Below are 57671 nucleotides of genomic sequence, written 5' to 3'. Positions count from 1 at the left end.
GTCGCGTTCGACGTCCACCACATGCACATACTGCGCCAGGTTGGCGAGGAACACCGTCCCCTGGCCCGAGCAGCGCATCAGGGGCAGCTGCTCACGGGCCGGGCCGCGGCGCCGGCTCTGGCCCTGGTACTCGGCGTCGAACTCCAGCAGTCCCTGATAGGCGACCATGGCGCCCTTGCGGGCCAGCACATCGTCGTGCCCGGTCAACTGCACCCGCAGCAGCTGCGGGTTCTGCACCGCGTAGCGGTCCTCCGTTGCGACCTCGGCGTATCCGAAGAGCGAACTCTGCACGGCTGTTCTCCTTCCCCCGTCAGCCCCGGACCCGGATGCGGTCCGTGCTGTCCTCGCTCGGCTGGACGACCACGAAGCCCTGTCCGGAGAAGGCGATCTGATACGCCTCGCCGCTGCCCCGGCCGATCAGCGCACCGGCCTTCATGGTCCGCTTGCTCTTCATCTTCAGGCCGCTGGACCAGGCCACCAGCGCGTCCGGGTCGACATACGTCTCGTCCTCGCCGCGCCCGCAGTCCACGACCACGGGAACGCCGCGCGAGGTCAGCGCGACCCAGCCGGTGCCGCGTACGCCGACGTTGAACAGCCCCTGGCCCGCGAACTTGGCGAGCCCCTTGACCCGTTCGACGCCCCACTGGAGGTGCGCGTCGAAGGCGAGCAGATTGGTGCCGTTGACCGACAGCGACTCCTCGTTGAGGTTGACGCACACCACGTCGGCGCCGTAGTCGGCCAGATAGAGCAGGCCGTCGCCGCGGCAGAGCATCAGCGGGTTCTTCTCGCCGGTCAGCCACTGGGAGGCCATCTGACGGACGGCCGGCGGGTTGGCCTCGTACTGCACGAAGCCCTCGTAGGCGACCATCGAGCCGGGCCGCGCGAACAGGTCCTGACCCGACTGCATGGCCACCTTGACCATGTGTGACCCGTGGTTCTCCATGCGGGCTGCCACGGGAGCGGGCGCGAAGCCCGCGAGTGCTGCTGGCTGGTTCATGACGGGCTCCCCCTAGACCTCGTACGGCTGGACGACGATGAAGTTGCCTGGCGCGCCCCGGAACTGGAGGTTCACGGTCTCCCCGCTGTGTCCGGGATAGGCGTTGCGGTGCAGCCGGACCTGGCTGGAGACGACGACCTGCGCCGCCGCCGACCAGGCGACCACGGCCTGCGCGTCGGCGAACGTCGTGGGCGTGACGGGGAGCACGACCGGCGTGCCCTGCGTCTTGACGATGACGGTGCCGGTGCCCGTGAACTGCATGGTGAACAGCGCGCCGCCGGGAATGCCGTGGCCCTCGATCCGGCGCACCTCGTGCTGCAGCGACTCGTCGAACGCGAGCACGTTCTCGGCCGAGACGCAGAGCGCGTCCCCCTGCAGCTCCACCGGGTGGACGTGGGCCGCGTTCTCCGCGAAGAACACCTGGCCGCGGCCGCTGCACCGCATCAGCTGCATTTCCTGGCCGGTGGCGTTACCGACCACCCGCCCGGCGAACCCGGCGCCCTTGTAGGAGAAGTCGACCTTCCCCTGGTAGAGCACCATGCTGCCCTGCTTGGCGAGCACCGGCTGGCCGTCGATGCCGATGTCCGCGCGGACGAGGGTCGGGTTCTGCAACGTCCAGCGCTGGCCGGTCGGCACCTCGTGGAACTTCTGGAGCACCGCGCCCATGCCTGCCGCAGGCCCCTGCGGGATCTGCGGTGCCTGCGGGGCGCCGTAGCCGCCGGGCTGCTGCTGGGCGAACGGGTTGGACAGCTGCTGACCGGGCGGCCCGGGCGGTCCCGGCGGTCCGGGCTGCTGAGGCTGAGGCGGCTGGTGCTGCTGCTGGAACTGCTGGGGCGGCTGCGGAGCTTGGGGGGCTTGCGGAGCCGGTGGGGCTTGCGGAGCCGGCTGCGGCGGGGGAACTTGGCCGCCGTACTGCGGCTGTACGGGGGCGGCCATGGTGGGTGCACCGTGGACGTCCGGCGTCGTCGGCTGCGGCTGCTGCGCCACCTGCGGCTGCGGGGCGGGGGCCGGGGCCGGAGCGGGTGGCGGAGCCGGAGCGGGGGCCGGTGCCTGCGGCGTCTGCTGCTGCGGCGCGGGCGCCGCCGGAGGGGCGAACCCGGGCGCCGGCTGCTGCGGCGCCGCACCCCCTCCCGGCGGTGCGAAGCCGGGCACCGCCCCGCCCGCGGGCGCGGCCTGCTGGGGCTCGGGCTCCTGCTCCTCCAGCACCTCGCCGCCGAAGTTCTTCAGCAGCGCGTCCAGACCACCGTCGAAACCCTGGCCGATCGCGGCGAACCGCCAGATGTCGTTCTTCCGGTAGATGTCGCCCAGCATCACGGCGCGCTCGGTGCTGAACTCCGAGCCGTCGAAGGGGTATCGGGCGACTTCCTCGCCGCCCGCCACGATCCGGATGTAACCGGGGCCGACCTGCGACATCTGCCCGGCGCCGTCCAGCGTCGCCGTGAACGACAGCCGCTGGACCTGCGGGGGAATCCGGTCCAGCGTCACCCGGAAGGACTCGGTGTCCCCGGCCTGCGCCCCGAGGAGCTGGAGGGATTCCTCCGGCGACTTGGGCTGGTTGAAGAAGATGAAGTAGCGGTCGTCGGAGAGCTGATCCTGACCGTCCAGCCCGAAGCAGCTGATGTCGAAAGAGAGTCCCGCTCCGGCGATCTGCACACCCACGTACAGATCCGTGCCCGCCGTCAGATCACTGATCTTGGCCTTGTGGCCGCGTTGCAATTCCCTGGGCATACGTAACGACCGTCCCCCATCCCGTGTGGTGCCTGTCTCCAGCCATCCGGCCTGCGTTCGGCCGCCCAACCGACGCCGTGCGTCCGCCGGACAGCTCCCACAGCCTATGGGTACCTGCGACGCCGGTACCAGGCGCGTTCCCCGACATCGCTCCGCGACAGGCCCGCGACGGCCCGCCACATCCGATTGCGGGGATAAGGGACCGGTTACGCCGTAAAGGCCCGACTACAGGGGGATACGCGGGGCCATGGGCATTGTGGGTATCGCCACAAAGGGCGCAATCGATCTTTTCGGGATGGCACTCTGCACAGAACGCGGTCCTTGAGGCGAGGTGCTCGATTGCCTCGGACCCCTCCTCCCGGCCCTCGCCGGGAGACCCCCAGCTGCGGCGGACAGGGGACGCCGCGCCCCCCATGCCCGTACGACCCCCGGGAGCAGGCGACGCCCGTGACCGCTCTTGCCCGCTGGTGCCTGAAGCGCCGCCTCATAGTCCTGCTGCTCTGGCTCGTGACACTCGTCGGTGCCGTGACGGCCTCGTCACTCCTCGGCAGTTCCTACTCCGACGACTACGGCGCCCAGGGCACCGAGTCGGGCCAGGCGGCACAGCGCCTGGAGACCGCCTTCCCGGACCGGACCGGTGGCAGCGACACGATCGTGTGGCAGACGGACACGGGGAGTGTGCGCGCCGAAGCCGTGCAGCAGCGGATGACCGAAACGCTGCAAGAGGTCGGGCAACTGCCCGGCGTCGCCACCGTCCAGTCCCCCTACGTCCCCCAGGGCGAGGGACAGATCAGCCAGGACGGTCATACCGCCTACGCCGACCTCACCTTCACCAAGCCCACCGACGAGCTCGGTGAGAAGAAGGTGCAGCGTGTCGTCGACACCATCCAGGACGCTTCCGACGAACGCCTCGGCCTCCAGGTGGAGGCGGGCGGTTCGGGTGTGGCGGTCGCCGAGGCCCCCAAGGCACATCTCGCCGAGGTCATCGGGCTGGCGGCAGCGGCCGTCGTGCTCTTCCTCGCCTTCGGCTCACTCGCCGCGACGGCGCTACCACTGATCAACGCAGTCGTCGCCGTCGGCACCGCGGCAGCCGGTATCGGACTGCTCAGCAAGGTGATGATGGTCGCCGACTTCGCGCCCATGCTGGGCATGCTCATCGGGCTGGGCGTCGGCATCGACTACGCGCTGTTCATCGTCACCCGGCACCGACGAGGACTGCGGGCCGGGCTGCCGGTGGCCGAGGCCGCACGCCGCGCGGTGACGGTCTCCGGACGGGCTGTCGTCTTCGCGGGCGCCACCGTGTGCATCGCGCTGCTGGGCATGTTCGTCCTACGGCTCGACTTCCTCAACGGAGTCGCGATAGCCGCCTCCCTGACCGTCCTGCTCAGCGTCGCCGCCTCCATCACGCTGCTGCCCGCCATGCTCGGCTACATCGGGATGCGCGCGCTCAGCCGCCGCGAGCGACGGCAGCTCACCGAGCACGGTCCGCGCCCCGACCGGCCCACGGGCTTCGCCATGCGCTGGTCGGCCTTCGTCGAGCGGCACCCCAGGCTGCTGGGCGTGGTCGCCGCTGCCCTGATGGCCGTGCTGGCGCTGCCCGCGCTCGGGCTGCACCTGGGCACCTCGGATCAGGGCAACGATCCGTCCGCCAGCACCACCCGCCAGGCGTACGACATGCTCGCGGCCGGTTTCGGCCCGGGCACCAACGGTCCGCTGACGCTGGTCGGCGAGCTGGACGGGGCCGGCGACAAGCTCGCCTTCGATCACCTGCGGGACGAGATCCGCGACACCCCGGGTGTCGCCCAGGTCAGCGGCCCGGAGTTCAACGGCAGCGGCGACACCGGCGTGATCACCGTGGTGCCGGACAGCTCCCCGCAGTCGGAGTCCACATCCGAACTGGTGGACCGGCTGCGCGGGGACGTGCTGCCGGAGGCCGAGGACGGCTCGTCGATGGAGGTACTGGTCGGCGGCACGACCGCAGGTCACGACGACTTCGCCGACATCATCATCGGCAAGCTGCCGATGTTCGCCGGCGTGGTCATCGGGCTCGGCTGTCTGCTGCTCCTGCTGGCGTTCCGCAGCATCGGCATCCCCCTCAAGGCCGCCGTCATGAACATCGCGGCCGTCGCCTCGGCCTTCGGCATCGTGGTCGCCGTCTTCCAGTGGGGCTGGGGCAGCGAACTGCTCGGCCTGGGCAGCGCGGGCCCCATCGAACCGTTCCTGCCCGTCATCATGATCTCGGTGCTGTTCGGGCTGTCCATGGACTACCAGGTCTTCCTCGTCAGCCGGATGTACGAGGAATGGCGGCTGACCGGCGACAACAGACGCGCCGTGCGGGTGGGGCTCTCGGAGACCAGCAAGGTGATCAACTCCGCGGCCGTGATCATGATTTCCGTCTTCGGCGGCTTCGTGCTCAGCGGTGACCGGCTCATCGCCATGTTCGGCATCGCGCTGGCAGCCGCCGTCGCCCTGGACGCGTTCGTCCTGCGTACGCTGCTGGTGCCCGCGCTGATGCACATGCTGGGCGGCGCCAACTGGTGGCTGCCCAAGTGGCTGGACCGCCGGCTGCCACGGCTGAGCATCGAACCGGACACCAGCGCGGAGGACAGCGCATACGGTGCCGACGACCCCGCCGACGCCGAGGCCCCGGCAGGCGCGCACGTACCGCTGGTGGGCCAGCGCGCCGGGTCTCTCATAGGTCTCTCAGAAACCGCACCTACGGTGGCCGCCCATGGCTACCGAAAGCACGAAGACCACGCAGACCGGGACTGAGAAGTCCTCCGCCGACGAGCCGACCGACGAGGCGGTCACAGCGAAGGGGAAGCCCGACGAGAGGGCCGACGGGAAGGCCGGTGAGCCGACCAAGGACGCGGCCGCGGTGAACGTCGGCAAGGAGCGGGAGGACGCCGTCGGTGACCCCGACGACATCGACGACGCCGATTTCGACCTTCCGGACGACTCGACGGAGCGGCGCAGCGACTGGATGGGCGGTGCCCTCGCCGTCGTCAGCGCCGGTCTCGGCCTCGCCGCGCTGACCGGCACCTCCCTCAGCGGGATGCTGCGCGAGCGCAAGAGCCTCCTCGGCCAGATCGAGAGCGGCGCACAGGGATCGGGCGGCTCGGCGGCCGACCAGGTCAACGCCGTCTACGGCGCGCCGTGGCACGCGGAAGCCGTCGTCAACGGCATCTTCGCCCTGCTCGCTGTCGCGGTGGGCGGCCTCCTCCTGGCGACGCTCAGCGGCCGGCCCGAGGCCCGCGGCTGGGTCAAGGCCGTCTCGCTGGGCGGAGTGGTGCTCGGCGCGATCGGTCTCGTCGTCGCCGGCGGCATGTACTTCGACCTGTTCGCGGCCCAGCCCGAGGTGCCCTCGACGCCTACGCCGCCCGGTCAGTAACCGGAACCTACGCACTCGGTCCGGTGGCCTAGGGCCCGCCGTACGCCGCACTAAGGCCCTCAGGCCCCCAGGACCGGGCAGTTGCCCGATGTGCCGCGGCCACCTCAGGAAGCAGTGTGGGAGCACACACCCGCACCACTCCCCGAGGGGGCCACCGCCATGCTGTACGACCTCAGCCACAGCCAACACCAGCTCCGGATGGACGACCTGCGCCGTGAGGCCGAGCACGAGCGGCTGGTCCGCGCTGCCAAGGCCGCCCGCCGGGAGCACGAGGGTGTGCGGCGCACCGCACGCTCCTGGTTCGGCCGCAGAGACCGGAACAGGGACGACGACGAGCCGGTGTGGGTCCGGGCCGCGTGACCGTCCGCACCGACGACAGGGCAGCCGCGGATAAGGCAGGTGCCCTATGCCGGTGCCGGATGCGATGCTGAGCCACGTGCCCCTGCAAACCACTGTCAGCCCCGTGTTCGTCGGCCGCACCGCCGAACTGGCCGCACTCACCGAGGCCCTCGCAGCCGCCGGTACGGGCGCGCCCCAGGCGCTGCTCCTGGGCGGCGAGGCGGGCGTGGGCAAGACCCGGCTCCTGGAGGAGTTCCTGGAGCGGGCCCGCGCGGCGGGCGGTGTCACCACCCTCGGCGGCTGTCTCGAACTGGGTGCGGACGGCCTCCCCTTCGCGCCCTTCACCACGGCGCTGCGCGGCCTGCGCAGCGCCGTGCCGCCCGCTGCCCTCGCAGCCGCCGCCGAGGGCCGCGAAGCCGAACTGGCCCGGCTGCTCCCCGACCTGGCGGTGCCAGGGCCGGCGGCGCCGCAGCGTGAGGAGTACGACGACGGCGCCGACGGCGGACGCGCCCGGCTCTTCGAGGCGACGGCGCAGCTGCTGGAGCGGCTGGCCGCCGACCGTACCCTCGTCGTCGCCCTCGAAGACCTCCAGTGGGCCGACCGCTCCACCCGCGAACTGCTCGGCTACCTCTTCCGTTCCGTACGCGCCTGCCGGCTCGTGCTGCTGGCCACCTACCGCACGGACGACATCCACCGCCGGCACCCGCTGCGCCCCTTCCTCGCCGAGCAGGACCGGCTGCGTACCGTCCTCCATCTGGAGCTGCCGCGGCTGACCCGGGCCGAGGTACGCGACCAGATCACCGGCATCAACGGCACCGAGCCCGCGAGTGAACTGGCCGAGGAGGTCTTCCGCCGCTCCGAGGGCATCCCCTTCTTCGTCGAGGAGCTGACCGCCACCGAGGCCGCCTGCGCCATCAGCGACTCGCTGCGCGATCTGCTGCTCGTCCGGGTCGAAGCGCTGCCCGAGCCGGCGCAGCGCGTGGTGCGGCTCGCCGCGGGCGGCGGTTCCGCCGTCGAGCACCGCCTGCTGGCCGCCGTCGCCGGGCTGGACGAGGACGCGCTGCTGGAAGCCCTGCGCTCGGCGGTCGGCGCCAATGTGCTGCGCCCCACCGAGGACGGCTCGGGCTACCACTTCCGGCACGCCCTGCTGCGCGAGGCCGTCCGCGAGGACCTGCTCCCCGGTGAGCTGGCCCAGGTCAGCCGCCGCTACGCGGAAGCACTGGAGGCGGAGCCTTCGCTGGTGCGGGCCGAGGAGCGGCTGGCGCGCCTGGCGCACTACTGGCACCGCAGCCGGGACGCGGCCAAGGCGCTGCCCGCGGCACTCTCCGCATCCGTCGAGGCCCGGCACCGGCACGCGTACGCGGAGGAGCACCAACTCCTGGAGCGCGTCATCGAGTTGTGGGACGAGGTGCCCGCGGAGGCCAGGGCCGAACTGCCGGCCCTGCGGAACCCGCGCACCTTCCCCGCCGCTGACCGCCCGGGTGGCGCCCGCGCGCACTGTCTCTCCCGGCCGCCGCACTTCGTCGAGGTCCTCGCCGAGGCCGTCGTCGCCGCCCGGATCAGCGGCGACGTGGCCCGCGCCAAGGTGCTCACCCGCCGCGCGCTGGCCCGGCTGGACGAGGCCGAGGACCCGCTCACCTGCGCCTGGTTCCAGCTGCGGATGGGGATGCTGGTGGAGGACATCGGCAAGGGCGACGGCTGGACGCAGATCGCCAAGGCGCAGGAGCTGGTCCGCGGACTGCCGCCGTCCGCCGTGCACGCGGAGGTGCTCGCCGGCGCCGCCGGCTGGGGCATGGTGCACCGCCCGGGGCGGGAGGCGCTGGCGACGGCCGTCCGTGCGGTCGAGCTGGCCCGGGTAGTGGGAGCGACCGCCATCGAGCTGGAGGCCAGGGTCACCCTGGGCACCCTGCTCGCCGGCTCCGGCCGACTGGAGGAAGGCCTGACCGAGCTGGCCCGGGCGCGGGACGAGGCGGACGAGGCGGGGTTCACCTCCGTGCTGACCTGCGCCGCCATCAACATCGCCGGCGAGCTGGAAGCGGTGGGCCGCTCGGCGCAGGCCGCCGAAGAAGCCGCCCGCGCGGTCCACGTCGCCCGCAGGCGCGGTCGCCCCAACTCCTATGCCGGAGCCCTCGCTGGGCAGGCCGAGGCGCTGCTGTCGACGGGGGAGTGGGAGCGCGCGGCCGAACTCCTCGACCGGGCCGGAGCCGCGGCGCGCGTCGCCGATGTACGCGCCTGGGTCGCGCTGCTCCGCGCCCGGCTGGCCCGCGACCGGGGCGACCTGCCCGGACTGGCGAACGCCGTCGAGGAAGCGGTGGCCACCATGGGCTCCTCCCCGGCCAACGAGCCGCAGAAGGTGGTGGCGCTGCGGTACTTCACCATGACGCTGGCCGCCGAGCGCGGCGAGATGGCGAAGGCCCGCACCGAGCTGGCCGCCGCGCTGGCGGAGGGCTTCCCGCCGGGCGCCCACCCGTACGCCTGGGCGCTGTTGTGCGCCGCCGCGGCCTACGAGGCGGAGCTGCGCGGACTGCCGGACGCCGAGCGGGACCGGGCCCGGGTGCTGGCCGACCTGCGCAACGCGGCCCACGGGCTGCCCCGGCCCGCGCCGGTGTGGGAGGGCCACGCGCTGCTGCTGGAGGCCGAGTTGCAGCGGGCGGCGGGGCGGAGCGAGCCGCAGCTGTGGGAGGCGGCGGCGCTGGCACTGGAACCGGTGGGCCGGCCCTGTCCGCTGGCCCGCGCCCGGCTGCGCTGGGCCGAGGCGCTGCTGGAGGGCGGCGGCGCACGACGCGACTCCCGGCTGCCCCAGGAGCTGCTGCGGCAGGCCCACTCCACCGCCGTACGACTGGGTGCGGCGCCGCTGCGGGCCGAGGCCGAGCAGCTCGCGCTCCGTGCGCGGATCGCCCTCGACGGCGAGCAGGGTGAGGGCGGCGGGACCGGCGCCGAGCACGCCCCGGCACCGGCGGCACCCGCGCCACCCGCCGACCCGGCCGAGTCGTTCGGGCTCACCCGGCGTGAGCGTGCCGTACTGGAACTGGTCGCCGAGGGCCGCAGCAACCGGCAGATAGCCGAACGGCTGTACATCGCCCCGAAGACGGCGAGCGTGCACGTCTCCAACATCCTCGCCAAGCTGGGCGTCGCGACGCGCGGCGAGGCGGCCGCGATGGCATTCCGGCTGCGACTGGTCGGCCCGAACGCCCTCAGCCCCGCGGCGACGCCGGCCGCGCCGGAGTCCGCGGCGCCGTCCGGGGCGGCTACGCGGCCTGCGACGGATCCGGTGCCGGATCCGTCGGTGCCGGGGCGGTCCCCGGCGGCTCGGCGGTCCGCGGCTCCGCTGCCGCCGACCGATCCGGGCCAGGTGCCGTCCCCGAAGCCGCAGGTTCCGGCTCCGACTCCGGGACGGCCCGTTGCCCGGGTGGACGGATGAGCACCTGGCCCGAGGACAGATCGATCGGCCCCTTGCCGGGGTCGGTGCTGCCTTCCTGGACCCGGGTGTGCTCCAGCCGCCGCTGCTCGTCGTCCGTGTGTTTCCGGCTCGGCGAGAACAGCTCCTCTATCAGGTTGAACATCTGACCATCCTCAGCGCACCTTGAGTCGCAGGATGCGGTCGTCCCCCTTCTCCGGTGAGCCACGCCCGTCGGTCTCGCTCGTGACCAGCCAGAGTCCGTCACCACCACCGGTGCCGTGGTCGGCGACGACCGTCCGGAGCCGTCCGTACTTCTCCTCCAGGAACGCCTGAGGGGTGGCCGCGGGTTCCGCGCCCTTGAGCGGGATGCGCCACAGCCGCTCGCCGCGCAGCCCCGCCATCCACACCGAACCCTTGACGACGGCCAGCCCGCTGGGGGACGCCTCGGCGGTGCGCCACTGCTCGACGGGGTTCTTGAAGCGCTTGTCGCTGCTTCGGCCCTCGGCGTCCGGCCAGCCGTAGTTCTTGCCCGGTTCGATCAGATTGAGCTCGTCCCAGGTGTCCTGCCCGAACTCGGAGGCCCACAGCCGCTTGTCCCGGTCCCAGTCCAGGCCCTGCACATTGCGGTGCCCCCAGCTGTAGACGACCGAGTCCGGCTCCGGGTTGCCGTGCCCGGCCGGCTCACCCTCGGGCGTCATCCGCAGGATCTTGCCGCCGAGCGACTTCTTGTCCTGCGCCAGATCGCCGTCGCCGGACTCGCCGGTCCCGGCGTAGAGCATCTTGTCGGGGCCGAACGCGATCCGCCCGCCGTTGTGGAGCAGGCCCTTGGGGATGCCCTTGAGGATGGTGTCCGGCGCGCCCAGCTGGTCGCCGGGGTCCTTCTTGTCGTCGTAGACCATCCGCACGATGCGGTTGTCGGACGCGGAGGTGAAGTACGCGTACACCATCTTCCCGGCCTGCGCCCCGTCCGGCGGAACGGCCAGCCCCATCAGCCCGCCCTCGCCGCCGGGTTCCACCCCCGGCACGGTGCCGACCTCGGTCTTCTTGCCGCTGTCGGCGTCGATACGGAGGATCTTTCCGGTGTCCCGCGAGGAGACCAGCAGATCGCCGCCGGGCAACGGCGCCAGCCCCCATGGGGACTTGAGGCCGGTCGTGAGGGTCTTGACCACCTTCACGGATCCCTTGGCCGGTGCACCCTTCGGCGCCGAGGTGGCGGGCGAACTTCCCCCCTCACGCGAGGGCCCGGCCTTCGAGCCGTCGCCGTCCCCGCCGGAACACCCCGCGCTCAGCGCCAGCGCGCAGGCCACTCCGATGCTCAAACCTGTCGTACGTCGCACCTTGTGGCTCCCTCATCCCCTGGAAAGCGGCTCCCTCACAGGGGACCACATTGCCCCCCACTCCCGCCCGGAGACGCGAGTTGCACCCTGCCGGGAGGGCCGGGAGGGGGTGCCCGCTGCCCGCTGTCCGCGATCTGCGGGTCGGCTGTGGTTTCTCGCGCAGTTCCCCGCGCCCCTTACGGGGCGCACGCGCTAGTCCCACGAACCCCGCGCCGTGGGAAGGGCGGCGATTTCCGCGAGGTCCTCCGCGGTGAGCACCAGGCTGGCCGCGCGGGCGTTCTCCGCGACCCAGTGGGCCTTCTTCGTGCCGGGAACGGGGATCACATGGCGGCCCTGGGCGAGGACCCAGGCGAGGGCGATCTGCGCGGGGGTGGCGTTGCCATGGCGGCGGGCCACCCGGCGCAGGCCGGCGACGATGGGCTGGTTGGCGGCCATCATCTCCGCGGTGAAGCGGGGATGCCGTGCGCGTACGTCGTCGGGCTCGAAGCCGCCCCCGGTGGTGAGCGCCCCGGTCAAATAGCCGTTGCCCAGCGGCATCGCGGCCAGGAACCCGATGCCGCGCTCCTCGCACCAGGGCAGCAGGGTCTCCAGCGCCTCCCGCGACCACACCGACAGCTCGGCCTGCACACCGCTGACCGGGAACACCTGCTGGACGCGTTCGAGCTGCCGTATGGTCCCGTCGTGGATCCCGGCGCCCGCCCGCCGGTCCGCGCGGGCGCCGACGGCACAGAAGCCCAGCGCGCGTACCTTGCCCGCTGTCACGAGCTCGGCCATCGCACCCCAGGTCTCCTCGATCGGTACCTCGGGGTCGGCACGGTGCAGCTGGTAGAGGTCGATCACATCGGTCTGCAGCCTGCGCAGCGAGGCGTCGCAGGCGCGTCTGACGTAACTGGGACGGCCGTTGGCGACGATGTGCTGCTCGCCCACCAGCAGCCCGCACTTGGTGGAGACGAACGCTTCGCAGCGCCGCTCCTTCATCGCGCGTCCGATCAGCAGCTCGTTGGTGAAGGGGCCGTACATGTCGGCGGTGTCCAGCAACGACATCCCCGCGTCCAGCGCGGTGTGCACCGCGCGCAGGGAGCTCTCACCGTGCTGCTCGGAGGTGGAGTAGGCCCAGCTCATCGGCATACAGCCGAGGCCCACGGCGCCTACGCCGAGAGCTGCCGCACCAATTGTCCTGCGCTCCACCTGGTTCCCGCTCCCTCCGAACGGCCCCCAACGTAACGGTTGCCCCCGGTGCCACACACGTTCGTTCCGACCCCACCGGCCACTTTGCCTGGCGGAGCCCCCGACTAGTCTCTCCCCATGGCTGATGCGACGGAGATCTGGCTCGCGCTCCCGCCCGAGAGCGTCGAGGGCCTGCCGGACACCCTGACGTACCGCTACTGGGCTGGAGAGCAGGAGTTCCCCGCGGACCCGGCCGACTGTGCCTTCTACGTCGTTCCCTATTACGTGGGTGCCGAGATTGCCGTACGGCCGCTCGCGCGAATGACGGGCGTCAGGGTCGTCCAGACCCTCACCGCGGGGATCGACCACATCGCTTCCGCCATCCCACGCCTCCCCACCGGAACGCGGGTGTGCAACGCCCGCGGCGTGCACGACGCGAGCACCGCGGAGCTCGCCCTGGCGCTGACCCTCGGCTCCCTGCGTGACCTGCCCGGATCCGTCCGTGCGCAGGACCGCGGCGAGTGGCTGCCGGACTTCCGTCCCGCGCTCGCGGACCGCACGGTACTGATCGTCGGATACGGCGCGGTGGGCGAGGCGATAGAGAAGCGACTGCTGCCCTTCGAGGTGGCCGCCGTACACCGTGTCGCCCGCTCGGCGCGGAACGCTCCGCTGGGTCCGGTCAGACCGCTGAGCGAGATCGGGGAACTCCTCCCGCAGGCGGATGTCGTGATATTGGCGACCCCGCTGACCGATCAGACCCGCGGCTTGGTGGACGCGGACTTCCTCGCCCGGATGAAGGACGGCGCGCTGCTGGTCAACGTCGCACGGGGGGCCGTGGTCGACACCGAGGCGCTGCTGGCCGAGACCGGCACCCCCGCCTCGGCGCTCGGCGCGGAGGACGGCGTTCCGGGGCGGCTGCGGGCAGCACTGGATGTGACCGATCCGGAACCCCTGCCCAAGGATCATCCCCTGTGGCGGACGCCGGGTGTCCTGATCACTCCGCACCTCGGAGGGATCACTTCCGCGTTCCGTCCCCGTGCCAGCAGACTGCTCGGCGCGCAGCTGAGGCGCTGGGCGGCCGGTGAGGAGCTGGAGAACACGGTGGCCGTGACGTAGTTCCCGTAAACACCCCGAGGCCGTCACAGACCACGCTACGGATCCGTACGACTGCACCCTGTACCGAGCCTCCCTCTTATGGTTACGGTCTGTATCGGGACTATGTCCCTGAGTGACGAACCTGGTGTATCGTCCCGATCGGGGGGCGAAACCCGGACACGAGGGGGGCGACGGGCGAATGCACGATCAACGGACGAACTGCCGCGCGGGACGCAAGGACAGCGCCCGCGGACATCCCAACTGCCAAGCACAACACCCGCGTTGCGGCGTATCGCCGTACGCGTCCCGTAACGGCCGGGCCGGCTCGGTCAAGTGGCCCCCGTCTCCACGGGTGGCGCGATGACTACCCATGAAGCGGCCCCCAGGCGGGGCCCGTACTGGAGCAGCGCGCCCACCACCCGCCCCACCGGCGCGACCAGGGACGAGACGACGCGGCACGCGCCGCACCCGAGGCAGACCCGGCACAACAGGCCGACGCAGCCGTTGCGGGCGATCCGCCCGACCCGGCCGGCGTTGCCGGCACGGTCGACATCGTCGGAGCCGTGCGGAGGAGGCTCCGGCGCCGGTGGACGCGTCGGTCTGCTGCCGCAGCTGGCGCTCATCGTGGTCTGCGCGGTCTACGCCGTGGGCGCCGCCTTCGGCTGGGGCTCGGAAACCGTCGCCGTGTTCATGGGCGACTTCGGTCTCAGCGCCGCCGCCCTGCTGGCCGGCTGCTCATGCCTGTGGTACGCGCACACCCAGCGCCGGGAGGCCGCGCAGGCCGCCGCGAGCCGGCCGACGCCGACGCGCGCCCGGATGGAGGCCAGCCGCCCGGCCTGGGTGCTCTTCGGGGTCTCCTCACTGATGGCGGGACTCGGCAACGCGGTATGGGGCTGGTACGAACTGGTACTCGGCCAGCAGGTGCCGCGCCCCTCCCTCGCCGACTTCTGTTTCCTGCTGTTCGCGCCGCCCGCCATCGTGGGGCTGCTGGTGCTGGCCAAGCGCCCGGTGACCCGGGCCGGATGGGTGTGCCTCGGCCTCGACGCCTGGCTCATCGGCGGCTCGCTGCTGACCCTCTCCTGGTCGCTCGCGCTGGCCCACACGTCCTACTGGGCGGGCGACTCGGTGGCCAGGGCGGCCCTCAACCTGGCGTATCCACTGCTGGACATCGTGCTCGTCAGCATGGTGCTGGCACTGCACTTCAGGCGCTCCTCTGCGCACCGCAGCGCCATCAACACGGCGATCGGGGCGCTCGCCCTCACGGTGCTGTGCGACGCGCTGTTCACCTCGCCGATGCTGCGTGAGCACTACGCCTCCGGGCAGCTGCTGGACGCCGGGTGGTTCGCCGGCTCGCTGCTCCTCGCCTACGCGCCGTGGGTGGGCAGGAGCGGTAAGAACAACAAGAACGGCGACAGTGACAAGAGGGGCAAGGTGGAGGAGGTTCCGCCGCAGCCGCTGGCCGCCACGGACCGGGAGGCCGAGGCGCGGGCCACCCACCCCAGCCGCCCCATCTCCGGCTCGCTGAGCGCGCTGACGCCGTATCTGGCGGCCGCCGTGTGCACGCTGGGGATCCTCTACAACTCGGTGGACGGCCACGACATCGACCGTGTCGTCCTCTATACCGGCTGCACCGTCGTCCTCGCGCTGGTGCTGCGCCAGGGCATCATGCTGCTGGACAACATCACGCTGACGCGGGAGCTGGCACAGAAGGAGAACCACTTCCGTTCCCTGGTACAGGGCTCCAGCGACGTGATCATGATCACCGCGGCCACCGGCATGCTCCGTTACGTCTCACCGGCGGCGGCCGGGGTCTACGGGCGGGACGCCGAGGACATGGTGGGCTGTGAACTCTCCTCCCTCGTCCACCCCGAGGACCTGGGACAGGTCAACCACGAGCTGCGCCGCTTCCTGGCCACCTCGGCGGACCAGGAGTCCAGCACCCGCATCGAGTGCCGCTTCCGGCACGGCGACGGGCACTGGCTCAACGTCGAGTCCACGGTCAACCGCTACCAGGGCGGGCTGATCTTCAACAGCCGGGACGTCACCGAAAGGGTGAGACTCCAGGCACAGTTGCAGCACAACGCCTCGCACGACGCGCTCACCGATCTGCCCAACCGCGCGCTGTTCACCGAGCGGGTCCGGCAGGCCATCGGCGGCCGCCGTGGCGGCGACTGCGGCACGGCCGTGCTCTTCATCGACCTGGACGGCTTCAAGGCGGTCAACGACACCGTCGGCCACCAGGCGGGCGACGAGCTGCTGGTGCAGGCGGCGCGGCGGCTGCACGACTCCGTACGCTCCGGCGACACCGCGGCGCGACTGGGCGGCGACGAGTTCGCCGTACTGATCCGGGGCGACGGCGAGCCGGGCCGGATGCCGGATGCCGAGCGCGAGCTGCGCATCCACGACATCGCCGACCGGCTGCGGATCACCCTCTCCGACCCGTACCGCGTCGAGGGCACGGAGGTGCGGGTCGCAGCCTCCATCGGAATCGCCTTCGCCGAGCCCGGCATCACACCCAGCTCCCTGATGCGCAACGCGGACCTGGCGATGTACCGCGCCAAGCAGGCGGGCAAGGGCCGGGTGGAGCTGTACGCGCCGCAGATGCAGGCCGAGGTGGTCAAGCGCGCCGAGCTGGCTGCGCGGCTGCGCAGCGCGCTGCACGACGGCGAGTTCGCGCTGCTGCACCAGCCGATCGTCGAGCTGGCCAGCGGCAAGATCACCGCCATCGCCGCCGAGGCGCGCTGGCGTTCGGCCCAGGGCATCCTGTTCACCCCCGCGGAGTTCCTGCGTACCGAGGGCGCCTCGGCGCGGGAGGCGCGCGGGGCAGGCGGCGAGCGCGCCGCCGAGGTGAGCCGCTGGCTGCTGGAGGAGGCGGTCCAGCAGGCAGCCGCCCGCCAGCGCGCGGGATACGGCGCACCGGTGACCGTACGGCTGCCCGCGCGGCGGCTGACCGAGCCGGGCATGGAGCCGCACTCGATCGGTGCCCTGCTGGCCCGGCACGGTCTGGCGGCGGCGCCGGGCCCCACCGGCGGCACCGCGCTGGGTGCCCCCGCGGCCAATGCCGGGGTGCCGGGCGCTCCGGGCGCGCTGATCCTGGAGCTGTCGGACAGCGACCCGCGGATCCCGCTGGACGAGTTGGAGCGGCGGCTGACGGCGCTGCGCCGGCTCGGGGTGCTGATCTCGCTGGACGGCTTCGGCAGCGGCTACGCGGCGATCTCGGCGCTGCGCAGGCTCCCGGTGGACATCCTGCGGCTGGACCGCGGGCTGACGGACGGGATCCTGGAGTCCACCCGGCAGCGCAAGATCACCGCCGGGCTGCTGCGGATCGCCGGGGACCTGGGCCTGACCACCGTCGCGGAGGGCGTCGACCTGCCGGAGCAGGCCACGCTGCTGCGTGAGATGGGATGCACGCACGGTCAGGGTGCGGTCTTCTCCGGGCCGCTGGACGAGCACCGGCTGCGTACGGCGCTCGCCCGCGGGGTCTACGCGGTGCCCGAATCCACCCGCAGCGGTGGGGCCTCCGGGTACGGCGAGGAGCACCCGGAGGGCCGGGACGCGGCCGTGGCCGTCGCGGCGGGGGTGCCCGCGGCGCGGAGTGCGGGCTCGCTGGCCGTACGGCAGGAGGGCGTGGACCCGCTGACGCATTCGTCAGCGTCGCCCAAATGCTGAGACGGCTGTCCCACACACTTGACACTTGGGGCTTGACGGGGAGAAGGTCAGTGCCATGCGCACCCGAATTCTCGTACTTGGACAGCGCGTCGGCTGACCGCGGGACCCATCCATCCCGCGTCCACCAGCGGCGCGCTCCCCTCGCTTGCCTCACGGCACGGGGGGTTTTTTGTTGCACCAGCACCTGGGCACGAACCAGCGGTAGCCCGAAAAACCCGCCCAAAACGAGCGTCAATCCCCACCACGAGCGTCAACCCTCACTCTCCGAGAAGAGATAAGCCGATGACCGAACAGGCCACCGGGGCCCCGAAACCGCAGCCGCGGGCCCGCAACAGCGGACAGCCCAATTCCGTTCAGGCCCAGGCCGCCCTCCGCATCACGGGCGCCCAGTCCCTCATCCGTGCTCTCGAGGAAGTCGGCGCCGACACCGTATTCGGCATTCCCGGTGGCGCCATCCTGCCCGCCTACGACCCGATGATGGACTCCTCGCGGGTCCAGCACATCCTGGTCCGTCACGAGCAGGGTGCGGGACACGCGGCCACCGGCTACGCGCAGGCCACCGGCAAGGTCGGCGTCTGCATGGCCACCTCGGGCCCCGGCGCCACCAATCTGGTCACCCCGCTCGCCGACGCACATATGGACTCCGTGCCGCTGGTCGCCATCACCGGTCAGGTCGCCTCGGGTGCGATCGGCACGGACGCCTTCCAGGAGGCCGACATCTGCGGCATCTCGATGCCGGTCACCAAGCACAACTTCCTGGTCAGGGACCCCGACGAGATCCCCCGGGTGATCGCCGAGGCGTTCCACATCGCCTCCACCGGGCGCCCCGGCCCGGTGCTGGTCGACATCGCCAAGGACGCGCTCCAGGGCGAGACCACCTTCCAGTGGCCGCCCACCACCGAGCTGCCCGGCTACCGCCCGGTGACCAAGCCGCACGGCAAGCAGATCCGCGAGGCCGCCAAGCTGCTCGCCGAGGCCCAGCGTCCCGTGCTCTACGTCGGCGGCGGCGTCCTGAAGGCGGGCGCCACGGCCGAGCTGAAGGTGCTCGCCGAGCTGACCGGCGCCCCGGTGACCACCACCCTGATGGGCATTGGCGCCTTCCCCGACAGCCACCCGCAGCACCTGGGGATGCCCGGCATGCACGGCACCGTCGCCGCCGTCACCGCGCTGCAGAAGGCCGACCTGATCGTCGCGCTCGGCGCCCGCTTCGACGACCGCGTCACCGGCAAGCTCGACTCCTTCGCGCCGTACGCCAAGATCGTGCACGCCGACATCGACCCCGCCGAGATCGGCAAGAACCGGGCGGCTGATGTGCCGATCGTCGGCGACGCCCGCGAGGTGCTGGCCGACCTCGTCGTCGCCCTCCAGGCCGAGGCGGCCGAGCACCCCGGTGCGCCGGGCGACCGCTACGCCGAGTGGTGGACGATGCTCAACCGCTGGCGGGAGACCTACCCGCTCGGCTACGACCTGCCCGAGGACGGCTCGCTGGCCCCGCAGCAGGTCATCCAGCGCATCGGCGAGCTGGCCCCGGAGGGCACGATCTTCGCCGCCGGCGTCGGCCAGCACCAGATGTGGGCGGCGCACTACGTCACCTACGACCAGCCCGCCACCTGGCTCAACTCCGGCGGCCTGGGCACCATGGGCTACGCCGTCCCCGCGGCCCTCGGCGCCAAGGTCGGCATGCCCGACCGCGCGGTGTGGGCCATCGACGGCGACGGCTGCTTCCAGATGACCAACCAGGAGCTGGTCACCGCCGCACTCAACGGCGCACCCATCAAGGTGGCCATCATCAACAACGGCGCCCTGGGCATGGTCCGCCAGTGGCAGACCCTCTTCTACAACCAGCGCTACTCCAACACCGTTCTGCACAACGGCGAGGAGGGCGAGCCGAGCCGCGGCACCCGCGTCCCCGACTTCGTCAAGCTCGCCGAGGCCATGGGCTGCGTCGGCATCCGCTGCGAGGACCCCGCGCAGCTCGACGCGGTCATCGAGAAGGCCAACTCCATCAACGACCGGCCCGTCGTCGTCGACTTCATCGTCCACGAGGACGCCATGGTCTGGCCGATGGTGGCGGCCGGCACCTCCAACGACGAGGTCATGGCGGCCCGTGGCGTCCGCCCCGACTTCGGCGACAGCGAAGACTGAGACGACTGCGCAGAACGGAAGACAGACAGATGTCAAAGCACACGCTCTCCGTGCTGGTGGAGAACACCCCCGGCATCCTGGCCAGGATCGCCTCGCTCTTCTCCCGTCGCGGCTTCAACATCGACTCGCTCGCCGTCGGCGTCACCGAGCACCCCGACATCTCGCGTATCACCATCGTGGTGAACGTCGAGGACCTGCCGCTGGAGCAGGTCACCAAGCAGCTCAACAAGCTGGTCAACGTCCTCAAGATCGTTGAACTGGAGCCCTCCTCCGCGGTGCAGCGGGAACTCGTCCTCGTCAAGGTCCGTGCCGAGGGCGAGACCCGCTCCCAGATCGTGGAGATCGTCCAGCTCTTCCGCGCCAAGACGGTCGACGTCTCACCCGAGGCCGTCACCATCGAGGCCACCGGCAGCGCCGACAAGCTGGAGGCGATGCTGAGGATGCTGGAGCCGTACGGCATCAAGGAACTGGTGCAGTCCGGCACCATCGCCATAGGGCGCGGCGCCCGCTCCATCACCGACCGGAGCCTCAGGGCACTGGAGCGCTCTGCTTGATCGTCCGCCCCGGACACACCCCGTCCGCCCGGCCACGTAGGTTGGGCGCACACCAAACCTGAGTACAAGGAGAAACACCCCGTGGCCGAGCTGTTCTACGACGACGACGCCGATCTGTCCATCATCCAGGGCCGCAAGGTCGCGGTCCTCGGATACGGCAGCCAGGGCCACGCCCACGCGCTGTCGCTGCGTGACTCGGGCGTCGACGTCCGGGTCGGCCTGCACGAGGGCTCGAAGTCCCGGGCCAAGGCCGAGGAGCAGGGCCTGCGGGTGACCACGCCCGCCGAGGCGGTCCAGGAAGCGGACGTGATCATGGTCCTGGTTCCGGACCCGGTCCAGGCCAAGGTCTACGAGGAGTCCATCGCCCCCCATCTCAAGGACGGCGACGCCCTCTTCTTCGGCCACGGCCTGAACATCCGCTACGGCTTCATCAAGCCCCCGGCCTCCGTCGACGTTTGCATGGTCGCCCCCAAGGGTCCGGGCCACCTGGTCCGCCGCCAGTACGAGGAGGGGCGCGGCGTGCCGTGCATCGCGGCCGTCGAGCAGGACGCGAGCGGCAACGCGTTCGCGCTGGCGCTGTCGTACGCCAAGGCGATCGGCGGCACCCGGGCCGGCGTCATCAAGACCACCTTCACCGAGGAGACCGAGACCGACCTGTTCGGTGAGCAGGCCGTGCTGTGCGGTGGTACGGCCGCGCTGGTCAAGGCGGGCTTCGACACCCTGGTCGAGGCCGGCTACCAGCCGGAGATCGCGTACTTCGAGTGCCTCCACGAGCTGAAGCTGATCGTGGACCTCATGTACGAGGGCGGTCTGGAGAAGATGCGCTGGTCCGTCTCCGAGACCGCCGAGTGGGGCGACTACGTCTCGGGTCCGCGTGTGATCAACGAGCAGACGCGGGCCGAGATGAAGAAGATCCTCGGCGAGATCCAGGACGGCTCCTTCGCCAACAACTGGATGGCCGAGTACAACGCGGGCCTGCCCAAGTACAACGAGTACAAGAAGGCCGACGAGGACAGCCTGCTGGCCAACACGGGCAAGAAGCTGCGCGGGCTGATGAGCTGGGTCGACGAGGAGAAGTAACCCCTCACCCCTGGTTGTGGGCAATCGGTCCGCCCGAGGCGCGGAACGATTGCCCACAGCCTTGAGCTCCCGCCGATAGACTGCTGAGCCACAGGCTCACAGCGTCGTGCGTCTGCCCCCCTCCCGCCCCTCCCCCCAAGACTCCCTCCGGGAGGGATCCCGCCCCACAGGGAACCCGCAGGGAAACGCGCCGTCCCAAGAATTTGGAGACCACGTGAGCAAGCCCGTAGTACTCATCGCCGAAGAGCTGTCGCCCGCGACCGTCGAAGCGCTGGGGCCGGATTTCGAGATCCGGCACTGTGACGGTGCCAACCGCGACGAACTCCTCCCCGCTCTCGCCGATGTGGACGCCGTCCTCGTCCGCTCCGCCACCAAGATCGACGCCGAGGCCGTGGCCGCGGCGCACAAGCTCAAGGTGGTCGCCCGCGCCGGCGTCGGGCTCGACAACGTGGACGTACCGGCCGCCACCAAGGCCGGCGTGATGGTGGTCAATGCTCCGACCTCCAACATCGTCACCGCCGCCGAGCTGGCCTGCGGGCTGCTCATCGCGACCGCCCGCAACATCCCGCAGGCCAACGCCGCGCTCAAGAACGGCGAGTGGAAGCGCAGCAAGTACACCGGCGTCGAGCTGAGCGAGAAGACGCTCGGCGTCGTCGGCCTCGGCCGGATCGGGGTGCTGGTCGCGCAGCGGATGTCGGCGTTCGGGATGAAGGTCGTCGCCTACGACCCGTTCGTGCAGCCCGCGCGGGCCGCGCAGATGGGCGTCAAACTGCTCTCGCTGGACGAGCTGCTCCAGGTCGCGGACTTCATCACCGTCCACCTGCCCAAGACCCCCGAGACCCTCGGTCTCATCGGTGACGAGGCGCTGCACAAGGTCAAGCCCAATGTGCGTCTCGTCAACGCGGCGCGTGGCGGCATCGTGGACGAGGAGGCGCTGGCGGCGGCGCTGAAGGAGGGCCGCGTGGCGGGCGCGGGCCTGGACGTGTACGCCTCCGAGCCGTGCACCGACTCCCCGCTGTTCGCCTTCGACCAGGTCGTGTGCACCCCGCACTTGGGCGCCTCCACCGGTGAGGCGCAGGAGAAGGCGGGTATCGCGGTCGCCAAGTCGGTGCGGCTGGCGCTGGCGGGCGAGCTGGTGCCGGACGCGGTCAATGTGCAGGGCGGGGTCATCGCCGAGGACGTACGCCCGGCGCTGCCGCTCGCCGAGAAGCTGGGCCGGATCTTCACCGCGCTGGCCGGCGAGGTCGCCGTCCGGCTGGATGTCGAGGTGTACGGCGAGATCACCCAGCACGACGTCAAGGTGCTGGAACTCTCCGCGCTCAAGGGCGTGTTCGAGGACGTGGTGGACGAGACGGTCTCCTACGTCAACGCGCCGCTGTTCGCGCAGGAGCGCGGTGTCGAGGTGCGGCTGACCACCTCCAGCGAGTCCGCCGAGCACCGTAACGTGGTGACCGTACGCGGCACCCTCGCCAACGGCGAGGAGGTCTCCGCGTCCGGCACGCTGTCCGGGCCCAAGCACCTCCAGAAGATCGTCGCCATCAACGAGCACGGTGTGGACCTCGCGGTCGCCGAGCACATGGCGTTCCTGCGCTACAGCGACCGGCCCGGCGTCGTCGGCACCGTCGGCCGCATCCTGGGCGAGTCGGGCATCAACATCGCCGGCATGCAGGTCTCCCGTGCGGAGGAGGGCGGCGAGGCGCTGGTCGCGCTGACGGTGGACGACACCATCGGCGCCTCGGTTCTGTCCGAGATCGCCGAAGAGATCGGCGCCACGCATGCTCGGGCTGTCAATTTGACGGAGTGACGCATCGGAGAGGGCCGCGCGTAGTGGGCGGCCCTCTCCGTTGTTCCGGTGAGGGGTGCCCCTGCCCGCCGTTTGCGGGCTGCGGGTTGCGTTGTGGTTGCTCGCGCAGTTCCCCGCGCCCCTGACGGGGCGCGGTCCCCTTTCTGCGCTTGGGCAGTCTGCGCCAGGGGCGCAGGGTGGGCAAGCGCAGCACCCCGATGCCGGGTACGCAAGCGTCGGCGCGGCGTAATACGTCGCGCCGTCCTGCACAGCCCGCTGGTGGAGCGCTGTACTCCGTTGGGCGCGGAGCTGCGCGGACTGGCGGGTTCCTTTCTTTCGCGCGACGTCCATCGCACCTACGCGCGCTTCGCGCAGGCGCAGTTGGCCAGGGCCGAGAACCGTCGGCGACGGAGTGGTGAGGTCCGCTGGAAGCAGATGATGCACCTGATCCGACTGCTGCTCGACGGAGCGGCGCTGCTACGGACCGGCACCCTCACCCTCGATGCGGGCGAGTACCGCGAGCGCCTGCTGGCCGTACGGCACGGCGAGCGGAGCTGGGAGGAGACCGTCGGCTGGGCGGAGCAGCTGACGCGGCGCCTCGACGACGCCCTCGCCACCAGCCCTCTCCCGGCCGAGCCCGATCGCGCCCGCGTCGAGGACTGGCTGATATCCGTACGCCGCCGCTGCCTGAGCGAGGAAGGAGCCCACAGGACATGACCGCCTCCGCAGCCCCCCTCGCCGCGGCCGGACTGCCCGACCTGGCGCCGCTGCTCACGGACCATCCGCACGTGCTGCTGTTCGCCACCGTCTCCGGTGCGCATCTGTACGGCTTCCCTTCCCGTGACTCGGATGTCGACCTGCGCGGTGTGCATCTGCTGCCCGTAAGCGCGCTGCTCGGGCTGGACAGGCCGGCGGAGACGCACGCGCGCACCTGGGACCACGACGGGCTGGAGAGCGACCTGGTCACGCACGACCTGGCCAAGTTCGCGAGACTGCTGCTGCGGCCCAACGGATATGTGCTGGAGCAGCTGCTGTCCCCACTGGTCGTCCATTCCTCGCCGACCCATGCCGAACTGGCCGACCTCGCACCCGGATTGCTCACCCGGCACCACGCCCGCCACTACCGGGGCTTCGCCCGGACGCAGCTGCGGCTGTTCGAGAGAACCGGCCAACTGAAGCCGCTGCTGTACACGTTCCGGGTACTGCTGACGGGCATCCATCTGATGCGCGCCCAAGAGGTGCTCGCTCATCTGCCGTCGCTGACCCAGGCCGTCGGCGAGGCGCCCGGATACCTCCCCGATCTGGTCGCCGCCAAGGAGACGGCCGAACACGGCCTGCTCAGCCAGGCGGACGGCGCCCCGGGCGCGGAACGGCTGGCCGCCGATGTCGCGGCCCTGCACGCCGTGCTGGACCGGGCGGAGTTGGAGACCGCGCTACCGGAGAGGCCCACCGTCCGCGCACAGGTGGAGGAGCTGGTCGTCGGGGCGCGGGTGGCGCTGCTGCCGCCGTAGCGGCGGGGTGCGGTGTCTGCCGCGTCCAGTCCTGAACTACCGCTGCTCACAGGCGGGCTGCCCTCAACTACCGCTACTTACAGGCGGGCTGCCTTGAGGGACATGTGGAGGAGGAGGCGGTGTTCGCCGTTGTCCAGGTCGAGGGCGGTGAGGCGTTCGATGCGGGAGAGGCGGTAGTAGAGGGTCTGGCGGTGGATGCCGAGGGCGGCGGCGGCGCGGCCGGCCTGGCCGGCGCAGTCGAGGAAGACCTCTGCTGTGCGGGCCAGTTCTTGGTGGGCGGGCCGGAGCAGTTCCCGTACCGCGGGGTCCGGCGCGGAGCCGGGGGCGAGGGGGATGCCGGTGAGCAACCGGTAGGGGCCGATGGTGTCCCACTCGGCGAGGGCGCTGGGCGGTGACTCGGCGGCTGCGGCCCGGGCGGCGGCGCGGGCCTCGTGCCAGGCGGCGGGGAGTTCGGCCAGTCCGGAACGCGGGCTGCTCAGCCCCGCTGTGGGGCCGGGAGCCTGGGCGGCCGACTCGACCCGGCCCGGCGTGCGCAGCAGGCGGTCGGCCACCGCGCGGGCCGCCTCCAAACCGTGCGGCGTACGCAGCCGTACGAGCGCGGCCAGCGCTCCGTCCCGTACACACTGTGCCATCAGCCGGGGGAGTGCGGCAGGAAGCGGGGCGCGGCCGGCTCCCGGGACACTCTCCTCCGGCCACGGCGCCACCGCCACCAGCACCAGCGGCCCGGACGCCGCCTCGCCCAGCGCCGCACCCAGTCCGGCGACCGCCTCGTCCCGCACGGCCCCGCCGCGCTCGGCCAGTGCGGAGTACAGCAGCTCCCCGGTCCGCTCCTCCGTGCGGGAGTCCGCCGCCAGCTGGGCGCCGGTACGGTCGGCGACCGCCATCGCGGCGGCCAGCCGGGGGTCGGTCAGCTCCAGCGTGCCGTCGTCCAGCAGCCAGATGTAGCCGTAGACCACCCCGCGATCGCGCACGGGCAGACAGATCCGGCCGTGCACTACGCCGGCGGACGGGTCGGGATCGATGCGTACGGGGCCGCTCGCCCGCGCGATGCCGAAGCTCTCGAAGAAGGCGCGCACTGCCGGGGTGGAGCGCCGCTGGAGGATGGTGCGGGTGCGAACCGAGTCCAGCGCGGGTCCTGCGGCCGGCTCCCCGTCGTCACCGTCGGCGCCGCCTTCGTGCGCCCCGAAGGCGATCAGCGAGAAATCCCGGCCCTCCAGCGTGGCCGGGGTGCCCAGCAACTGGGAGACCTCGTCGATCAGCGCCTGGTAGTCCTCGCGCATACCGTGGGCCTCCTCGTGACGTGTACCGGTACCTTCACCCATTCTCATACAGCTGTCTGAGAGCCGGACCACGGACGCGTGACACCTGTCGATGGTCCGGGAGACGGAGCGATCCTTAACTTCGTGGTGGCTCCCGCGCCACATCTTCGCTGTGCCCGCGTCACCGAGCCGCCCACAAGAACAACTCGTGGAGGTGCCCCGTGCTGGGACCCGTGCTCCTCGCCGCCGCGCGCAGCGACAGCATCCGCCGCCTCGTAGCGGCCGCCCCGGTGACCCGCCCGATGGTGGACCGGTTCGTGGCGGGCGAGCAGCTCGACCAGTGTCTGACCTCCGTCACGGCGCTGGCCCAGCGCGGTATGCAGGTCACCGTCGACCACCTCGGCGAGGACATCACCGACCGGTCGGAAGCCCTCCGCAACCGCGACGCCTACCTCGCGCTGACCGACGCCCTGGCCGGTGCCGGGCTCGCGGAGCACGCCGAGATGTCGGTCAAGCTCTCCGCCTTCGGGCAGGCCCTGCCGGGCGGGCACGACCTGGCCTACGCGAACGTGCTGCCCGTCGTCGAGGCCGCCACCGCCGCCGGTACCACCGTCACCCTCGACATGGAGGACCACACCACGGTCGACTCCACGCTCGCCATCCTCGGCCAGTTGCGCGAGCGCTTCCCCGGCACCGGCGCCGTCCTCCAGTCCTACCTCTTCCGTACGGAGAAGGACTGTTACGCGCTGGCCGGCGAGGGCTCCCGCGTCCGGCTGGTCAAGGGCGCCTACAACGAGCCCCCCGAGGTCGCTTACCAGGACAAACGCGAGGTCGACCGGGCGTATGTGCGCTGCCTGAAGATCCTCATGGCCGGCGAGGGCTACCCGATGGTGGGCTCCCACGACCCCCGCATGGTGGCCATCGCCCAGAACCTGGCCGAGCGTTACGGTCGAAAGCGGGACGAGTACGAGTTCCAGATGCTCTACGGCATCCGCGCAGCCGAGCAGGAGCGACTGGTCGCGGAGGGTCATCGCATGCGGGTGTATGTCCCGTACGGCACCGACTGGTACGGCTACTTCATGCGACGCCTCGCGGAGCGCCCGGCGAACATGGCTTTCTTCCTGCGCTCACTCGTCACCCGTAGTTGAGACACCGGCCCAGACAGACCGCCCACCCCGACACAAGGAGCAACCGTGGACGCCGTGACCCAGGTCCCCGCCCCGTACAACGAGCCGGTGCACACCTACGCACCCGGCAGCCCCGAGCGTGCGCGCCTGGAGGCCAAGCTCAAGGAGCTGGCCGACAACCCCCGTGAGCTGCCGATGACGATCAACGGCGTCAAGCGCATGGGCGGCGGCGAGCGCGTCGACGTCGTACAGCCGCACAACCACCGGAAGGTCCTCGGCACCTACGCGACCGCCACCCGGCAGGACGCGCAGGACGCCATCGACGCGGCGCTCGCCGCGGCACCGGCCTGGCGGGCGATGTCCTTCGACGACCGTGCCGCGATCATCCTCAAGGCCGCCGAGCTGCTGTCCGGCCCCTGGCGCGAGACGATCGCCGCGTCCACCATGCTCGGCCAGTCCAAGACGGCCCAGCAGGCCGAGATCGACGCGCCCTGCGAGCTGATCGACTTCTGGCGCTTCAACGTGCACTTCGCGCGTGAGCTGATGACCGAGCAGCCGCTGATCCAGCCCAACGGGATCTGGAACCGCATGGACCACCGCCCGCTGGAGGGCTTCGTCTACGCGATCACGCCGTTCAACTTCACCGCCATCGCGGGGAACCTGCCCACCGCTCCGGCCCTGATGGGCAACGTCGTGGTCTGGAAGCCGTCCCCGACGCAGACCCACTCGGCCGTGCTGCTGATGGAGCTGCTGGAGGAGGCCGGGCTGCCCAAGGGCGTCATCAACCTGGTGACCGGTGACGGCAAGGAGGTCTCCGAGGTCGCCATCCCGCACCCGGACCTGGCCGGTATCCACTTCACCGGCTCGACCGCCACCTTCCAGCACCTGTGGAAGAGCGTCGGCGAGAACATCTCCAGCTACAAGTCCTACCCGCGCATCGTCGGTGAGACCGGCGGCAAGGACTTCATCGTCGCCCACTCCTCGGCCGACCAGGCCGTGCTCAAGACCGCCATCACCCGCGGCGCCTTCGAGTACCAGGGCCAGAAGTGCTCCGCCGCCTCCCGCGCCTATCTGCCCCGCTCCATCTGGGAGAGCGGCTTCAAGGACGCGCTGGCCACCGAGGTGCAGGGGCTGGCCATGGGCGATGTGACGGACCTGTCCAACTTCATCGGCGCCGTCATCGACGACCGGGCCTTCGCCAAGAACAAGGCCGCCATCGAGCGCGCCAAGGCCGACCCGGCCTGCGAGATCCTGGTGGGCGGCACATACGACGACAGCGTCGGCTACTTCGTCTCGCCCACCGTCATCGTCTGCTCCGACCCGGAGAACGAGGTCTTCAAGACCGAGTACTTCGGCCCGATCATCGCGATCCACGTCTACGAGGACGAGAACTGGGACGCGATGCTGGACCAGATGGAGTCGGCTTCCGCGTACGCGCTGACCGGTGCCGTGCTCGCCAAGGACCGGGCGGTCCTGGCCGAGGCCTCCGAGAAGCTGCGGTTCGCCGCGGGCAACTTCTACCTCAACGACCGGCCCACCGGGTCGATCGTCGGCCAGCAGCCGTTCGGCGGCGCCCGGGCCTCGGGCACGAACGACAAGGCCGGCTCGAAGTTCAACCTGATCCGCTGGTCCTCGCCGCGCGCGATCAAGGAGACCCAGGTCGCGCCGACCGACTACCGGTACCCGCACATGGGCTGATTCCCCCGTGGCCCCTGTGCGATGAGGGCCCGGCCTCCTTCCCCGTCTCTACGGAGGGGGGCCGGGCCCGTCCCTTTGTGCAGCTCCGATGTGGGTCTCGTCTCAGATAGTAGGAAGGCCAACTATTTGGCGAGACATCACGGCCGTCGGCTCTTATCTTTGTAGGAAGCCGATCGTCTCGCTCGACCGAGCGCTTCGTGGATGCGACGCCCGTGCGTCTCAGGCAGGTGATCCCTGCCGCACCGGTTGTCCCCGCGCCTTTGGCTGTCTGGCAGATCTCTCCTTGCGTCCTATGTCGTGCAGAAGGAGTTGCATTCCTATGGCCACGCCCACAGCCACCCACGTTCCCGCCTCCCGCGTCCGCCGCTCCCGTGCCGCGGCCCGCCTCCGCGAGGAGGACCGCCGCAAGGCGGCAGAAGCCCTCCAGCGCGCCTTCGACCGCCGCTGACCCGGGCCCGGCGGGCTAAGCCCGCCGGTACCCGCGAGATCAGCGACGGCGCTGCACGGTGAAGTGGTCGATGCGGTTGCCCGACCGGGCCAGGGCCGTCACCTCGAGTGATGGCCGGTGTCCTGGCCGGGACTCCACCGCGAGGAACGAGAATCCCGTGTAGCGGATCCGGGACCAGTCCACCTGCCCCCGGTCGGAGTCCCGGTCCTTGGTCCAGCGGATCCCCGGGACGCTGTCCCTCTCGTCGAGGTGACCCTCGTAGCTGTCCGGCGCCGAGAAGTCGTACAGCTCCCTCCCGCCCCCGCCGGCGGTGACGTACACGGTGCCGTCCCGTACCGGATCGGTAGCGTCCCCCACCCGCACCGCGCGCGTGGGCGCACCGTCCCGTACCGGATCGGTGCGCTCGTACACATGGTTGTGCCCGTTGATCACGAGATCGACGTGGTGCTGCTCGAACAGCGCCACCCACGCGTCCTGCACCCCGCCGTCCGAGCCGTGTGTAGCGGTCGAGTACGCGCAGTGGTGGAAGAAGACGACGACGAAGTCGAGGCGCCGCGCGGCGCGCATCCGCTTCAGTGTCCGCTCCAGCCACCGCGTCTGCGCCCCGTCGGTGTAGCCGCGGTTGGCCGGGATCTCGTAGGAGACGTCGTTGGCGTCGAGGGCGATCACCCCGACGTTCCCGTACTCGAACGCGTAGACGCCGGGCGCCCGGCGCGGGTCCGGGCCGTTGTCGGGGAGGGACCAGCGGGCGGCCTGGCCGCCGTAGCCGTCGGGGGAGTACCAGGCCTCCATGTCGTGGTTGCCGGTGGTCACCATCCACGGCACGCGGGAGGCGACCGGCTCGGTCTGGGCGAGGAACTGGTCCCATACGCGGGCGTCGTAGGTGTCGGACTTCTTGCCGTGCCCGGTGTCGTCGGCGTAGCAGATGTCTCCCGCGTGCAGATGGAAGGCCGGGTTCTGGCCGAGCAGCAGCTGGTTGTTGGCGAGTGCCTCGGCACTGACACCCTGGTCGCCGAAGGCGGTGAAGACGAACGGCTGCTCGCTGCCGGACGGTGCGGTGGTGAACGAGCCCACGGTGCCCAGGCGTTCGGCCGAGGCGGGGTCGAAGCCGTCATGGCCGACGCCGTAGTAGTACGTCGTGCCGGGCGTCAGCCCGTCCAGACCGACGTGCAGATAGAGCTGTTCGACGTCGGGCAGATGGCGGCCGAGTGACGTGGTGTGCAGCGGGCGGACCTCCGCCGCCACCTTCCGGCCCAGCTCCCACGGCTTGGGCCCGATGCGCAGATACGGGCGCCGGACGGCGAACGGAACCTGCCAGGAGACCCGCATCTGGGTTCTGGGGTCCGCGCCGAACGCCAGATGGCGGCCGAACGGTGCCACCAGCTTGCCGTCCACGGCTGCCCGGGGCGGCACCGGTGCGGGGGCGCCGCGGGTGCCGCCCTCGAGGGCGGCGTCCGAGCCGATGACCAGCCCTCCCGCCCCGGCGGCGGCTGCGGCCATCAGCCCGCCGCCGCGCAGTACGCCGCGCCGGGTGGGGCCACCGGATCCGGTGGCGGGGCGGACTTTCCGGGTCAGCTTTTCGCGCAGATAGGCGTGCTGCTCGGCCATGCTCATGCGCTCGGCGAGCCGGGCCGGGATTCCAAGGTCGGGCAGATCGTTCGCGGCCATGGGAACCAAGGTCTCAACGGGCGCCAACTGACGGAAGACAGCGGCGGATACGCGCCGTGAACGGCATGCGTCGTCCGTCATACGGACAGGCTTATGTCACCACCTGGGACGGGGAGTAGTGTCTGCGCATGGCTTCAGGAACGGCATCCCGCACGGACCGCACCATCGACCTGGCAGTGATTTCCGGCGACGGAATCGGCCCGGAGGTCGTCGCACAGGGCCTCAAGGTCCTCACCGCCGTCCTCCCGCAGGACGTCAAGCTGGAGACGCACGAGTACGATCTCGGCGCCAAACGCTGGCACGCCACGGGGGAGACCCTCACCGACGACGAGCTGGAGCGGCTCAAGGCGCACGACGCGATCCTGCTCGGCGCCATCGGTGACCCCGGCGTCCCCTCCGGCGTACTGGAGCGCGGCCTGCTGCTGAAGCTTCGCTTCGCCTTCGACCACTTCGTCAACCTGCGCCCCTCCAAGCTCTTCCCGAACACCACCTCGCCGCTGGCGGGCCGTCCGGAGATCGACTTCGTCGTCGTCCGCGAGGGGACCGAGGGGCCGTACGTCGGCAACGGCGGGACGATCCGCAAGGGCACCCCGCAGGAGGTCGCCAACGAGGTCAGCGTCAACACCGCGTTCGGTGTGGAGCGGGTCGTACGCGACGCGTACGCGCGGGCGCAGGCGCGGCCGCGGAAGAAGCTGACGCTGGTGCACAAGAACAATGTGCTGGTGCACGCCGGTCATCTGTGGAAGGACACCTTCGACCGGGTCGGGCGCGAGTTCCCCGAGGTGACCACCGACTATCTGCATGTGGACGCGGCCACCATCTTCCTGGTGACCGACCCCGCGCGGTTCGATGTGATCGTCACCGACAACCTCTTCGGCGACATCATCACCGACCTCGCCGCCGCGGTCAGCGGTGGGATCGGGCTCGCCGCCTCCGGGAACATCAACCCCACGCGGGAGTTCCCCTCCATGTTCGAGCCGGTGCACGGCTCAGCCCCCGACATCGCCGGCACCGGCAAGGCCGACCCGACGGCCACCGTGCTGTCCGTCGCCCTGCTGCTGCGGCACCTCGGCTACGAGGCCGAGGCCGCCCGCATCGAGGAGGCCGTCACCACGGATCTCGCCGAGCGCGGCGCCGGATCGACGCGGAGCACCGACGAGATCGGCGACGCCCTGGCGGCCCGCGTCGCAGGCTGAGCCGTTTGCGGGCCCCTGTCCGGCTCCCGGGGCGGGAACAGGGGCTCGCACCCGCGTCCGGTGGCGGTTGACCCGCGCGCGATAATCGGGGTGTGCCGCCCTAAGAGGGGGTGCCCCGAAAGAGTTAAGGACCGCGGACATGACGACGCCCCGTATCGCATTCGACTTGAAGCCCGCCGCTCAACCCCTCGGTGCCGCCGAGCGTGAAGCGGTACTGGCTGACCCGGGTTTCGGGCGGTACTTCACCGATCACATGGTCACCATCCAGTGGACCGAGGGCCGTGGCTGGCACGACGCGCAGTTGCAGCCGTATGCCCCGCTCCAGCTGGACCCGGCGAACATGACGCTGCACTACGCGCAGTCGATCTTCGAGGGGCTGAAGGCCTACCGGCAGCCCGACGGCTCGGTGAAGGTGTTCCGGCCGGACGCCAACGCGCGCCGCTTCCAGCGCAGCGCCCGCCGGCTGGCCATGCCCGAGCTGCCGGTGGAGACGTTCATCGAGGCGTGCGATCTGCTGGTCACGCAGGACAAGGCGTGGGTGCCCGGCGAGGGCGAGGCGTCGCTGTATCTGCGTCCTTTCATGTTCGCCACCGAGGTCGGGCTGGGCGTCAGGCCGGCGAACCAGTACACGTTCATGGTGATCGCGTCCCCCGCGGCCTCGTACTTCCCGGGTGGCGTCAAGCCGGTCTCGGTGTGGCTGTCCGAGGAGTATGTGCGCGCGGCTCCTGGCGGTACCGGCGAGGCCAAGTGCGCGGGCAACTACGCCGCCTCGCTCATGGCCCAGGCCGAGGCCGCCGAGCAGGGCTGTGACCAGGTCGTCTGGCTGGACGCCGTGGAGCGCCGCTACATCGAGGAGATGGGCGGAATGAACCTCTACTTCGTCCACGGCACCGGGCAGGACGCGCGGATCGTCACCCCTGAGCTGACCGGCACGCTGCTTCCGGGCATCACCCGTGACTCGCTGCTGCGGATAGCCGCCGACCTGGGCTACGAGACGGGCGAGACGCGGATCACCACCGACGAGTGGCGGGCGGGCAACGCCGACGGCTCGATCAGCGAGGTCTTCGCCTGCGGGACCGCCGCGGTGATCACACCGGTCGGCGAGGTCAAGTCGGCGCGCGGTCAGTGGAAGGTCGGCGACGGCGGCGCGGGGGAGATCACCCTGAAGCTCCGCGAGGCGCTGCTGGCGATCCAGACCGGCCAGGCGGAGGACAAGCACGGCTGGATGCACACGGTCGGTTCCTGAGCGGGTACGGCCTCACGGACATCGTGGGGCTTGTCACGGTAAGACCGGAACCGATTCGACGTACATGTACCTGACATGTAGCGGTCGGGCTTCCGTACCTGAAGGGCCTTTCGGCAGCGCTGTCATGACGGTGTCATCGACTGCCTCGCGGGAGGGCCGAGATCCACGATGCCTCGTCATGAGACGACACAGCAGGATCAGGAGAGTCAGCAGGAGATCAGACAAGCGGCGGCGGCATTGGGCCGTCGCCGCTTGTTGACTGTCACGGGCGCCGCGGCGGTGCTCGCCTTCACCACCAATCTCCCGGGCAGCGCCCAGGCCGCGGAGGCGGACGCGCGCACAGCCGTCAGCGCCGATCCGTTCACCCTGGGCGTCGCCTCCGGTGACCCGCTGCCCGGCTCCGTCGTGCTGTGGACCCGGCTCGCGCCCAAGCCGTACGAGCCCGGCAGCGGCATGCCCAAGGCGCGGGTCGAGGTCCAGTGGGAGTTGGCCCACGACCAGCGCTTCCGCCGTATCGCGCGCCGGGGCACCACCATCGCGCACCCCGAGCTGAACCACGCGGTGCATGTGGAGGCCCAGGGTCTGGGTGCCGACCGCGTGTACTACTACCGCTTCCGGGTGGGCAAGTGGCTCAGCCCCGTGGGCCGTACGCGTACGGCGCCCGCGCCCGGTGCCGACCTCAACGAGCTGCGGCTGGCCGCCGTCTCCTGCCAGGCGTACCACGACGGCTACTACACGGCGCACCGCCACCTCGCCGATGAGGACGTCGATCTGGTCTTCCACCTCGGCGACTATCTGTACGAGTACGCCGTCGACGCGCACGGCGGCGCCCGCGCCTACACCGACCGCGCGCTGCCGGACGTCTTCAACCGGGAGACGGTCTCGCTGGACGACTACCGGCTGCGGTACGCGCTCTACAAGTCGGACCCCGACCTGATGGCCGCCCACGCCGCGCACCCGTTCCTCGTCACCTGGGACGACCATGAGACGGAGAACAACTACGCGGACGACGTCCCGGAGGACGGGGGCGCCGCGCAGGACTTCCTGGTACGCCGGGCCGCCGCCTACCGCGCGTACTGGGAGAATCTGCCGCTGCGCAGGCCCCAGCGGCCCAAGGGCCCGGACATGCAGCTCTACCGCCGGGTGCGGTTCGGCAAGCTCGCCCAGTTCGACATCCTCGACACCCGCCAGTACCGCTCCGACCAGGCGTACGGCGACGGCTGGCAGCGGCCGGGCCCCGAGTCCACGGATCCCTCCCGCACCATGATCGGCGCGACGCAGGAGCGCTGGCTGCTCGACGGGTGGCGGGCCTCGGACACCGTGTGGAACGTCGTCCCGCAGCAGGTCACCTTCTCCGAGCGGCGCAGCGACAACACCGACGCCTACAAGGTCAGCATGGACGCCTGGGACGGTGCACCGGCCTCCCGCGAGCGGCTGCTGGCGGGCGCCGAGGCCGCCGGGATCGCGAACCTGATGGTGCTCACCGGAGATGTGCACCGGGCGTACGCGTACGACATCAAGCGCGACTTCGGCGACCAGCAGTCCCGCACCATGGGCACCGAGATCGTGGCCACCTCCATCACCAGCGGCAAGGACGGTGTGGACAGGGTCGCGAACTGGAACAGCTATATGGGCGCCAACCCGCATCTGAAGTTCTACAACGGCCACCGCGGCTATGTGACCGTGCGGCTCGACAAACAGCAGGGCCGCGCGGACTTCCGTACGGTCGCCGTCGTCACCAAGCCCGGCGGGTCCATCGGCACCGCCGCGTCCTTCGTCACCGAGGTCGGCAAGCAGGGGCTGCGTCAGGTGTGAGCGGTGCCCGACCCGCGGCCCGGTTGAGCGGTGGCTTTTCGCATCGTGAGACAGGAGAGGGCACGGGGGTGGTTGTGTGCAAGACTCCCTCCGTGCCCTCGTTCGTCATGATTATTGGCAGCAGGCGCGCCGGTCCGCAGTGACCGACTGCCGTGGCAGACCCCGTGCGGCAGCGGACACCGTGCCCCAGACCCGCGCGCAGACCTCTCGCATCCGCGAGGGGTTTTTTCGTTTTCCGGCCCACCCGGCCGGAGATCGAGGCGCGAGGGATGATGGGGGCAAGTGGAGCGCTTCCTTCCGCAACCACTGAACCCAGCAGGAGCCATCAGCCATGACCCCCGACGACAGTTTCCATGTCTTCGACACCACCCTGCGTGACGGCGCACAGCGCGAGGGCATCAACCTGACCGTCGCCGACAAGCTGACCATCGCCCGTCACCTGGACGAATACGGTGTCGGCTTCATCGAGGGCGGCTGGCCCGGCGCCAACCCGCGCGACACCGAGTTCTTCACCCGCGCCCCGAAAGAGATCGACTTCCAGCACGCCCAGCTCGTCGCGTTCGGCTCCACCCGCAGGGCGGGGGTACCCGCGCAGATCGACCCGCAGGTCAAGGCGCTGCTCGACTCGAAGGCACCGGTTGTCACGCTGGTCGCCAAGGCGCACGACCGGCATGTGGAGCTGGCCCTGCGCACCACGCTGGAGGAGAACCTGTCGATGATCTCCGAGACGGTCGGCTATCTGCGCGAGCACGGCCGCCGGGTCTTCGTCGACTGCGAGCACTTCTTCGACGGCTACCAGGCCAACCCCGACTACGCCAAGCAGGTCGTACGCACCGCGCACGAGGCGGGCGCCGACGTGGTGGTGCTCTGCGACACCAACGGCGGCATGATCCCCGCGCAGATCCAGGCCCTCGTACGTACCGTCGCCGCCGACACCGGGGCCAGGCTCGGCATCCACGCACAGGACGACACCGGCTGCGCCGTCGCCAACACGCTGGCCGCCGTGGACGGTGGCGCCACTCATGTGCAGTGCACCGCCAACGGCTACGGCGAGCGCGTCGGCAACGCCAACCTCTTCCCGGTCGTCGCCGCGCTGGAGCTCAAGTACGGCAAGCGCGTACTGCCCGAGGGCGCGCTGGCCGAGACCACCCGTATCTCGCACGCCATCGCCGAGGTCGTCAATCTGACCCCGTCCACCCACCAGCCCTACGTCGGCACCTCGGCGTTCGCCCACAAGGGCGGGCTGCACGCCTCCGCGATCAAGATCGACCCGGACCTCTACCAGCACATCGACCCCGAACTCGTCGGCAACACCATGCGGATGCTCGTCTCCGACATGGCAGGACGCGCCTCCGTCGAGCTCAAGGGCAAGGAGCTGGGCTACGACCTGAGCGGCGACCGCGAACTGGTCGGCCGGGTGGTCGAGCGCGTCAAGGAGCAGGAGCTCAAGGGCTATACGTACGAGGCCGCCGACGCCTCCTTCGAACTGCTGCTCCGCGACGAGGTGCACGGCGGAGCGGCAGGGACCGCGCCCCGGTTCTTCCGCGCGGAGTCCTGGCGCGCCATCGTCGAGCAGCGGCCGGACGGGATGCAGGTCAACGAGGCGACGGTGAAGCTGTGGGCCAAGGGCGAGCGCATCGTCGTCACCGGCGAGGGCAACGGTCCGGTCGACGCGCTGGACCGGGCGCTGCGGGCGGGGCTGGAACGCATCCACCCCGAGCTGGCCCGGCTGAACCTGGTCGACTACAAGGTCCGCATCCTGGAGGGCGCGCACGGAACGTCGTCCACGACGCGGGTGCTGTTGTCGATGAGTGACGGCAGTGGGGAGTGGACGACGGTCGGGGTGGGGGACAACGTGATCGCCGCCTCTTGGCAGGCCCTGGACGACGGCTATACGTACGGGCTGCTGCGGGCGGGGGTCGAGGCCCACGATTGAGGGCTCGTCGCTGCTGGTGAGGGGGTGCCCCTGGCTGCCGTCCGCAGGCTGCGGCTTTCTTCGTGGCTGATCGCGCAGTTCCCCGCGCCCCTGACGGGGCGCGGCTAGCTGCTGCCCGGTGTGAGGGACTCGTCGAAGTGGTCGCGTACGTGGCCCAGGACCTGCGCTCTGTCCACCCCGGGCAGGCCCACCACCAGGTGGGTGCCGAAGCCGTCGAGGAGGGCGCGGGTGCGGGTGGCGAACCGGTCGGCGTCGACCGTCGCGAACTCGCCCCGGGCCATGCCCTCGACCAGCAGCGCCACCAGGTCCCGGTGCCAGCTCAGCTCCAGTTCCAGCTGGCGGGCGCGCACCTCGTCGTCGCCGGACTGCGAACGGTTCCACACCTCCAGCCACAGCGCCCAGTGCGGATCCCGGTGACCGTCCGGCAGATAGAGCTCCACCAGCGCGTCCAGCCGCTCGCGGGCCGGTATCCGGCGGGCCAGCGCGGCACGCCGCTCGGCGCCCAGCTGCTCCTCGCTCCACTGGAGGGTCTGCAACAGCAGCTCGTCCTTGGTCTTGAAGTAGTAGACGAGATGGCCGCTGCTCATGCCGACCTCGCGGCCGAGCGCGGCCATCGTCAGCCGGTCCAGGCCGCGTTCGGCGATCATCTCCATGGCGGTGGCCAGCAGCCGCTCCCTGGGCTGCGCCGCGCGTCGGCGACCACCATTGGAGCCCGCACGCCTTGGGCGCTCACGCTTCTCCGCCTCTGTGGCCACCGCCGCGTCCTTCCGTCAATTCTGCGCCGTTCAGCCTAACGGGGCGCCGCTCAAACCCGGGGCTGCTGCTGCGTGATGCAGTGGATGCCGCCCCCGGCGGCGAACACCGTACGCGCGTCCACCAGCGTGACCGTGCGCTTCGGGAAGAGCCGGCGGAAGATGCCCGCCGCGTGCTCGTCGCGCGGGTCGCCGAAACCGCACAGCACCACACCGCCGTTGCACAGATAGTGGTTGACGTACGAGTAGTCGACGGGCTCGCCGTCCGCGGTGTGGGTCACCGTCGGCGCGGGCAGTTCGACGACCTCCAGCTGCCTGCCCCGTGCGTCGGTGGCCGCACGCAGCAGCTTGACCGTCTCCTTGCACAGGTCGTGGTCCGGATGCGCGGGGTCGGGCTGGGTGTGCGCGACGACCACGCCGGGCGCGGCGAACGCGGCCACAAGGTCGACATGGCCGCGGGTGCCGTACGTGCCGTAGTCGGCGGTCAGTCCGCGCGGCAGCCAGATCGCCTTGCGGGTGCCGAGCTGCGCGTGCACCTCGGCCTCGACCTCCTCGTGCGTCCAGCCGGGGTTGCGCTCGGGGCCCAGTTGCACGGTCTCGGTCAGCAGCACCGTGCCCTCGCCGTCCACATGGATACCGCCGCCCTCGTTGACCAGCCGCGAGGAGTGCACGGCAGCGCCCGCCTGCCCGGCGACGAACGCGCCGATCAGCTTGTCCCGCTCCCAGCGCGCCCAGGGCTGGGCGCCCCAGCCGTTGAACGTCCAGTCCACGGCGGCCAGCCTGCCGCCCTCGGTGACGAAGGTGGGGCCGATGTCACGCATCCACGCGTCGTCCAGCGGCTGCCCGACCACCTCGATCTCGGGACCGAGCGCCCTGCGTGCCTCCAGCACGTCGTCCGGGCCGGCCACCACGGTGACCGGCTCGAAGCGGCGTACGGCGCGGGCGACCGACGCCCACACGGTCCGCGCCTCGGCCAGCACCTCCGCGTCCTCGAACGTCGGATTGGAGCCGGGCCAGGCCATCCAGGTGCGCTCGTGCGGTGCCCACTCGGGCGGCATGTGCGGGGCGGCGGCGGGCGTGCGGTTGCTCATGGGAGGGCGATTCCTTGGGTGTTCGGGGGGCGTTCGCGGGTGTTCGGGGTGTCAGAGGAAGTAGAGGCGGTTGAGTGAGACGCTCTCGGCCGGGTCGGAGCGCAGCGGCTCGCCGTCCAGCGTCACCAGGCCGGTGCGCTGGTCGACCTCCACCGCGCCCAGCCGCGCGTTGTGCACCAGGTCGGCCGGGCCGATCCCGCGGGTGCCGCGGACGGCCACCCGGCGGCGCCGCGTCGGCAGCGTGTCGCCGCCCCGCTCGACGGCGGCCTGCGACACGAAGGCGACGGACAGCTCGGCGGGTGCCCCGCCGTGGGCGCCGAACAGCGGGCCCAGCACCAGGGGTTCGCTGGTGTCGGTCGCGGCGTTCGGGTCGCCGGTGACGCCCCAGGCGGGGAAACCGGACTTGAGGACCAGCTGCGGCTTGGCGCCGAAGTAGGCGGGGTGCCACAGCACGATGTCGGCCAGCTTGCCCGGCTCCAGCGAGCCGATCTCGTGTGAGAGTCCGTGCGCGAGGGCCGGGTTGAGGGTGAGCTTGGCGATGTAGCGCAGCACGCGCGCGTTGTCGTCCGCGCCGGCGCCCGGGAGCTGCGCCGCGTCCTCCAGTTCACCCCGCTCCGCCTTGAGCTTGGCCGCCATCTGGAACGTACGCCGCACCGTCTCGCCCGCGCGGCCCATGCCCTGCGCGTCGGAGGAAGTGATGCCGATGGCGCCCAGGTCGTGCAGTACGTCCTCGGCGCCCATGGTGCCCGCGCGGATCCGGTCGCGGGCCATGGCCGCGTCGCCCGGCAGGTCCGTCTTGAGGTCGTGCACCGAGACGATCATCCCGTAGTGCTCGGCGACGGCGTCCCGGCCGAACGGCAGCGTGGGGTTGGTGGACGAGCCGATGACGTTGCGCACGCCCGCCATCCGCAGCACATTGGGCACATGGCCGCCACCGCAGCCCTCGATGTGGAAGGCGTGGATGGTGCGGCCCTCCAGCACCGCGAGGGTGTCCTCGACGGCCAGCGCCTCGTTCAGCCCGTCGCTGTGCAGCGCGACCTGTACGTCGTACTCCTCGGCCACCCGCAGCGCGGTGTCCAGCGCCCGGTGGTGCGCGCCCATGTCCTCGTGCACCTTGAAACCGCAGGCACCGCCCTCGGCGAGGGCCTCCACCAGTGGCGCGGGGTGCGAGGAGGAGCCGCGGCCCAGGAATCCGATGTTGACCGGCCAGGCGTCGAACGCGGAGAACGCGTGCCCCAGCGCCCAGGGCGAGTTGACGCCCACGCCCCACACGGGCCCGAACTCCTGGCCGATGATGGTGGTGACCCCGGAGGAGAGCGACGCCTCCATGATGCGCGGGGACAGCAGATGGACATGGGTGTCCACGGCGCCCGCGGTGGCGATCAGCCCCTCGCCGGAGACGATCGAGGTGCCCGTGCCGACGACGACGTCCACGCCGTCGACGGTGTCGGGGTTGCCGGCCCGGCCGATCGCGTGGATCCGGCCCTCGCGGATACCGACGGACACCTTGCGGATGCCCTGCACGGCGTCGATGACCAGCACATTGCTGATCACCACGTCGCAGGTCTCGCGGACGGCTGCCGCCTTCAGATGCAGCCCGTCGCGGGCCGTCTTGCCGAATCCGGCCAGGAACTCGTTCCCCGGCTGCTGGGAGTCGGACTCCACGCGGACGACGAGCCCGGTGTCGCCGAGCCGCACCCGGTCACCGGCACGCGGTCCGTGTACGGCTGCGTATTCGCGCGCGTCCACGCTCATGACTGACCCTCCTCCTCGGTGACGGTGGGCTCGGCGCCCAGATATCCGCAGGCCGCGGCACGCCGCAACGCCTCGGCGCGGGCTCCGGGCGCGTCCAGCGGACCGTCCACCAGGCCGGCGAAGCCGATGGCCACCCGGTCGCCGCCGAGCGGGACGAGGCCCACCTCGGCGGTGCCGCCGGGATCGAAGCGCACCGAGGAGCCCGCGGGTACGGCAAGCCGCATCCCGTAGGCGGCGGCCCGGTCGAAGTCCAGCCGGGGGTTGGCCTCGAAGAAGTGGAAGTGCGAGGTGACGCTGACCGGCACGTCGGCGGTGTTGCGGACGGTCAGCGTCAGGGCGGGCGGCTGCGGCGCGTACGCCTGATCCGTGCCGTCCCCCGGCGCGGCCGGCAGCACGGCGCCGGGAGCCTGCTCGGGTGCGGCGGCCGTCCGGATGGGGGAGGGGATCACCGCGAGCCGGGAGCCGTCGTCGAAGACGGCCTCCACCTGGATCTCGGTCAGCACCTCGGCCACGCCGGGCAGTACGTCGTCGGGGCCCAGCACCGCGCGGCCCGCCTCGATGGCCTCGGCGAGCCGCAGCCCGTCGCGGGCGGCCTCACAGACGGTGTCGGCGATGAGCGCCGTGGCCTCCGGCACATTGAGCCGCAGCCCTCTGGCCCGTCTGGCTCGCGCCAGCTCGGCCGTGCCGAAGATCAGCAGGCGGTCCCGCTCGGTCGGACCCAGCCGCACGTCTCCCACCTTCCGATAGCGATGAATGGGGCGGTGTATGCCCGGCCAGCATTTAGAGCAACGCTCAAATAGTCAAGTCTTCGCATCACACCATTGACCCTGCTGCTACTCATGCATCAGATTGAGCGCTGCTCAAAGAAATGCCGGCCCCACCCCGACAGGGAGCACCATGCAGATCGAGCAGCACGGCGTCGACGTGATTCCCGAAGCGGAGCGCACCGGGCGCCCGCGGGACATCGTCAGCTTTCTCATCGGATCGAACCTGGCACTCGGCGTCGTCATCTTCGGCTGGCTGCCGGTCTCCTTCGGGCTGGGCTTCTGGCCCGCCGTCTCCTCACTCCTCGTAGGCACCCTGATCGGCACGGTGCTGGTCGCCCCGCTCGCGCTGGTGTCGCTGCGCACCGCGACCAACCTCTCGACCAGCAGCGGCGCCCAGTTCGGCGTCCGCGGCAGACTGCTGGGCTCGGCGATCGGGCTGCTGCTCTCGCTCGGCTACACCGCGCTCACCCTGTGGGTCGGCGGAGACGCGATGGTCGGCTCGCTCTCCAGGCTCTTCGGGATGCCCGACTCGGCCGCCGGATACGCGCTGGTCTACGCCGTACTCGCGGTATGCACCGCCGTGTGCGCCGTATACGGCTACAAGCTGCTGCTCCGGCTGAGCCGGGTGCTGGCCATAGGGATGACCGCGCTGCTGGTCGTGGGCATGTTCGCGTACGCGCCGCACTTCACCACCCAGGCGCCGCCCGGGACCGAGTACCTGCTCGGCGACTTCTGGACGACCTGGCTGCTGTCCGTCGTCGCGGCCGGGCTCAGCGGACCGATCGCCTTCATCACCCTGCTGGGCGACTACACCCGCTATATGTCGCCCGAGCGGTACTCCTCGCGCCGCGTCTACCTCGCCACCTGTCTCGGCCTGGTCGCCGGACTGCTGATCCCGCAGCTCTTCGGCACCTTCACCGCGGTCGCCGTCGAAGCCGCCACGGACTACGCGGGGCCGCTGGTCGAGCAGGCGCCGTTCTGGTTCCTGGTGCCGCTGCTGCTGGCCGCCTCGTTCGGCTCGATCGGCAACGCGGGGCTGATGCTCTACTCGATGGGGCTCGACCTGGACGCCATCGTTCCGCGTACGACCCGCACCAGGGCCACCTACACCGTGGCGGCCCTGTCCACCGCTCTCGTCTACCTCGGCCACTTCGTGTGGGACGCGCAGGACGCGATGACGGCCTTCGTACTGCTGCTGACCGCCGTGGGCGCCCCCTGGGCCGTGATCGTGCTGATCGGGCACGCGCGCTGCCGGGGCGGCTACGACGCCGAGGCGCTGCAGGTCCTCAACCGCCGCTCGATCGGCGGCCGTTACTGGTACACCGCAGGCTGGAACCTCCGCGCCACGGTGGCCTGGGCCATCGGCTCCTGCGTCGGACTGCTGGCCGTCGACACCCCTCTCTACACCGGCCCTCTCGTCCCGAGACTGGGCGGCTTCGACCTCAGCTTCCTGCTCTCGTCCGCCGTCACGGGCATCGCTTTCCTCATCGTCACGGCAGGGGCCCGGGCCTCCGCGCCGGCCGAGTCACCCGCTGCCGCCGCACCCCTCCCGTCCGGCGCGGCCACCGGTCACGACGCACAGGGCCTGGGGGCCGTCCGGCAGCCCTGAACGGCGCGCCACTGCCGGGCGCACCCACTACGGTGGGCAGCCACCGCGCCCGCCGAACCCGAGGCACCTCCGGGAGGGGGCTGTGGAAATCCCACAGCCCCCTCCCGGTGTAATGAGAGGGTTCCGCCTCCAGTGGCTGTCTGCCTCGGCGGTTCTGTCCAGCGCTGCCATGAATCGGCCGCGGAGACTGTACGAATCCGACGACGGTGATCGGCGCCGCAGTTTCGTAGGGTCTATACATGACCGATCTGTCCCAGCCGTCGCCCCAGACCGAGCAGGCCGACCAGAACGAACCTGGGGCGCCTGGCTCGCCCGGCTCCGTACCGGCGCAGGACACCCGCGGACGCGTGGCCGAGCTGCACGCCATCCGTGCGCAGGCCTACCAGGGGCCCAGCGAGCGGGCGACCGAGGCCCAGCACGCCAAGGGCAAGCTGACCGCCCGCGAGCGGATCGACCTGCTCCTGGACGAGGGCAGCTTCCGCGAGATCGAGCCGCTGCGCCGGCACCGCGCCACCGGCTTCGGGCTGGAGGAGAAGAAGCCCTACACCGACGGTGTGATCACCGGCTGGGGCACCGTGCACGGCCGGACGGTCTTCGTCTACGCGCACGACTTCCGGATCTTCGGCGGAGCGCTCGGCGAGGCCCACGCCACCAAGATCCACAAGCTGATGGACAAGGCGATCGCGGCGGGTGCGCCGCTGGTCTCCCTCAACGACGGCGCCGGCGCCCGTATCCAGGAGGGCGTCGCGGCGCTGGCCGGCTACGGCGGCATCTTCCAGCGCAACACCAAGGCGTCCGGTGTCATCCCCCAGATCAGCGTGATGCTCGGCCCCTGCGCCGGCGGCGCGGCCTACAGCCCGGCGCTGACCGACTTCGTCTTCATGGTCCGCGACACCTCGCAGATGTTCATCACCGGACCCGACGTGGTCCAGGCGGTGACCGGCGCCGAGGTCAGCCAGGACGGCCTGGGCGGCGCCGATGTGCACGCGGCCACCTCCGGAGTGGCGCACTTCGCCTACGACGACGAGGAGACCTGCCTGGAGGAGGTCCGCTACCTCCTCTCCCTGCTGCCGCAGAACAACCGCGAGAACCCGCCCGCCGAGCCCACCGCCGACCCGGCCGACCGGCGCGGTGAAGCCCTGCTGGACCTGGTGCCGGCCGACGGCAACCGGCCGTACGACATGCGCAAGGTCATCGAGGAGCTCGTCGACGACGGCGACTTCCTCGAGGTGCACGAGCGCTGGGCGACCAACATCATCTGTGCCCTGGCACGGATGGACGGCGAGGTCGTGGGCATCGTGGCCAACCAGCCGCAGTCGCTCGCCGGGGTGCTGGACATCGAGGCCAGCGAGAAGGCCGCCCGCTTCGTGCAGATGTGCGACGCTTTCAACATCCCGATCCTCACGCTGCTGGACGTGCCGGGCTTCCTCCCCGGCGTCGACCAGGAGCACGGCGGCATCATCCGGCACGGCGCCAAGCTGCTGTACGCCTACTGCAACGCCACCGTGCCGCGGATCTCCGTCGTACTGCGCAAGGCGTACGGCGGCGCGTACATCGTCATGGACAGCCAGTCCATCGGCGCCGACCTGACCTTCGCCTGGCCCACCAACGAGATCGCGGTGATGGGTGCCGAGGGCGCCGCCAACGTCATCTTCCGTAAGCAGATCGCGGCTGCCGACGACCCCGAGGCCATGCGCGTCCGCATGGTCAAGGAGTACAAGGCCGAGCTGATGCACCCCTACTACGCCGCCGAGCGCGGCCTGGTGGACGACGTCATCGACCCGGTGGAGACCCGCGAGGTCCTCATCCGGTCCCTCGCGATGCTGCGCAGCAAGCACGCCGACCTGCCGTCGCGCAAGCACGGCAATCCCCCGCAGTGATGGGAGCACAGATGTACGAGACCCCTGAGGAGCCTGGCAGTACGGGCTCGCAGAGCGACGCCGAGGCGAACAGCGTGGTGCGCGTGGAGAAGGGCCGGGCGAACGCGGAGGAGCTGGCCGCGGTCACCGCGCTGCTCCTCGCCCGCGCCGCCGCCACCACCCGCGCCGGGCGCACGCAGACCTCCGCGCGCCGTCGGCGCCCGACCAAGGCGGGGTGGCGCCGGCTGGAGCGCCAGCACGGCTTCCGCGCCCCGCACAGCTGGCAGGGCTGAGGTCCCGACGCGGGGCCGAGAGGCCGCCGGAGGCACAGCGAACGACAGAGGCGCGTGCCGGAACCCCGTTCACGGGGTTCCGGCACGCGCCTCTGGGTGTTTCGCGCTGCTGCCTCGAAGAATGCGCGCTGTTGCCTCGAAGGAGCAAGGCCCCTCGAAGGAGCAGGGCTCGAAGGGCGCGAACTCAGCTCGCCGGGGCGTCCACCAGTACGGTGCGCCGGGGGTTGGCGGTCCGCTCCGGCAGGGCGTCGGTCTCCTCCGCCTCGTGAGCGGCAACCGTTGCGGTTGTGAGCTCGTCCGCGTCCGTGAGATGTGCCAGGGTGGTGCGCCGCGGGTTGGCTATGTTCCGCATGGTCAGCGTGGAGTTCACTGGTGCCCTTACCTCGCTCGGCTTGTCATTGCAACGACAGATGTAAACGCCGAGAGTAGGCGCGCTATTCCCCGCAGCAACGTGATCTAGGCAACGCCTGGCATGTGAGTTTCCTCACGAGGCCGTTACCAAAACCGACATAAGGAATCGTTGAATCCGGCAGCGTAATCGGACACAGCGGACCAAGGGGGTAATACGCGCGCAGTGCCGGGTACTTGGGTACGGCACGCGTCGGCTTGCCCCGGGGCGGCCAATCCGTAAAAATCCGGCATTCCGTAGCGGGATTTCGACTGAGGGTGAGTAATTGCCTGCGTACGGTTACCGACACCCAAGGGTTATCCACAGCCCTTGTTGGAGATCCGGCACTGTGCTGGAATTCCACGGACCGCCGCAGGACGAAACAGACCGGAGCGCGTCGGCGCACACAGAGCGGCGCCGCGTGACGGTGATGAGGGGACGCGCCGGTCATCACGACCGCCATGGGGGCCTCGGACCCCCACGACTCGATACCGTCCCGCCGTCGCGAGCGGGGGGACGCCTGGTCCAGAGGTTGCGACGCTAGTGCAGGGACGTTTCAAGAGGGATGGCAGCGCTGAGGGAGCCCCGGAGGCGCAAGGCTCGGCCGACGGTTCCCAGCCCCAGCGTGCCCAGGACGGCGGGCCCGCGGGTGGTGAGCAGGGCACGCCCTCCGGCAAGCAGGTGAGCACCGGGAAGGGTGCCGGGAAGGGCAAGGGCAACAAGCAGGGCAAGGCCGGCAAGGCCGCCAAGGGCGACGCCGCGGCCAAGGGCAAGGACTCGTCCGAGGGCCCCGATCTCGGGCCCCGCGTAGCCCTGCGCAACTGGCGCATCAGCACCCGCCTCGTCTCCCTCCTGGCCCTCCCCGTCATCGCCGCCACCACGCTCGGCGGCATGCGGATCTCCAGCTCGCTCCAGAACGTCGACCAGCTCGACAACATGAAGCTCCTCACCGAGATGACGGAGCAGGCCACCAACCTGGCAGCGGCACTTCAGGACGAGCGGGACAAGTCGGCCGGCCCGCTGGTGAGCACGGGCAACGAGAAGGACGACCTCGTCGTCGCGCCCCGCGAGCGCACCGACAAGGCGTTCAAGTCCTTCCAGGAAGCCACCGGCGACATCGACGGCAGCGACAAGGTGATGGCCGGCGTCCAGTCCACCGTCGTGGACATCGTCCGTCAGCTCGGCGCGGTCAACTCGATCCGCGAACGCGCCTACGAGAACCCGGACAACGTCTCCCAGACGGTCAACGCCTACAACCAGCTCATCGAGTCCCTGCTCTCCCTCTCGCAGGACATGGCGCAGGCGACCAGCAACTCGGAGATGATCCGCAGCACCCGCGCGCTGGCCGCGTTCTCCAGCGCCAAGGAGTACGCCTCCATGCAGCGCGCGATCATCTCCGCGGGCCTGGCTCACCAGCCCAACCCCAAGCTGTCCGAGAACGACCGGCTCTACGCCAGGACCGCCACCGACAGTGAGGGCGCGGAGCTCGACAGCTTCAGCCAGATCTACGGAGACACGGCCGCCGAGACCCTCCTCAAGCCGATCAGCGGCGGCGACGTCAACGTCCGGCTGGCCGACAACTACCGCGAACGGATGCTGCACAGCCCGGACGCGATCAGAAAGCAGAAGCGCACCTTCGTCGACTGGATGGACCAGGACGCCTCCAAGATCGACAGCATGGAGAAGATCGAGCGCACGCTGCTGGAGAAGATGGAGCAGCAGGCGCGCGAGCTGCGCTCCGAGGCCCAGCGCGAGGCGCTGATCAGCGGTGCGGCCATTCTGCTCGTGCTCGGTATCTCGCTGGTCGGCGCGTTCGTCGTGGCACGCTCCATGGTCCGCTCGCTGCGCCGCCTCCAGGACACCGCCCAGGAAGTCGCCCGCAAGCGGCTGCCCGAGCTGGTCAAGCAGATGTCCGAGGCCGAGCCGCAGGACGTGGACACCTCCGTGGAGTCCGTCGGCGTGCACAGCCGGGACGAGATCGGCAAGGTGGCCGCGGCATTCGACGACGTCCACCGCGAGGCCGTCCGCCTCGCCGGTGAGCAGGCGCTGCTGCGAGGGAACGTCAACGCGATGTTCACCAACCTCTCGCGCCGCAGCCAGGGCCTGATCCAGCGTCAGCTCTCGCTCATCTCCGAACTGGAGTCCCGCGAGGCCGACCCGGACCAGCTCTCCTCGCTCTTCAAGCTCGACCACCTCGCCACCCGCATGCGCCGCAACGGCGAGAACCTGCTGGTTCTCGCCGGTGAGGAGCCCGGCCGCCGCTGGACGCGCCCCGTTCCGCTGGTCGACGTCCTCCGCGCCGCCGCCTCCGAGGTGGAGCAGTACGAACGCATCGAGCTCAACTCGGTGCCGGCCACCGAGGTCGCGGGCCGCGTCGTCAACGACCTCGTCCACCTGCTCGCCGAGCTGCTGGAGAACGCCACGTCGTTCTCCTCCCCGCAGACCAAGGTCAAGGTCACCGGCCACGCACTGCCCGACGGGCGCGTGCTCATCGAGATCCACGACACTGGCATCGGGCTGTCGCCCGAAGACCTGTCCGCGATCAACGAGCGGCTGGCCAACCCGCCGACGGTGGACGTCTCCGTCTCCCGCCGCATGGGCCTGTTCGTGGTCGGCCGGCTCTCCCTGCGGCACGGCATCCGCATCCAGCTGCGCCCCTCCGACTCCGGTGGCACGACCGCGCTGGTCATGCTCCCCGTCGACGTCGCACAGGGCGGCTCCCAGGGCGCGAAGGCCCGGCCCGGCGCCGGCGCGCCCGGCGGCCAGGCGGGTCCGCCGCCCCCGCAGGCCCGGGGCGGCAGCAAGGGCGGCAACCTCGCGGCGGCGCTCCAGCGCGGCCCGCAGGGCGGCGCACCGGGCCAGACCGCCGGCGCGGGTGCCGGTCTCGGCGCGGGCGAGTCCTCCCGCATGGGCGCGCTGCCCGCGCGCGGCCAGGACACGGGCGGTGGCCGCCCCGCGCTGCCCGCCCGTGATGGCAGCCGCCCCCAGCCCGGCTCCGGCGGCAGCACCGTCAACTTCTTCGGCGCACCGCCCAACCCGGCCCGCCCGGGTCAGGCCCCGGCCGGCCCGAGCGGCGCCGGCAGCAACCCGCCGGCGCCCAACCGCGGCCAGGGTGAACTCCCCGGCGCCCCCTCGGCCCCGCGCCCCCAGCCGTCCACCGGCACGGGCCAGTTCGCCCTGCCGCAGTCGGGCAGCCCCGCCGATACGGGGGAGTACGCGCAGCCGGGTTCGCCGTCGGAGGGTCCTGGCAGCACCAGCGAGATACCGCGGATCACCCCGGACGGCCCTGTCGACACCGGCCAGTACACCCGCCCGGGTCCGGCGCCGGAGGGCCCGGGCAGCACGGGTCAGTTCCCACAGATCGGGCAGGGCGGCCCTGCCGATACGGGGCAATTCGCGCAGCCGGGTTCCCAGGTCGGCCCCTCGGCCACGGGTGAGTACGCGCAGCCGGGTTCGCCGTCGGAGGGTCCTGGCAGCACCAGCGAGATACCGCGGATCACTCCCGACGGCCCCGCCGACACCGGCCAGTACGCGCAGCCCGGCAGCCCCGACGGGCCCGGCCACACCGGGCAGTTCGCCCGCCCGCAGGCGGGCGGCGGCGCCGGGGACACCGCCCAGTTCGCGCGGCCCGACTTCGGTGGCTCCGCACCGGCCCGCCCCTCGGACGGTGAGAGCCGCCCGAGTTGGGCCCGGCCCGAGCAGGGCCCTGGCGACGAGGACACCCCGCGCGGCCATGACGAGCCCGAGGGCACCGGCGAGTACACCCGCCCCGGATACCCGGGCACCGACGGTCAGGACGCTTCCCGCACCCAGCAGGGCGTGGATCCGGCCGAGGGCATACCGTCCGGCCCGCCGGCCCCCGCGGACGCTCCGACGCCGATATTCGCGTCCATGGAGTCCAACTGGTTCCGCGGTCCTGGCGAGTCCGCGCCCGGCCAGTCCCCGGCGCAGCCGCACTCGGCCCGGCCGGAGCAGGCGCCCGAGGCCGCCCCGGGGAACACCGGCGCCGGAACGGGCACCGCCGAAGGCCCCGGCGGCCAGCAGGCCCAGGCGCCCACCCCGCGCCCGGGGCAGCCCGCCTCGGCCGTACCGCCACTGCCCCAGCGTCAGGCGGCGCAGGCGCAGAGCGGCACCGCAAGCACCGCGGGCACGAGCCAGGGTGCTGCGGCACCGGACGCAGGCTGGGGCGCCTCGCCCAACGACGAGCGCTGGCGCCGCGCCGAACAGCTTCGCCAGCCCGCAGCCGGCGGAGTGACCACTTCCGGTCTGCCGCGCCGGGTGCCCCGCGCCAACCTGGTCGCGGGCACCGCGCAGCAACAGCAGCCTTCCGCACAGTCCGGTCCCCAGGTCTCCCGCGCGCCCGACGACGTGCGTGGCCGGCTGACCAATCTCCGCCGCGGTATCCAGCAGGGCCGACAGGCCGGTACGGACAACCGCGGCGCAGGTCCCACCTATCAGCAGGAGCGTTAGTTGAGTCCGATGAGCCAGGCTGCGCAGAATCTGAACTGGTTGATCACCAACTTCGTGGAGAACACCCCCGGGGTGTCGCACACGGTGGTGGTCTCCGCCGACGGCCTGCTTCTGGCCATGTCGGAGGGCTTCCCACGGGACCGCGCCGATCAGCTGGCGGCGGTTGCCTCGGGGCTCACCTCGCTGACCGCGGGCGCCTCCCGCATATTCGAGGGCGGGGGCGTCAATCAGACGGTTGTGGAGATGGAGAGGGGTTTCCTCTTCATCATGTCCATCTCCGACGGCTCCTCGCTGGCCGTACTCGCACACCCCGAAGCGGACATCGGGCTCATCGGCTACGAGATGGCGCTCCTGGTGGACCGTGCAGGAAGCGTACTCACTCCCGACGTACGCGCGGAACTCCAGGGAAGCATTCTCAACTGATCATCACGCTCCCCCCACCTGAGCACCACAGTCCGTTCGCCGACCCCATGCCTCGCTCGGAGGAGCCATGACCCCGCCGCCCGCTTCGCACGATCCGTACGGTGTGCACAACTCCCATTCCCCGTACGGCGTCGAGGGCGACCAGCCACTGGTGCGTCCGTATGCCATGACGGGCGGCCGCACCCGGCCGCGCTACCAGCTCGCCATCGAGGCCCTGGTGAGCAGCAACGCGGACCCGATGCAGCTGCAGGGGCTGCTGCCGGAGCACCAGCGGATCTGCCACCTGTGCCGGGAGGTCAAATCGGTCGCGGAGATCTCCGCGCTGCTCGCCATCCCGCTGGGGGTGGCCCGCATTCTCGTCGCCGACCTCGCCGAGGCCGGGATGGTGGCCATCCACCAGCCGGGCAGCGCCTCGGACCCGGGCGGCGCCCCCGACGTGACGTTGCTGGAAAGGGTGCTCAGTGGACTTCGTAAGCTCTAGCCCGCAGATGGACCCCGCCGGGCGTCATCCGGCCCCGCCGGTGGGGCCGATGGGCTCCATGGGACAGGCCGGCCAGCAGGGCTACGGAATGCCCGCGCCGGCCCGTTCGACGACCTCCGCGAAGATCGTGGTGGCCGGCGGATTCGGCGTGGGCAAGACGACCTTCGTCGGTGCGGTCTCGGAGATCAACCCGCTGCGCACCGAGGCCGTGATGACCTCCGCTTCGGCAGGTATCGACGATCTGACCCACACTGCGGGCAAGACCACCACGACCGTCGCCATGGACTTCGGCCGGATCACGCTCGACGACGATTTGATCCTGTATCTGTTCGGTACGCCGGGTCAGGACCGTTTCTGGTTCATGTGGGACGACCTGGTGCGCGGTGCTATCGGTGCGGTTGTCTTGGTGGACACGCGCCGGCTGGCGGACTGCTTCCCGGCGGTGGATTACTTCGAGAACAGCGGACTGCCGTTCGTCATCGCCCTCAACGGTTTCGACGGACACCAGCCCTACTCCCCGGAAGAGGTCCGCGAAGCCCTCCAGATCGGCCCCGACACCCCCATCATCACCACGGACGCCCGACAGCGGGCCGAGGCCAAGAGCGGGCTGATCACCCTGGTGGAACACGCGCTGCTGGCCCGCCTCAAGTAGCGCGCCGGAAGGCCGGTCCGGCCGGCGGCGGCGCAGCCATGCGAGCCCCGCGGTGCGGCCATCGGACAGCCGCGGCACAGCGCGGGACGCCCGCCCCGGGGAGGCTGTGTTTTTCGCCATGCGCGGGAACCATCACGGCCTCACGTTCATAACGTTTCGACAGAGAATTACGTCTGTGTGAACACGCGGGGCGCGCGGAACGTCTCACTCTGCGTACGAATCCCGGGCTATTTGCCGCCGCATCGGCCCCAATGCCCGTTTTTCCATGCACCGGTTTCCTCGTCTTTCCTCGCCCTCCGTAATGCGCCAACTGTTTGGAGGGAGCGGTCGTGACGTGCTGGAATTCCCTGAACTCAGCAGTAGCGCAGGCGCAAGCTGTCAGGGGGCGCCGCGCACCGAGAGGTGAGAAGTCGAGTGAGGCGAACGACCAGGGGTACGTCGGGACCGGCACGAGAGGGTTCCGCACAGCAGGGCTCTGCGGAGTCGAGGGGTAACTTCACCCCTCCGCAGCGTCCTGCCATGCCGCGCGGCCCGCATGCCTCGGCTCCCCAGCCGCCGCCCGCGGCCGGCAGCAGCAGCCGGTGGTCGGCGCGCAACTGGCGCGTGCCCACCCGGCTGAACGCGATCCTGCTCATACCCGTGCTCGTCGCCCTCGTCTTCGGCGGCTTCAAGGTCGAGTCCGACGTCTCCGCCTGGCAGGACGCCAAGGAAGCCCAGCGTACGGCCGAACTGGTCGAGGCGGCAGCGAATTACGGCAACGCCCTCATCGACGAGCGCGACCGCACCGCCGAGCCGCTTCTGAAGGGCCAGCGGAACGACCCCGCGGTACGCAAGGCGCGAGCCGCGACTGACCAGGCCGCCAAGGAGTTCAAGAGCGCCGCCACCCACCTCCCGGACAATCCGGGCCTCAAGCGCCGGCTGGCCGCGTTCGAGAAGGTCGAGCCCCGGCTGCCGGTGCTGCGCGAGTCCGCGTACACCAAGGACCTGCCCGGCGTGAAGACCGAAGAAGGCTACGTCACCATCCAGCACCCGCTGATGGAGTTCGCCAACGAACTCGGGCTGGGCACCGGCAACATCACCTCCTACGGCCGTACCGTCTACGCCATCTCGCTGGCCAAGGCCGCCGTGTCCCTCCAGCGGTCGCTGGGCACCCATCTGATGGTCAAGCCCGGCCCCGCCCGCAAGGACAAGGAGGCCCAGCTCACCGCGCTGGCCTCGTACCACTACCTGGAGCGCATCGCGCTGGCCGAGTACACCTCCGGCGGCCGCCCCTCGGACGTACGGCTGCTCAAGCAGGAGGCGGCCAAGGCCAAGGAGGCGGGCCGCCGGCAGACCCAGGCGGCGAAGGAGCACGCGGCGGCGAAGGGCAAGAAGTTCGTCGCGCCACCCTCCATGGCCAAGATGGTGGCCGCCATCGGCTCCGGCGCCGGCCCCCGCGAGCTGCGCGCCAAGGGCATCACCACCGAGAGCTACTTCGCCACCGCCACCGGCACCTTCGACGCCTACCGTGCGGTCGAGGCGAAGCTGGCCAGGAACGCGGTGCAGGAGACCGAGCAGATCGCCTCCGACGCCCGCAGGAACGCGCTGGTCAACTCGGCGATCGTACTGGTCGCGCTGCTGCTCGCGTTCGTCATCGCGGGCCGGATGGCGCGCTCGATGAGCCGCAGCATGCGCTCGCTGCGCACCGCCGCCTTCGACGTGGCCCAGCAGCGGCTGCCGATGCTGGTCGACCAGCTCTCGCGGACCGAGCCGGGCCGCGTGGACACCCGCGTCCAGCCCATCCCGATCACCAGCAGCGACGAGATCGGCGAGGTCGCCCGCGCCTTCGACCAGGTGCACCGCGAGGCCGTACGGCTCGCCGCCGAGCAGGCGCTGCTGCGGGGCAACGTCAACGCGATCTTCACCAACCTCTCCCGCCGCAACCAGGGGCTCATCGAGCGCCAGCTGGAGCTGGTGACGGAGATGGAGAACAGCGAGGCGGACCCGGACCAGCTGGAGAAGCTGTTCCGGATGGACCACCTCGCCACCCGGATGCGCCGCAACGGCGAGAACCTGCTGGTCCTCGCCGGTGAGGAGCCGGGCCGCCGGTGGACGGAGCCGGTGCCGCTCGTCGACATCCTGCGCGCCGCCTCCTCGGAGGTGGAGCACTACGAGCGCATCGAGGTCAGCGGCATCCCCGAGACGGAGATCCACGGACAGGTCGTCAACGACCTCGTGCATCTGCTCGCCGAGCTGTTGGAGAACGCGGCGTCGTTCTCCTCGCCGCAGAGCAAGGTGCGGGTCACCGCGACCCGGCTGCCGGACGGCCGGATGATGATCGAGATCCATGACAAGGGCATCGGTCTGACCGCCGAGGATTTCGCGGACATCAACCACAAGCTGGCCAACCCGCCGACGGTGGACGCCGCCGTCTCCCAGCGCATGGGCCTGTTCGTGGTGGGCCGGCTGGCCGACCGGCACGGCATCCGCGTCCAGCTGCGCCCCTCCGGAGAGCAGGCGGGCACCACCTCGCTGGTGATGCTGCCCGACGCGATCACGCACGGCGGGGGAGGGGAGGAGAGCCCCGAGGAGGACTTCACCGTCTCCCGGATCGTCCCCGAGCAGCCGCGGGGGCAGAGCGCGCTGGATTCCCGCTCGGCCGCCGAACTCGGCTTCGACGACTCGCGTTACGGCTCCGGCGACGAGCCGCCCTCGCCGCTCGGCTCCGTGAGCCGCACCCGGTTCCGCGAGGAGCGCCGTGCGGCACTGGAGGCACCACCGTCCCAGCAGCCGCAGGAGCAGCAACCCCCGCAGGTCGAACAGCCACAGGCCCCTCAGGAGCCACGGCAGGACGCCTACCCGCAGGGACAGCAGCCGTACGACACCGCGCAGGGACAGCCGTACGACGCGTACGGGCAAGGCGATCCGTATCAGCGGCAGGATGACCCGTACCAGCAGCAGGGCGACCCGTATCAGCCCGGGTACGAGCAGACCGGGGAGATCGCCGCGCAGCAGTACACCGGCGGCTACGAGGGATACGGCCAGGGCTATGGACAGCCCTATGGCAGCCCCGCCACGCAGCATCCCCACGAGACCTCCACAGCGGGCAGCGGACCGTACGAACAGCAGCGGCCCCAGCCCCAACAGCCCGCGCACGAGGGCCAGTACACGTCGCAGCAGCCAGAAGCGGAATCCGCTTCCGGCGTTCCCCAGGGGGAGGCTGAGCGTGTAGGTTTCGACCGTCCGGGTTCCCTCCCGAACAGCTACCGCACCACCACCGAAGCGGGCCTCCCGCGACGTGACCCGGTGCGACAGCCGCAGGACGGGGAGCCGGAAACGCACCACCAGGCCCCCGTCCAGGGTTGGGAAGCCCCGGCCGAGGAGTCCGCGGGGCAGCCGTCGCAGGAGGAAACCGGAACCCACCGGTGGAGCGAGAACGACGAACGCTGGAACAGGGCGGGGCAGTTGCGTGCCCCGCAGTCCGGCGGCGTCACCTCCTCCGGACTGCCGCGCCGGGTGCCCAGGGCCAATCTGGTCGCGGGTGCCGCGGAGGAGAGCTCGGGGGGCGGCCCCTCGGTCTCCCGCGCGCCCGAGGACGTACGCGGCAGACTGAGCAATCTGCACCGCGGCGTACGCCAGGGGCGCACGGCGGGCGACGGCAACCAGAATGACCGACAGGGCTTCGGCCCCGGCAGCACCTACGATCAGGAGCGTTAGTGTGAGCCCGATGAGCCAGGCGGCGCAGAACCTGAACTGGTTGATCACCAACTTCGTGGAGAACACCCCCGGGGTGTCCCACACGGTGGTGGTCTCCGCCGACGGACTCCTGCTCGCGATGTCCGAGGGCTTCCCGCGCGACCGCGCCGACCAGCTGGCGGCGGTTGCCTCGGGGCTCACCTCGCTGACCGCGGGCGCGTCCCGGATCTTCGAGGGCGGTGGGGTCAATCAGACGGTTGTGGAGATGGAGCGGGGATTCCTCTTCATCATGTCCATCTCCGACGGATCCTCACTGGCCGTCCTCGCCCACCCCGAGGCCGACATCGGTCTGGTGGGGTACGAGATGGCACTGCTGGTCGACCGTGCCGGAGGGGTCCTCACCCCGGATCTGCGAGCGGAGCTTCAGGGCAGTCTTCTCAACTAGGGCACAACTGTCCCTTGGCAGTGCGCATCGCGGCTGGGCGCCATAAGGTGCCGGGAGCGCAACGGCCGTATGTCCGTGAGTCGGAGGAGGAAACGTGGCAACGCCCCCAGGAGGTCCGTCGTCGTACGGCAGTGGTCGTTCCGACCAGCCTCAGGACGTCCAGTCGGCCGCGGCCCCGGGCGGGGACGCGCCCTTCCTGAACCGTTTCAACTTCCCCTCGGCGCCGAGTGAGTACGTCCAGCGCTCGGCCGGCCAGCAGCAGCCCCAGCCGCAGCAGCCCGGCCGCCCGCAGCACGGGGCGCCGCAGCAGCACGGAGGGCAGCCGCCGTACCAGCCGCGGCATGGAGGGCAGCCCCAGCACGGCGCGCAGCCCCCGCAGCGGCAGCCGCAACAGCAGCAGAACCCGCAGACCCGCATCCAGCCGGTGCAGCCCGCGCCCGGTGACAGGACGGCCGGCACCCAGCGCGCCGCCGACCAGCCACCGCCGCCGCAGCAGCCGCTGGTGCGTCCGTACGCGATGACGGGTGGCCGGACCCGTCCCCGCTACCAGCTCGCCATCGAGGCGCTGGTGCACACCACGGCGGAGGTCTCGCAGCTCCAGGGCCAGCTCCCGGAGCACCAGCGGATCTGCCGCCTGTGCTACGAGATCAAGTCGGTCGCCGAGATCTCGGCCCTTCTGACCATCCCGCTCGGCGTCGCCCGGATCCTCGTCGCCGACCTGGCCGAGGCCGGACTTGTCGCCATCCACCAGCCGGGCGGTGACGAGACCACCGCCGACGGTCAACCAGACGTGACATTGCTCGAAAGGGTGCTCAGTGGACTTCGGAAGCTCTAGCGCCGGGCCCGTCGGGGGTACGACAGCCCGTTCGACGACCTCCGCGAAGATCGTGGTGGCCGGCGGATTCGGCGTGGGCAAGACGACCTTCGTCGGTGCGGTCTCGGAGATCAACCCGCTGCGCACCGAGGCCGTGATGACCTCCGCCTCGGCAGGTATCGACGATCTGACCCACACGGCGGACAAGACGACCACCACGGTCGCCATGGACTTCGGTCGCATCACCCTGGACCAGGACCTGATCCTGTATCTGTTCGGTACGCCGGGTCAGGACCGGTTCTGGTTCATGTGGGACGACCTGGTGCGTGGCGCGATCGGTGCGGTGGTGCTGGTGGACACGCGCCGGCTGGCGGACTGCTTCCCGGCGGTGGACTACTTCGAGAACAGCGGACTGCCGTTCGTCATCGCCCTCAACGGGTTCGACGGGCACCAGCCCTACTCCCCGGAAGAGGTCCGCGAAGCCCTCCAGATCGGCCCCGACGCCCCCATCATCACCACGGACGCCCGGCACCGCGCGGACGCCAAGAGCGCGCTGATCACTCTCGTCGAGCACGCCTTGATGGCACGCCTGCGCTGACACCGGCGTCCGGCAACGGCAAGGGCGGGGCAGGGGCGGGAACAACCCACCCCCGCCCCCCGCGGTGAGTGGAATACGCTGGGCCCCGGCCCAGTAACCCCGCACCGAAGGACCCCCGTGCGCATCGCAAGATTCTCCCTGGACGGAACCGTAGGTTTCGGCGTCGTCGAGGGCGAGCCCTCAACCCCCGAGGGCCCCGTCCTCGACATCATCAAGGGCCACCCCTTCGCAGAGTTCGAGCGCACGGGCCAGAAGCTCCCCATGAGCAAGGTCCGTATCCTGCCGCCCACCCTCCCCAACAAGGTGGTGGCGATCGGCAGGAACTACGCCGAGCACGCCAAGGAACTCGGCAACGAGGTCCCCGAGATCCCGGTCACCTTCCTCAAGCCGTCCACCTCGGTGATCGGGCCGAACGACCCGATCGGCTACCCGTCCTTCTCCAACGAACTGCACCACGAGGCGGAGCTGGCCGTGGTCATCGGCCGGCTGTGCAAGGACGTGCCGCGCGAACGCGCCAAGGACGTCATCCTCGGCTACACCTGCGCCAACGACATCACCGCGCGTGATGTGCAGCGTACGGAGAAGCAGTGGGCCCGCGCCAAGGGCTTCGACGGCTCCTGCCCGCTGGGGCCCTGGACGGAGACCGAGCTGGACCCGGCGGACGTCGGCATCATGTGCACGGTCAACGGCGAACAGCGCCAGCTGGGGCGCACCAGCGAGATGATCCGGCCCATCGAGGACCTGATCGTCCACATCACCCAGGCCATGACCCTGCTGCCCGGCGACGTCATCCTCACCGGCACCCCTGCGGGCGTCGGCCCGCTCAACGTCGGCGACGAGGTCGCCGTCACCATCGAAGGAATCGGCACTCTCACCAATAAGGTGATCAAGCGTGACTACTGAGTTCTCCGGAGGGGGAGGGACCGCGGGCACGGACGTCCGCGTACGTTTCTGTCCCTCCCCGACCGGTAACCCCCATGTGGGTCTGGTCCGTACCGCCCTGTTCAACT

Annotated in this window: 44 protein-coding genes and 1 pseudogene (2 of these 45 only partly in view); 32 read left to right on the top strand and 13 right to left on the bottom strand. The window is 70.9% G+C overall.

Translation table 11 applies throughout. The features are described from left to right. The 3 genes in view from ACQEU8_RS10645 to ACQEU8_RS10635 are tightly spaced (at most 19 nt apart) and all read right to left on the bottom strand, a layout consistent with a single transcriptional unit that may run on beyond the window. On the bottom strand, window positions 1-291 hold the 5' portion of the coding sequence (locus ACQEU8_RS10645) for an AIM24 family protein (protein WP_433099215.1). The gene continues 462 nt to the left of window position 1, outside the view; the window shows 291 of its 753 coding nt (coding positions 1-291); the start codon lies at window positions 289-291; its stop codon lies off the left edge, out of view. 19 nt (window positions 292-310) lie between these two features. Beyond that, on the bottom strand, window positions 311-997 hold the full coding sequence (locus ACQEU8_RS10640) for an AIM24 family protein (protein ID WP_433099213.1): 687 nt from the start codon (window positions 995-997) through the stop codon (window positions 311-313). A gap of 12 nt (window positions 998-1009) precedes the next feature. Then, on the bottom strand, window positions 1010-2725 hold the full coding sequence (locus ACQEU8_RS10635; protein WP_433099211.1) for a TerD family protein: 1716 nt from the start codon (window positions 2723-2725) through the stop codon (window positions 1010-1012). A 447-nt stretch (window positions 2726-3172) separates the two neighbouring features. On the opposite strand from ACQEU8_RS10635, the gene ACQEU8_RS10630 reads away from it, so the two are divergent. From ACQEU8_RS10630 to ACQEU8_RS10615, 4 genes are all read left to right on the top strand, one after another. Beyond that, window positions 3173-5497: an MMPL family transporter gene (locus ACQEU8_RS10630; protein ID WP_433099209.1), complete on the top strand. Its 2325-nt coding sequence runs from the start codon at window positions 3173-3175 to the stop codon at window positions 5495-5497. After that, window positions 5457-6116: a hypothetical protein gene (locus ACQEU8_RS10625; RefSeq protein WP_433099207.1), complete on the top strand. Its 660-nt coding sequence runs from the start codon at window positions 5457-5459 to the stop codon at window positions 6114-6116. The genes ACQEU8_RS10630 and ACQEU8_RS10625 overlap by 41 nt, the downstream gene beginning before the upstream one ends. A gap of 159 nt (window positions 6117-6275) precedes the next feature. Further along, window positions 6276-6476, top strand: coding sequence for a hypothetical protein (locus tag ACQEU8_RS10620; RefSeq protein ID WP_433099205.1), 201 nt, complete (start codon window positions 6276-6278; stop codon window positions 6474-6476). 46 nt (window positions 6477-6522) lie between these two features. Continuing rightward, window positions 6523-9876: an AAA family ATPase gene (locus ACQEU8_RS10615; RefSeq protein ID WP_433099203.1), complete on the top strand. Its 3354-nt coding sequence runs from the start codon at window positions 6523-6525 to the stop codon at window positions 9874-9876. A 55-nt stretch (window positions 9877-9931) separates the two neighbouring features. Here the strand turns inward: ACQEU8_RS10615 and ACQEU8_RS10610 are convergent. The 3 genes and pseudogenes from ACQEU8_RS10610 to ACQEU8_RS10600 all read right to left on the bottom strand — a co-directional run. Then, window positions 9932-10018, bottom strand: a pseudogene (locus ACQEU8_RS10610) (DUF6191 domain-containing protein); the annotation flags it as partial. A gap of 10 nt (window positions 10019-10028) precedes the next feature. Then, the gene (locus ACQEU8_RS10605; RefSeq protein WP_433099201.1) at window positions 10029-11192 is read right to left on the bottom strand and encodes a PQQ-dependent sugar dehydrogenase; all 1164 of its coding nucleotides are present in this window, start codon (window positions 11190-11192) and stop codon (window positions 10029-10031) included. Between the two features lie 192 nt (window positions 11193-11384). Next, window positions 11385-12380, bottom strand: coding sequence for an aldo/keto reductase (locus tag ACQEU8_RS10600; RefSeq protein ID WP_433099199.1), 996 nt, complete (start codon window positions 12378-12380; stop codon window positions 11385-11387). 117 nt (window positions 12381-12497) lie between these two features. Here ACQEU8_RS10600 and ACQEU8_RS10595 point away from each other — a divergent pair, with 117 nt between their 5' ends. The 8 genes from ACQEU8_RS10595 (at window position 12498) to ACQEU8_RS10560 (ending at window position 24196) form a co-directional block, all read left to right on the top strand. Further along, entirely contained in the window at window positions 12498-13475 is a 978-nt protein-coding gene (locus ACQEU8_RS10595) for a 2-hydroxyacid dehydrogenase (protein WP_433099197.1), read from the top strand. A gap of 339 nt (window positions 13476-13814) precedes the next feature. Then, complete coding sequence (locus ACQEU8_RS10590; RefSeq protein WP_433099195.1) at window positions 13815-17123, top strand: putative bifunctional diguanylate cyclase/phosphodiesterase; 3309 nt, start codon at window positions 13815-13817, stop codon at window positions 17121-17123. Between the two features lie 282 nt (window positions 17124-17405). Continuing rightward, complete coding sequence (locus ACQEU8_RS10585; protein WP_433099193.1) at window positions 17406-19268, top strand: acetolactate synthase large subunit; 1863 nt, start codon at window positions 17406-17408, stop codon at window positions 19266-19268. 29 nt (window positions 19269-19297) lie between these two features. Then, window positions 19298-19822 carry an acetolactate synthase small subunit gene (gene ilvN, locus ACQEU8_RS10580; RefSeq protein WP_099884516.1) on the top strand — a complete coding sequence of 175 codons (525 nt, stop codon included), beginning with the start codon at window positions 19298-19300 and terminating at the stop codon, window positions 19820-19822. A gap of 81 nt (window positions 19823-19903) precedes the next feature. Then, window positions 19904-20902, top strand: a complete 999-nt coding sequence (gene ilvC, locus ACQEU8_RS10575) for a ketol-acid reductoisomerase (protein ID WP_433099190.1) — start codon at window positions 19904-19906, stop codon at window positions 20900-20902. Window positions 20903-21116: 214 nt separating this feature from the next. Further along, window positions 21117-22706, top strand: coding sequence for a phosphoglycerate dehydrogenase (gene serA, locus ACQEU8_RS10570; RefSeq protein WP_433099188.1), 1590 nt, complete (start codon window positions 21117-21119; stop codon window positions 22704-22706). Window positions 22707-22754: 48 nt separating this feature from the next. Further along, window positions 22755-23402 carry a DNA polymerase beta superfamily protein gene (locus ACQEU8_RS10565; RefSeq protein WP_433099186.1) on the top strand — a complete coding sequence of 216 codons (648 nt, stop codon included), beginning with the start codon at window positions 22755-22757 and terminating at the stop codon, window positions 23400-23402. Then, window positions 23399-24196: a nucleotidyltransferase domain-containing protein gene (locus ACQEU8_RS10560; protein ID WP_433099184.1), complete on the top strand. Its 798-nt coding sequence runs from the start codon at window positions 23399-23401 to the stop codon at window positions 24194-24196. Before ACQEU8_RS10565 ends, ACQEU8_RS10560 begins: the two co-directional genes overlap by 4 nt. A gap of 77 nt (window positions 24197-24273) precedes the next feature. Here ACQEU8_RS10560 and ACQEU8_RS10555 read toward each other — a convergent pair whose 3' ends face one another. Continuing rightward, window positions 24274-25476, bottom strand: coding sequence for a PucR family transcriptional regulator (locus tag ACQEU8_RS10555; RefSeq protein WP_433099182.1), 1203 nt, complete (start codon window positions 25474-25476; stop codon window positions 24274-24276). A 200-nt stretch (window positions 25477-25676) separates the two neighbouring features. Between ACQEU8_RS10555 and ACQEU8_RS10550 the strand changes: the two genes are divergently transcribed. From ACQEU8_RS10550 to ACQEU8_RS10540, 3 genes are all read left to right on the top strand, one after another. After that, window positions 25677-26603: a proline dehydrogenase family protein gene (locus ACQEU8_RS10550; protein WP_433099180.1), complete on the top strand. Its 927-nt coding sequence runs from the start codon at window positions 25677-25679 to the stop codon at window positions 26601-26603. A gap of 45 nt (window positions 26604-26648) precedes the next feature. Then, window positions 26649-28280: an L-glutamate gamma-semialdehyde dehydrogenase gene (pruA, locus tag ACQEU8_RS10545; protein ID WP_433099178.1), complete on the top strand. Its 1632-nt coding sequence runs from the start codon at window positions 26649-26651 to the stop codon at window positions 28278-28280. Window positions 28281-28599: 319 nt separating this feature from the next. Continuing rightward, window positions 28600-28728 carry a hypothetical protein gene (locus ACQEU8_RS10540; protein ID WP_019355765.1) on the top strand — a complete coding sequence of 43 codons (129 nt, stop codon included), beginning with the start codon at window positions 28600-28602 and terminating at the stop codon, window positions 28726-28728. A gap of 39 nt (window positions 28729-28767) precedes the next feature. Here ACQEU8_RS10540 and ACQEU8_RS10535 read toward each other — a convergent pair whose 3' ends face one another. Next, complete coding sequence (locus ACQEU8_RS10535) at window positions 28768-30396, bottom strand: purple acid phosphatase family protein (RefSeq protein ID WP_433099176.1); 1629 nt, start codon at window positions 30394-30396, stop codon at window positions 28768-28770. A 128-nt stretch (window positions 30397-30524) separates the two neighbouring features. Between ACQEU8_RS10535 and ACQEU8_RS10530 the strand changes: the two genes are divergently transcribed. From ACQEU8_RS10530 to cimA, 4 genes are all read left to right on the top strand, one after another. Further along, window positions 30525-31592 (top strand): 3-isopropylmalate dehydrogenase, encoded by a 1068-nt coding sequence (locus ACQEU8_RS10530; RefSeq protein ID WP_433099174.1) that lies wholly within the window; start codon window positions 30525-30527, stop codon window positions 31590-31592. Window positions 31593-31731: 139 nt separating this feature from the next. Next, the gene (locus ACQEU8_RS10525) at window positions 31732-32838 is read left to right on the top strand and encodes a branched-chain amino acid aminotransferase (protein ID WP_433099172.1); all 1107 of its coding nucleotides are present in this window, start codon (window positions 31732-31734) and stop codon (window positions 32836-32838) included. 168 nt (window positions 32839-33006) lie between these two features. Next, a complete protein-coding gene (locus ACQEU8_RS10520) occupies window positions 33007-34653 on the top strand; it encodes an alkaline phosphatase D family protein (protein ID WP_433099170.1) in 1647 nt (548 codons plus the stop codon). Window positions 34654-34984: 331 nt separating this feature from the next. Then, entirely contained in the window at window positions 34985-36589 is a 1605-nt protein-coding gene (gene cimA, locus ACQEU8_RS10515; protein ID WP_433099168.1) for a citramalate synthase, read from the top strand. A gap of 104 nt (window positions 36590-36693) precedes the next feature. On the opposite strand, the gene ACQEU8_RS10510 is transcribed toward cimA, so the two are convergent. From ACQEU8_RS10510 to ureA, 4 genes are read right to left on the bottom strand one after another with little or no spacing between them, the layout of a single operon-like run. Then, window positions 36694-37344 (bottom strand): TetR/AcrR family transcriptional regulator, encoded by a 651-nt coding sequence (locus ACQEU8_RS10510; RefSeq protein WP_433099166.1) that lies wholly within the window; start codon window positions 37342-37344, stop codon window positions 36694-36696. 50 nt (window positions 37345-37394) lie between these two features. After that, a complete protein-coding gene (locus ACQEU8_RS10505; protein ID WP_433099164.1) occupies window positions 37395-38432 on the bottom strand; it encodes an agmatine deiminase family protein in 1038 nt (345 codons plus the stop codon). A gap of 51 nt (window positions 38433-38483) precedes the next feature. Then, window positions 38484-40187 carry an urease subunit alpha gene (locus ACQEU8_RS10500; RefSeq protein ID WP_433099162.1) on the bottom strand — a complete coding sequence of 568 codons (1704 nt, stop codon included), beginning with the start codon at window positions 40185-40187 and terminating at the stop codon, window positions 38484-38486. After that, window positions 40184-40915: an urease subunit gamma gene (gene ureA / locus ACQEU8_RS10495; protein ID WP_433099160.1), complete on the bottom strand. Its 732-nt coding sequence runs from the start codon at window positions 40913-40915 to the stop codon at window positions 40184-40186. The genes ACQEU8_RS10500 and ureA overlap by 4 nt, the downstream gene beginning before the upstream one ends. A 169-nt stretch (window positions 40916-41084) precedes the next feature. On the opposite strand from ureA, the gene ACQEU8_RS10490 reads away from it, so the two are divergent. From ACQEU8_RS10490 to ACQEU8_RS10480, 3 genes are all read left to right on the top strand, one after another. Further along, complete coding sequence (locus ACQEU8_RS10490) at window positions 41085-42563, top strand: cytosine permease (protein WP_433099158.1); 1479 nt, start codon at window positions 41085-41087, stop codon at window positions 42561-42563. Between the two features lie 239 nt (window positions 42564-42802). Beyond that, the gene (locus tag ACQEU8_RS10485) at window positions 42803-44443 is read left to right on the top strand and encodes an acyl-CoA carboxylase subunit beta (protein ID WP_433099156.1); all 1641 of its coding nucleotides are present in this window, start codon (window positions 42803-42805) and stop codon (window positions 44441-44443) included. Window positions 44444-44454: 11 nt separating this feature from the next. Next, window positions 44455-44715, top strand: coding sequence for an acyl-CoA carboxylase epsilon subunit (locus ACQEU8_RS10480; protein WP_433099154.1), 261 nt, complete (start codon window positions 44455-44457; stop codon window positions 44713-44715). Between the two features lie 184 nt (window positions 44716-44899). Here ACQEU8_RS10480 and ACQEU8_RS10475 read toward each other — a convergent pair whose 3' ends face one another. After that, window positions 44900-45085: a hypothetical protein gene (locus ACQEU8_RS10475; RefSeq protein WP_433099152.1), complete on the bottom strand. Its 186-nt coding sequence runs from the start codon at window positions 45083-45085 to the stop codon at window positions 44900-44902. A 561-nt stretch (window positions 45086-45646) separates the two neighbouring features. Here ACQEU8_RS10475 and ACQEU8_RS10470 point away from each other — a divergent pair. The 10 genes from ACQEU8_RS10470 to gltX all read left to right on the top strand — a co-directional run. Next, a complete protein-coding gene (locus ACQEU8_RS10470; RefSeq protein WP_433099150.1) occupies window positions 45647-49573 on the top strand; it encodes a nitrate- and nitrite sensing domain-containing protein in 3927 nt (1308 codons plus the stop codon). Window positions 49574-49582: 9 nt separating this feature from the next. Continuing rightward, window positions 49583-49996, top strand: coding sequence for a roadblock/LC7 domain-containing protein (locus tag ACQEU8_RS10465; RefSeq protein WP_169729596.1), 414 nt, complete (start codon window positions 49583-49585; stop codon window positions 49994-49996). A 67-nt stretch (window positions 49997-50063) separates the two neighbouring features. After that, entirely contained in the window at window positions 50064-50477 is a 414-nt protein-coding gene (locus ACQEU8_RS10460; RefSeq protein WP_433099148.1) for a DUF742 domain-containing protein, read from the top strand. A gap of 88 nt (window positions 50478-50565) precedes the next feature. Then, window positions 50566-51129, top strand: coding sequence for a GTP-binding protein (locus ACQEU8_RS10455; protein WP_433102299.1), 564 nt, complete (start codon window positions 50566-50568; stop codon window positions 51127-51129). Window positions 51130-51648: 519 nt separating this feature from the next. Beyond that, window positions 51649-54825: a nitrate- and nitrite sensing domain-containing protein gene (locus ACQEU8_RS10450; RefSeq protein ID WP_433099146.1), complete on the top strand. Its 3177-nt coding sequence runs from the start codon at window positions 51649-51651 to the stop codon at window positions 54823-54825. 10 nt (window positions 54826-54835) lie between these two features. Next, window positions 54836-55249, top strand: a complete 414-nt coding sequence (locus tag ACQEU8_RS10445) for a roadblock/LC7 domain-containing protein (protein ID WP_180289953.1) — start codon at window positions 54836-54838, stop codon at window positions 55247-55249. Window positions 55250-55343: 94 nt separating this feature from the next. Further along, window positions 55344-56084 carry a DUF742 domain-containing protein gene (locus ACQEU8_RS10440; protein ID WP_433099144.1) on the top strand — a complete coding sequence of 247 codons (741 nt, stop codon included), beginning with the start codon at window positions 55344-55346 and terminating at the stop codon, window positions 56082-56084. Next, window positions 56065-56661: a GTP-binding protein gene (locus ACQEU8_RS10435; protein WP_079035522.1), complete on the top strand. Its 597-nt coding sequence runs from the start codon at window positions 56065-56067 to the stop codon at window positions 56659-56661. Before ACQEU8_RS10440 ends, ACQEU8_RS10435 begins: the two co-directional genes overlap by 20 nt. Before the next feature lie 117 nt (window positions 56662-56778). Continuing rightward, a complete protein-coding gene (locus ACQEU8_RS10430; RefSeq protein ID WP_433099142.1) occupies window positions 56779-57564 on the top strand; it encodes a fumarylacetoacetate hydrolase family protein in 786 nt (261 codons plus the stop codon). Further along, on the top strand, window positions 57554-57671 hold the start of the coding sequence (gene gltX, locus ACQEU8_RS10425; RefSeq protein WP_433099140.1) for a glutamate--tRNA ligase. 1412 nt of this gene lie beyond the right edge of the window; 118 of the gene's 1530 nt are visible here — the first part of the coding sequence; its start codon is at window positions 57554-57556; the stop codon falls past the right edge of the window. Before ACQEU8_RS10430 ends, gltX begins: the two co-directional genes overlap by 11 nt.

The sequence above is a fragment of the Streptomyces sp. CA-250714 genome, assembly GCF_050936705.1.
Taxonomy (GTDB): Bacteria; Actinomycetota; Actinomycetes; order Streptomycetales; family Streptomycetaceae; genus Streptomyces.
This window is presented reverse-complemented; position numbering and strand designations above follow the sequence as displayed.

What these genes read in the sequence shown, in the direction of transcription:
- ACQEU8_RS10640 (WP_433099213.1), bottom strand. Translation starts at nt 997, where the DNA reads ATGAACCAGCCAGCAGCACTCGCGGGCTTCGCGCCCGCTCCCGTGGCA.
- ACQEU8_RS10635 (WP_433099211.1), bottom strand. Translation starts at nt 2,725, where the DNA reads ATGCCCAGGGAATTGCAACGCGGCCACAAGGCCAAGATCAGTGATCTG.
- ACQEU8_RS10625 (WP_433099207.1), top strand. Translation starts at nt 5,457, where the DNA reads ATGGCTACCGAAAGCACGAAGACCACGCAGACCGGGACTGAGAAGTCC.
- ACQEU8_RS10620 (WP_433099205.1), top strand. Translation starts at nt 6,276, where the DNA reads ATGCTGTACGACCTCAGCCACAGCCAACACCAGCTCCGGATGGACGAC.
- ACQEU8_RS10615 (WP_433099203.1), top strand. Translation starts at nt 6,523, where the DNA reads ATGCCGGTGCCGGATGCGATGCTGAGCCACGTGCCCCTGCAAACCACT.
- ACQEU8_RS10595 (WP_433099197.1), top strand. Translation starts at nt 12,498, where the DNA reads ATGGCTGATGCGACGGAGATCTGGCTCGCGCTCCCGCCCGAGAGCGTC.
- ACQEU8_RS10590 (WP_433099195.1), top strand. Translation starts at nt 13,815, where the DNA reads ATGACTACCCATGAAGCGGCCCCCAGGCGGGGCCCGTACTGGAGCAGC.
- ACQEU8_RS10585 (WP_433099193.1), top strand. Translation starts at nt 17,406, where the DNA reads ATGACCGAACAGGCCACCGGGGCCCCGAAACCGCAGCCGCGGGCCCGC.
- ilvN (WP_099884516.1), top strand. Translation starts at nt 19,298, where the DNA reads ATGTCAAAGCACACGCTCTCCGTGCTGGTGGAGAACACCCCCGGCATC.
- ACQEU8_RS10560 (WP_433099184.1), top strand. Translation starts at nt 23,399, where the DNA reads ATGACCGCCTCCGCAGCCCCCCTCGCCGCGGCCGGACTGCCCGACCTG.
- ACQEU8_RS10555 (WP_433099182.1), bottom strand. Translation starts at nt 25,476, where the DNA reads ATGCGCGAGGACTACCAGGCGCTGATCGACGAGGTCTCCCAGTTGCTG.
- ACQEU8_RS10540 (WP_019355765.1), top strand. Translation starts at nt 28,600, where the DNA reads ATGGCCACGCCCACAGCCACCCACGTTCCCGCCTCCCGCGTCCGCCGC.
- ACQEU8_RS10535 (WP_433099176.1), bottom strand. Translation starts at nt 30,396, where the DNA reads ATGGCCGCGAACGATCTGCCCGACCTTGGAATCCCGGCCCGGCTCGCC.
- ACQEU8_RS10530 (WP_433099174.1), top strand. Translation starts at nt 30,525, where the DNA reads ATGGCTTCAGGAACGGCATCCCGCACGGACCGCACCATCGACCTGGCA.
- ACQEU8_RS10525 (WP_433099172.1), top strand. Translation starts at nt 31,732, where the DNA reads ATGACGACGCCCCGTATCGCATTCGACTTGAAGCCCGCCGCTCAACCC.
- ACQEU8_RS10520 (WP_433099170.1), top strand. Translation starts at nt 33,007, where the DNA reads ATGCCTCGTCATGAGACGACACAGCAGGATCAGGAGAGTCAGCAGGAG.
- cimA (WP_433099168.1), top strand. Translation starts at nt 34,985, where the DNA reads ATGACCCCCGACGACAGTTTCCATGTCTTCGACACCACCCTGCGTGAC.
- ACQEU8_RS10505 (WP_433099164.1), bottom strand. Translation starts at nt 38,432, where the DNA reads ATGAGCAACCGCACGCCCGCCGCCGCCCCGCACATGCCGCCCGAGTGG.
- ACQEU8_RS10500 (WP_433099162.1), bottom strand. Translation starts at nt 40,187, where the DNA reads ATGAGCGTGGACGCGCGCGAATACGCAGCCGTACACGGACCGCGTGCC.
- ACQEU8_RS10490 (WP_433099158.1), top strand. Translation starts at nt 41,085, where the DNA reads ATGCAGATCGAGCAGCACGGCGTCGACGTGATTCCCGAAGCGGAGCGC.
- ACQEU8_RS10485 (WP_433099156.1), top strand. Translation starts at nt 42,803, where the DNA reads ATGACCGATCTGTCCCAGCCGTCGCCCCAGACCGAGCAGGCCGACCAG.
- ACQEU8_RS10480 (WP_433099154.1), top strand. Translation starts at nt 44,455, where the DNA reads ATGTACGAGACCCCTGAGGAGCCTGGCAGTACGGGCTCGCAGAGCGAC.
- ACQEU8_RS10465 (WP_169729596.1), top strand. Translation starts at nt 49,583, where the DNA reads ATGAGCCAGGCTGCGCAGAATCTGAACTGGTTGATCACCAACTTCGTG.
- ACQEU8_RS10460 (WP_433099148.1), top strand. Translation starts at nt 50,064, where the DNA reads ATGACCCCGCCGCCCGCTTCGCACGATCCGTACGGTGTGCACAACTCC.
- ACQEU8_RS10455 (WP_433102299.1), top strand. Translation starts at nt 50,566, where the DNA reads ATGCCCGCGCCGGCCCGTTCGACGACCTCCGCGAAGATCGTGGTGGCC.
- ACQEU8_RS10450 (WP_433099146.1), top strand. Translation starts at nt 51,649, where the DNA reads ATGCCGCGCGGCCCGCATGCCTCGGCTCCCCAGCCGCCGCCCGCGGCC.
- ACQEU8_RS10445 (WP_180289953.1), top strand. Translation starts at nt 54,836, where the DNA reads ATGAGCCAGGCGGCGCAGAACCTGAACTGGTTGATCACCAACTTCGTG.